Origin of the sequence: Variovorax sp. J31P179, from assembly GCF_030316985.1 — a bacterium.
GTDB classification, from domain to species: Bacteria; Pseudomonadota; Gammaproteobacteria; order Burkholderiales; family Burkholderiaceae_C; genus Variovorax; species Variovorax ginsengisoli_B.
The window spans coordinates 1-57,072 of sequence record NZ_JASZYL010000024.1 but is presented as its reverse complement, the minus strand read 5'-3'; the positions used below and the strand labels follow the sequence as shown (position 1 = coordinate 57,072).

Genomic DNA, 57,072 nt, shown 5'->3' with positions numbered 1-57,072 from the left:
CGCCGCCCCAGTTCGCTTGAAGCAAGAGACCTTGGTCAGTGAACTGATAGGTCGAGATGTAGGGATTGAAGGAGGCGGACAGGTCCGCCGATGTACCACCGGCTCGGAGCCTCATGGTGGCATCAGCTGACGCACTGACGTCCGCGCCGAGCTTGCGAAACTGATCGAACAACTCTTTGTTCTTGAAGATCATCACCTGGCGAAAGTCCTTGTACCCCAGGCCAGGACCGGTGCCTGCGCGACCCGACAGCATGAAGGTGTTCGACTTCGTTGCGTTGTCGACCAAGACGCCCTTGCCATGGGCGCCAACGAAGAGGACCACATTGATCTGCGAAGAATCGAAGACGGCATAGCCCACCGCCTTGTTGAGTTCGTCGCGCGCTTCGGGCTTCTGGGCAAAAAGCTCGGCCAGCGTGCTGTCGCGCATGGCAAGAATCTCCGCCCTGGCCTTCGGAATCTCTGCCGGTGCCAACGTCGGCTGGGTGATCCGAGAGGATGCGCCGCTGTCCGCCATGTTGCCACCTTGCTTTGGCCCGGCGGCGCACGCCGAGAGCACAACAATCAAAGGGATCATGATGGGGGCAACACGTCTCATATTCGACCTTTATTGCCCGTCTCCGGGCTGGCAAGATACACGCGCAAGGGGTTGATAGTATCCAGATCACCGAGACATAGCGAGCGGCCGCCGAGACGGGTTTTCCCGGCTGCAACGTTCGAACCGAAGGCGGAGCCGATGCACCGCTGAGGGGAGCTACCGGCTACAGTGCACGAAACGCGCTGAACGAGCTAGCGCTCACCCTTCCGAGCCAGGAGGACCTATGAAGAAGATTGGATCCGGCCATGCGCAGAGGTCGCTGTCTGTCTCTAGCATGACCGCGTGGCGTGCAGGCATAGGCGGCGATCGACCATGACCAACTTCGTTGGACCACTTCCAATCGTGGTCGCCGTCCAAGCTGCTGTCATGTTCGCCCTCTGGATCCGTGGGCAGCGACGGTCACGGGCGGAACGGGTAGTTCGTGAAAGCGAAGAGCGATTTCACCGCATGATCGACCGTGCGCCCGTCATGATCTGGACCGCCCGTCCCGACACGACGCTTGACTACCTGAACTACCAATGCGTCGAATTCACGGGACTGCCGATCGAAAAGTTGCTGGACGAAGGCTGGCTGGACGCTGTCCATCCGGAAGACAGGGACGACTGTATTGCCATCTACGGTCCGGCGATCGAGGCGCGCCGGCCATTCCTCTTCGAGTATCGTGTGCGTCGCGCTGATGGAGCCTATCGATGGCTGCTGGCGACGGGGGTTCCGAGATACGGACCGGATGGAATTTTCGTGGGCTTCGTTGGCTGCGACGTGGACATTACCGAGCGCAGGGAGGCCGAGGACCTGACTGAAAAGAGCCGGGTTGCGGTTGAGGCGAGTAATCGCGAAATCCAGCACCTCGCCGGCCAACTTCTCACGGCGCACGAAGATGAGCGAAAACGCCTCGCGCGGGAACTGCATGACGACCTCACGCAGCGCCTTGCGCGGCTCGCGATCGATGCGGGTCGCATGGAGGGCGCCGCCGACGCACCGGAAGGCTTGCGCCCGCTGCGCGAGGAGTTGGTGCGCCTGAGTGAAGACGTGCACGCCCTGTCATACCGCCTGCACCCCTCGGTGCTCGATGACTTGGGCTTGGTGGAGGCGCTCAGGGCGGAGTGCGACCGCGTGGCCCAAAGCGGCCAATTGCGTGTCAACGTCCAGGCAGAGGCGGTGCCGGCAGCATTCCCTGTACAGGCTTCGCTGTGCTTGTATCGCGTGGTCCAAGAGGCATTGAGCAACGCGGTGCGGCATGGAAGAGGGAGCGCCGTAAACGTCCTGCTGTCGCCGCGCGCGGGAGGTCTTCAGGTCGAGGTGAGAGACAACGGCAGCGGATTCGACCCGGAGCGTTCGCGCGACCATGCCAGCCTCGGGCTCGCCAGCATGCGCGAGCGGGTCCGACTTCTACAGGGCGAATTCAACATCGATAGTGCGCCCGGACGCGGCACCACCATAGTGGCATGGGTGCCCTCATGAGGGTTGTCAGATGACGAAGCCGCGCGTGCTGCTTGCCGACGACCATCGCATGGTCGCCGAGGGGCTCAAGAGCTTGCTGGCCGAAGAGTTCGAGCTCGCCGGCATCGTCGAGGACGGCCTCGCTCTGGTGAAGGCGGCGCGCGAATTGAACCCCGACGCTATCGTGGCGGACATCTCCATGCCAAATCTCACTGGTATCGACGCATTGGTACAGCTCAAGCGAGACAACCCGCAGGTTCGGGTCGTGTTCCTGACGATGCACCGCAATCCTGCATATGCCCGCCGTGCTCTGCAAATCGGTGCGTTGGGGTTCGTGCTCAAGCATTCGGCGCCGGCGGAACTCGTACTCGCAGTGCGCGCCGCGCTGGAGGGCCGCACCTTCATCGCCCCCGACCTCGCCGCGGAGGTGTTCCGCACGCCCGCCAAGAAGGAAGCCGGCCCAGCGGAGGCGCTGACGTCTCGGCAGCGCGAGATCCTGCAGTTGCTCGCGCAGGGCCATTCGGCCAAACAGATCGGTGCGGCGCTGAACCTCTCGGCGCGCACAGTCGAAGATCACAAGTACCGTTTGATGGAAACACTGGGCATTGAAAACAATGCCGAGCTGATCCACTTCGCGATCAAGCACGGCTTGGCCCCGTAGTTATTCGGGACGCGGAACCCGTATTTTCCGGTCGCAGAACCCGTAATTTTTCGGGGTGTGCTTCGATGCGCTTCGAGCTATCTTGGTCGCACGGGGGAAATAGTCGACCCGCCACCATAGGAGCAGCGCGATGAGCATGACCACTGCATTCATGGCCAGCCCAACCGATTCAGGCTCAACCGCGGGCCTCGCTGAGCCTTCCCGGGCAAAAGGCTCGATGTTGCTCGCCAACGGTACGCCGTAAGACGCGCAGCCCGCCCCCCAAGCCACACCGGGTCCAGCGACCATGAATCCCAAGCACAGCTGTGTGCTGATAGCGGATCAGCATCACGGCCTGCGTGACGGCGTCCGCGGGCTGCTCGAAACGCAATTCGATTCGGTTTTCATGGTGGCCACTGAAGCAGCGCTGCTCGAAGGTGCCGAGCGCTTGAGTCCAGCCATCGTGCTGATCGATATGTCTCTCTCGGGTGGTGACTTGGGCGCCCTCCTTAGGCACATCAGCGCGCTCGCGCCCGACGCGAAGTTGTTGTTGCTGTCCGTGCACGACGAGCGGACGGTCGCCGAGGCTGCCCTCGCCGCCGGAGCCGACGGGGTCGTGCTCAAACGTTGTCTGGCCACGGACCTGATGTCCGCGGTCGATGCCGTCCTGGCAGGGCAACTGTACCTTTCATCAGGCTTTATGCAGTGAAGAGCAAAGAGCCTGACCGTCGTATCGCCGCGCTTAGAAGGACCTCTTCCATGAACCGCATCGATATTTCTTGTGAGCCCATCGCACGCGCCACCGCCGCTGCCTTGCTCGCGCTTGTCGCCATCTCACTGACGGCCTGCACGCACCTGCAGACTCAGACAAGCGACACCCGACTCGGCAAGCTGAGCTTCGAAAATGGATTCCCATCCGAAGAGACGACCCGCAAGGTCTTCGACGAGCTGGACTATCAACGCGCCGTGCAAGCCTACCTCTGGGCCTATCCGGCGGTTTCATTCGAATCGATTCGCATCGGAACCAAACGGGACCTCGGCGTCGATCTCAACGATTCGGTCATCGCCGACAACTACGCCGACCCCAAGAGTCGCTGGCTTACGGCGAACGACACCACCATCTACGGGTATACCAATGTCGACCTTGGCAAGGCTGGACCGGTCGTCGTGGAGATCCCACCGGGGGCCATCGTGGGCATTCTTGACGACTTCTGGCAGAGATCCATCTCGGACCTCGGCCTGCCCGGCCCCGATCGCGGGAAGGGTGGGAGGTACCTCCTCCTCCCACCGGGGTACAAGGGCGCCACACCCAGCGCCGGGTACTACGTTCTCCAGGGCACGATGAACAACTACAACGTCATGGTGCGAGGCATCGTTCAAAACGGGGAGAAGGATGCCGCCGTCCAGCTTGTCAAGCGGGTCAAGGTCTACCCGCTGAGCGAGAGCAGCAATCCCAGGCCGAACAAGTTCACGTCCATGTCCGGAAAGGTCATGGACACGACTCCGCCCACCGGGATGGAGTTCTGGGAGCGTCTTTCGACGTTCATCAACAACAATCCCGTTCAAACCCGCGACTTGTTCTACATGGCGATGCTCAAGCCGCTGGGCATTGAGAAGGGCAAGGAGTTCAAGCCCGATGCCAGGCAGCGCGCGATCCTCGAAGAAGCGGCTCGGACGGGCGATGTCATGGGCCGTGTGATGCTGTTCGAAGGACCCGATCGATTCCGCCAGGTCGGGGAAGGCCTCGGAAACGAGCCATTTCCCGGGACGAAATGGCACTGGGTGTTCCAGGTGAACCCCGCACAGCAAACCGACACGTACGGCCAGATCGATGAACGGCTGCACTACACCTACGGCGCGATCTATACCACCCCCGCGCTGGGCGTCATGAAAGCTGGCCCGGGTGGGAACTACATGCAGGCGTTCAAGGACAAGGACGGCAACCGCTTCGTCGGCGGGAAGTTGTATCGCCTGCGCGTACCTGCGAACGCACCGGCCGAGCAGTTCTGGTCGCTGACGCTCTATGACACCGCGACCCGCTCGATGGTTCAGAACCCGGCCAATGACGCGGCCCGCTCGTCGCTGGACAAGCTCAAGACCAACATCGACGGCTCGATCGACCTGTATTTCGGACCCGCCGGAAGCGCCCCTGCGGGCCAGGAAGTCAACTGGATCGAGACCCTGCCCGGCAAAGGCTTCTACCCAATGATGCGGTTCTACACCCCCAAGGCAGGCTTGTTCGACGGAACATGGAAGCTGCCGGACATCGAGCCCATCAAGTAATGACAACAACCCACACGGAGGAGTTCTTCATGAAAACCAGACAACCTATCGCCGCTACGTTCGCGCTGTTGCTCAGCGTAGCCACCATGATTTCCAACGCACAGACTATTCCGCCCTCCATAACGACCCCGGATAGGGTCGAAACCAGCATCGGAACTCTTGAGTTCAGGGACGGTGCGCCGACCGCCGCAACTGCACAAAAGGTCAAGGACAGCCTGGACTTCGTGCGCGGTGTTGACGCGTTCACGAACAGTCTTTCGGGCGCGTCTGCATTTGCGATCCGAAAGGGCTTCCAGAGCATTGGGGCGGAGGACAACACGATCGTCATCTTCTCTGAGCTGATGGACTCGAACTCGCTCTTTCTCACCCCCAATGCCGACACCATCTATACGATCGCATCCCTCGATCTGACGAAGGGCCCGTTGGTGGTCGAGGTCCCGCCGGCGCAGCTCGGCACCATCAACGACATGTGGTTCGGCTGGGTGATCGACATCGGCTTTCCCGGCCCTGATCGGGGCGAAGGGGGAAAATACCTGCTGGTGCCGCCTGGCTACGACGGACCGCTTCCCGACAGCGGCTTCCACGTGGGCCACTCGAAAACCCTGCATGCGCTCTACGCTGTTCGCGCTTTCATGGAGAACAGCGATCCCAAGCCGGCAGTGGCTTCCATCAAGAAGTCGCTGAAGATCTATCCGTACCGGCCGGGAGGCTACGGCACCGGCCTGTCCACCATTCTGGAAGGGAAGGTCAGGCCGGCGCCTGCCGTTGCCATACCGCCGACGAAATTCGTTGAGGCGAGCGGCAAGGCCTTCAACACGATTCTGCCGAACGACTTTTCCTTCTTCGAGATGGTCAATGAGCTCGTGCAGATGGAGCCTGCAACCTCTTTCAACGTTGAGCTCTCGGGCCAGCTTGCCGCCATCGGCATCGTGAAGGGCAAGCCATTCAATCCGGACGCCCGGATGAAGAAGATCCTCACGGATGCAGCCGCCGTCGGCAACGCGGCCGGGCGAGTGCTGAACTGGGGCGCCGCCGATTACCCCGGTTGGGCCTACTACCCGAAGTCCTCGTGGGCCAGCATGTTGTGGCAGGGTGGCTACGACTTTCAGACGCCGCCACCAATGGTCACCAAGGAAGGCATCAAACCCTTCCCGCCAACTGGCGCGCGCACCCTCGACTCTCGTGCGGCGTTCTACTACGGCTACACGATGGACTCGCCGGGAATGATCATGCGGCTGACCAACGTCGGGTCGCAGTACCTTATGGCCTTCGCCGATGCCGACAGGAACCCCTTCGACGGTGGCAAGACCTACAAGGTGACGCTGCCGAAGGACATTCCGGCAGCCAGATTCTGGTCGATCACCCTGTATGACAACCAGACGCGCTCGATGCTTCAGACACCGCAGCGCTCGCCCCGTGCTGGCAGCCAGAGCTTCCCGTCACCGGCTGCGGTCGCGAACTCGGATGGGACCACCACGATCTACTTCGGCCCGAGCAAGCCGGCCGCGGCGAAGGAGGGCACATGGATCCAGACAACGCCTGGCAAGGGTCATTTCGCGATCCTGCGCCTCTACAGCCCGCTCGAATCGTTCTTCGACAAGACCTGGAGGCCGAGCGAGATCGAGGTGGTGAAGTAGCAAGCATTTGGCCGAACAACAGGTTGAGGAGCTCCTCATGAATCCCAGACACCCCAGCCATCTCGTCACCGCTGCGACGGTGCTCGCACTCGTTGTCCCCACGATGAACGTCGGCGCACAAGGAGCGGACATGCCCAAGTCCATCATCACGCCAGACCGGGTGGAGTCGAGCCGACTCGGAACGCTCAGTTTCAAGGACGGCATCTCGGACAACGCCACCGCGCAGAAGCTCTTTGACGAAGTGGACTACGTTCATGCGGTCGAGGCAGTCATCGGCGGCTATGCGGCAGTTAACCAACTCGCGCTTCTCAAGGGATTCCGGGCCGCCGGGGTCAACGACAACGAGGTCCTGGTGACCCCGGGCCTCATGGATGCCAAGTCCCTCTTTCTGACGGCCAACGCCGACACGTACTACTTCTGGGGGTATCTCGATTTGACCAAGGGGCCACTCGTGGTCGAGACCCCGCCGGACAGTCTGGGCATCTTCGACGATATGTTCTGGAACTGGATCGGCGATTTCGGATTCCCCGGGCCCGACCGCGGTCAGGGTGGTAGATACGTGATCCTGCCACCCGGCTACACCGGGGAAGTGCCCGAGGGTGGCTACTACGTGCGCAGATCCAACACCACGCATGTCACGTTGCTGGGCCGGGCGTTTCTTCAGAACAACGATCCGAAACCCGTCGATGCAATCGTCAAAAAGACGCTCAAGATCTATCCCTATGTACCTGGCGGCGAAGGATCGAGCGTCGCCAGCTATTTGGCCGGAAAGGGAACCATTGGGCCGCTGAGCACGCCGGCCAGCCCGCGGTTCGTGGATGGCACTGGCAAGGTGATGAACACCATTCCGCCCTCGGATTTCAGCTTCTTCGAGATGTTGAACGAGGCCGTGCAGATGCAGCCTGTCGGCGTGATGGACCCGGAGATCGCGGGCCGTTTGGCCGCGATCGGTATCGTGAAAGGCAAACCCTTCAATCCCGATGCCCGAATGAAGAAAATCCTCGGCGAGGCCCTCGCTGTGGCGAATGCCGCCAGTCGCGCCATGTCGGTCGGCGGCCGTCCGTCGGAGGGGTTCGGCTACTACGGCGCCGACTCACAATGGATCAATGGATTGTGGGTCGGCGGTCATGAATTCATGACCCCGCCGGCGGAAGTCACAAAGGAGGGACTCAAGCCCTATCCCAGTGATGGCGCACGCAAACTGAATGCCCGGATGTGGTTCTTCTACTCGATTACTGGCATCACGCCGGCCATGGCCATGCGCCTGCCAAACGTCGGCTCTCAGTATCTCGAGAACTTCCGGGACAGCCAAGGCAATTGGTTCGAGGGGAACAAGATCTACAAGGTCACGCTTCCGCCCAATATCCCGGCCGCCCGATTCTGGTCGTTCACCGTTTACGACAACCAGTCGCGCTCGATGCTGGATACGCCGCAACGCTATCCACGCGCAGGCAGCCAGACCTATCCGTCGCCCGCCGCCAAGGCGAACGCCGATGGATCGACGACGGTTTTCTTTGCGCCGACCCAGCCTGCCGGCGTCGAGCGGGGCAACTGGATTCAGACCGATCCGAAGAAAGGCTGGTGGACCATTCTGCGCCTGTACAGCCCGCTCCCTTCGTTCTTCGACAAAAGCTGGAGACCGGGCGAGATCGAGTTGGTGAAGTGAGGGACGCCGCCCTAAACGAGGCTGCAGCTAACCCAACACGTCAGAAGGAGTCATCATGAGCAACGCATCAATGACAATGGGCGGCACTGAAGTGACCGTCACCATCTCAGACCTGGGCTGGAAATTTATCCACTGGGGTCTTGGTCTGTTCATCACCGGATTCGTCGTCGGCTTCATTCCGATCCTGCACTACTTCCCCGGCGCTCAGGCGGGAGATGTCGGCCCAGTGTTCCTGAAGAACGTCACGCTGTGGTGGGGTTGCCCCGCGATCCTGGCCGAGATGACGCTCAAAACGGGGAGCCTCGGCATGGTTGCAATCGGCTTGTGCTATCTGGCTGCAGTACGGCAGGGCACGTCACCGAATCCTTCTAGGCAGGAGCGTTTTGCGCTCACGCTATGCGCCGGGGGCCTCGTCGCCGAGTTCGTGACGGCCGGTGTCGGCTATGCCGTTTGCAACATGGTCTGGCCGAACTTCTATTTCGAACCGGTGCAAGCCGGAAAGAATACGTGGCTCGCTCTCCAGGGACTCAGCATCCTCGTCTTCTTCGTCGGCGCATGCTATGCGGTTGCCGGTGTCCGCAGAGCAGCCCCTCAACGGCGATGAAACGCTTTCTCGTGAAGTGGTTCTGGCAGGACGGGCACTGGCAGGCTGTTGCGTGGCTTTGCGGCATCGGTGCCGGGGTCTTCTGGGTCTATTCAGGCGCGCCGATGATTTGCCATTGAGCGAGTGCCCTTCGACGTGGAAGCGAGTGAGACCGAGATCGTGAAGCGCGCAGCGGGTCTTTGGTGCTGGGAATTGAACTCAAACTAAACAGGTCCAGAAAATGAAACTAGCCAGTCTCATAACGGCGTCGTGCGCTGCAGTGCTGTTGGCCTCGGCGTCGCCGATGTGCGCGGCCGACGAAGGCGGCATGAGCTTCTGGCTGCCCGGCCAGTTTGGCAGCTTCAACGCGGTTCCCGGGGATCCCGGCTGGTCGCTACCGCTCATCTATTACCACACGACCGCCGATGCGGACCCCAGCAGGCTGTTCCTGCGCGGCGGCCGGGTGACCGCTGGACTGGATGTGAAGGCGGACCTCTTGTTTGCCGTCCCGACTTACGTCTTCACCGATCCGGTACTGGGCGGACAGGCGAGCGTCAGCGTCGCGGGGGTATTCGGGCGCACCAAAGTCGGCGTGGACTCGACGCTGACGGGTCCAGGTGGTCGCACGGTGACAGGAAGTCAAAGCGATTCCCTGACTGCCGGCGGCGATCTGTACCCGGCCGGCTACCTGAAATGGAATCGCGGCGTCCACAACTTCATGGTCTACACGATGGCCGGCGTGCCCGTCGGCGCATATCAAGCGGGCCGCCTGGCCAACCTGGGTACCAACCACTGGGCCCTGGATGCAGGCGGCGGCTACACCTACCTCGATCCCAAGGCCGGCCATGAGTTTTCCGCAACGCTCGGCTTCACCTACAACTTCGAGAACCCTGACACGGACTACAAGAACGGGATCGACGGCCACCTCGATTGGGCGGCCTCGCAGTTTCTATCCGAGCAGCTGCACGTTGGCCTGGTGGGCTATTTCTATCAGCAAGTGACCGGCGACAGCGGCGCAGCCGCGGTCCTCGGGGACTTCAAGTCTCGGGTCTACGCTGTCGGGCCTCAGATCGGTTACTTCTTTCCGGTCGGCGGAAGGAAGTGGTACGTCAACCTCAAGGGCTACTACGAGTTCGAGGCCCGGAACCGACCTAAAGGCTGGAACACGTGGGTCACACTGGCGATTCCGTTCGGGGGGAAAAGGCAATGAATGCTGCTGAGCCTCACTTCCCGAAAGAGAAGGTGCGCGTGACGCGCGCGAGGTCTACAGTTGCGTGCATGCTGACCTTGGGGATCAAGGATCCGAAGGTGAGCTTGAAGAGCTGGGTCAAACATTCATAGATGAATAAGGATGCAGATATGACACACCTTCAAAATTGGCACGGCCTCCTGGCCGCCACATATTTCGGCCTTGCGCTGGGCATCGCCGGCACGACTGCTTCGGCCCAGGAGCGTCTTGATCGCACGGTATTGCCCCTTGCGGAACCGAAGCCACCGACGTACACCGAGATGGACGCACGTAAGGCGAAGCCACCGGCTCGCTTCGAGGTCAAGGCACCCAAAGGCGCTCCCAACGTAGTCATCGTGCTGATCGACGACATCGGCTTCGGCGGGCCCAGCACGTTCGGCGGCCCGATTCGCACACCTACGATGGACTCGCTCGCCCAGCAGGGAGTGCGCTTCAACAACTTCCACACCACGGCGCTGTGCTCGCCGACGCGCAACGCGCTCAAAACTGGTCGCAACCATCACACCACCAATACCGGTTCGATCATGGAGAGCTCGACGGCGTTTCCCGGGAACACCGGCCAGATCCCGAACAGCGTAGCGCCCCTCGCAGAAATGCTGCGGTTGAACGGCTATAGCACCGGCGCCTTTGGCAAGTGGCACGAAACCGCCGCTTGGGAGACCAGCGTGTCGGGCCCGTTCGACCGGTGGCCCACGCACCAGGGCTTCGACAAGTTCTATGGATTCATCGGCGGTGAGACCGACCAGTGGTATCCACTCATCTACGACGGCGTGATCAAGGTCGATCCCCCGAAGATGAAGGACTACCACTTCAGCGTGGACATGACCAACCAGGCGATCAATTGGGTGAAGGCCCAGCAGTCGATGACGCCCGACAAACCATTCTTCGTTTATTACGCGACCGGAGCGGTTCACGCGCCGCACCATGTGCCCAAGGAGTGGGCCGACAAGTACAAGGGCCAGTTTGACAAGGGTTGGGACCAGACCCGAGTCGAGACGCTCGAGCGTCAGAAGAAGATGGGCGTGGTGCCGAGCAATACAGAACTGGCCGAACGGCCCAAGGACCTCAAGGCCTGGGACTCCCTCCCGCCCGAACAGCGGCGCCTCTTCGCGCGCCAGGCCGAAGTGTTTGCGGGCTTCCTCGAGCACACCGACAACGAGGTCGGCCGACTCAAGAAGGCGCTCGAGGACATCGGCGCTATGGACAACACGGTGTTCATCTACATCATGGGCGACAACGGCACGAGCGCCGAAGGCGGCTTTGTCGGCATGTACAACGAGATGACGTACTTCAACGGCGTGGAAGAGAAGGTGGAAGACCTGATCCCCCTGATCGACAAATGGGGTAGCCCCGAAACCTTCCCGCACATGGCCGCCGGCTGGGCGGTGGCCTTCGACACGCCTTTCGCGTGGACCAAGCAGGTCGCCTCCGACTTCGGCGGCACGCGCAACGGCACGGTCATCCACTGGCCGAAGGGCATCAAGGACAAGGGCGGATTGCGCAGCCAGTTCTCGCATGTCATCGATATTGCCCCCACGATTCTCGAAGCTGCCGGCCTGCCGCAACCCAAAAGCGTCAACGGGGTAGTTCAGGCGCCGATAGAAGGCACCAGCCTGGTATATGCCTTCGACAATCCGAAGGCGCCGGAACGGCACAAGACGCAGTACTTCGAGATGTTTGGCAATCGCGCGATCTACCACGATGGCTGGCTCGCGCGGACCATCCACCGCGCACCGTGGCAGACCACCAACCTGCAGCCACTGACGACGGATGTCTGGGACCTTTATGACGTGAAGAACGATTTCAGCCTCACCCAAAACCTGGCTAAGACGCAGCCCGCCAAGCTGAAGGAGATGCAGGCCCTCTTTATGAAGGAAGCCCAGAAGTACCACGTTCTGCCCATCGACGACCGAACCATCGAGCGCATGAATCCGACCCTCGCGGGCCGGCCTGACGTTTTGGGCAACCGCACGTCACTCACCCTCTACGAGGGCATGCAGGGCATGATGGAAAACACCTTCATGAACATCAAAAACCGCTCGAGCAAGATCACCGCCGACCTCGAGATCCCGTCCGGAGGCGCCAACGGCGCGATCCTGTCTCAGGGCGGGCGCTTCGGCGGCTGGTCGCTTTACATGAAGGATGGGAAGCCCGCCTACGTCTACAACTTCCTCGGGCTGCAACGCTACGTTGTCGTCGCGCCGGCAGCGCTGCCGGCTGGCCCAGCAACGGTTACGCTCGACTTTGCTTATGACGGAGGAGGTCTCGGCAAGGGGGGCAAGGCTGTTCTCTACGTGAATGGCACAGCTGTTGCTGACGGACGTGTCGAGAGGACGCAGCCCAATATCTTCTCGGCGGATGAGACGGCCGATGTCGGCATCGACAACCAGACCCCGGTTGCCGAGGGCATCGGTATCGGCCCGGATACCCGGTTCACCGGAACGATCAAGAAGGTGACTCTGGAAGTGAGCCCGGCAAAGTAGGAGCAGGCTTATGAGCAAGAAAGGCCGGGAACGAGAAGCGCGCATGCCCGCGCAAGCTCCCACCGCGCAAGGCAGGCCAGCGAAATCTACGCCTGCACCGACGAGAGTCGCACGTCGCAGCCTTTTGATCGCGGGGGCGGCCGCGGCAGCGGTCGCCGCTGGCAGCAGCGGCCTGTGGTGGTGGCAAAGTCGCCGCGGGCCGGCCAAGGCCGAGGTGCGCATCGGCGACGGCGTGGGCGGCCCGCTCGGCATGGTCTGGGTGCCCGGCGGCGAATTCCTGATGGGCAGTGACCACCAGCTCGCGCAGAACAACGAGCGCCCTGCCCACAAAGTGCGGGTCAGCGGCTTCTGGATGGACCGCACGCACGTCACCAACGCACAGTTTGCGGCCTTCGTGAAGGCGACCGGCCACGTGACGACCGCCGAGCGCAAGTTGGATTGGGCAACGGTCGGCGTACAGTTTCCACCGGGGACGCCCCAGCCGCCGGACTCCGAGCTGGTTCCGGGCGCGATGGTGTTCGTGGGCAGCGACGTCCCGGTCGCACTCGACGATGTGTCGCGCTGGTGGGCGTTCGTACCCGGCGCGAACTGGCGCCATCCGCAGGGACCGGACAGCAGTATCGAAGGCAAGGACGACCACCCCGTGGTGCAGGTGTCCTACGACGACGTGCTCGCGTATGCGAAGTGGGCGCGCAAGCGCCTGCCGACGGAGGCCGAGTGGGAGTTCGCTGCGCGCGGAGGACTTGAGCAGGCAACCTACGCCTGGGGCGACGAGGTGTCGCCCCAGGGGCAAAGGATGGCTAACATCTGGGAGGGCCGGCAGGAGCGCTTTCCCGTGGTGAAGCCGATCGTGAGCGCGAAGGCGGGCGGCGCGGCGGGCACCTCTCCGGCGGGCACCTTCCCGGCCAACGGGTATGGCCTGTACGACATGACGGGTAACGCTTGGCAGTGGGTAGCTGACTGGTATCGCTCTGACGAGTTTGTCGCGCAAGCACGCGAAGGCAAGTTGCTCAATCCTCGCGGGCCCTCGGCAAGCTATGACCCGGAGGACACGAGCGTGCCGGCGGACGCGCCGAAGCGAGTGATCCGCGGCGGCTCCTTCCTGTGCAATTCGGACTACTGCCTTAGCTATCGCCCGAGCGCACGCCGTGGTTGCGATCCGTTCAATCCGATGTCGCACCTCGGATTTCGGCTGGTCGTCGACGCCGACGCCTGGAAGTCCCCTGCTTCAAACCGGCTGTGAGAAGGTGCTCCACCTTTTCTAGACGCGGCGCGGGCGGCTTCATCCTTGGCATCGGTTAGTCGTTCGAAAGGGACGCTGTGAAGATCAGACACACCCATTCCATCATTGCCGGTGCGCTCTCTTGCGCGCTGGCTGTCACAGCGGCCGTAGCCCAGTCGGCCGACCCGCTGCCGTCGTGGAACGACGGCAAGTCGAAGCAGTCCATCCTGACTTTCGTGTCAACGGTCACCAGGGAAGGCTCCCCGCAGTTTGTCCCACCCGCCGAACGCATCGCCACATTCGACAATGACGGCACGCTCTGGGCCGAGCAGCCCTTGTATTTCCAACTGCTTTTCGGGATCGATCGCATCAAGGAACTTGCTCCGGAGCACCCCGAGTGGAAGGAAGTAGAGCCATTCAAGTCGGTCCTCGCGGGGGATCTTAAGACCGCGTTCGCGGGCGGCACCAAGTCGCTTGTCGAGATCGTTGGCGCCGGCAACACCAACATCACGCCGGACGAGTTCGACCAAATCGTAAAGAAATGGGCGGCGACAGCAAGGCACCCGAAGACGGGGCGGCTCTATACCGAGATGGCTTACCAGCCGATGCTTGAGGTGTTGGAGTATCTTCGTGCCAACGGTTTTAAGACATACATCACGTCAGGCGGCGGAGCCGACTTCATGCGCGCGTTCGCGGAACGCGTGTACGGCATTCCTCCCGAACAGGTCATCGGCAGTGTGGGCGAGGTGAAATTCGAGATGCGCGACGGCAAGCCCGTGCTTATCAGGCAAGCCGCCCTGGATTTCTTTGACGATAACGTATTCAAACCGGTCGCGATACAGCGGAACATAGGCCGACGGCCGATCGCAGCGTTCGGGAACTCCGATGGTGACTTGCAGATGTTGCAATGGTCGTGTGCCGGCGCGGGCACGCGTTTCTGCCTCTTTGTTCGTCATACCGACGCGGCGCGTGAATGGGCCTACGACATTTCGCCGCTCGGCCGACTTGAGAAGGGCCTGGAAGAAGCCAAGGCGCACGGATGGACCGTCGTCGATATGAAGAACGACTGGAAAGTCATCTATCCGTTCGAGAAGAAGTAGGTCAAGTCAATAGACCCTTCTCCACGATCCTCGAAAGAGGCAGATGCGCGGGGCGAAAGGGGTTGAAGGGAAGGTGCGCGCAGCGCGCCCCAGTCCTCGGAGCGTTGTTCGTTTGCTGAGAGGTGGCGACCTGCGAGGGCGAGATGCACCCGAAGACCTGGGCGATTTAATCATTTAATCGAGGACGAATGAGAAAGGACTCAAACATGAAATGCCTGCACAAGCAAGCTCACTTCGTAGCTGACGTCGGCATCGACAATCAGACTCCGGTTGCCGAGGGCATCGGTATCGGCCCAGATACTCGTAGCGCGTAGATAGTTCGTCCTCGGCTGCGACTGACCGCTTTTCGGCGTCGAATCGCGGTCGCTCAATGTCCGGGGTGGGCCCTGAACGCCATTTCGCGACATTCGGAAGCAGCCGCTCACGCGCGATTTCGCCCTGATAGCCCACTTCCGCCCACGCTCCGACCGCGGCGAGGTCAAGTTCCAAAGTAGACCGGCCGTTCGCCAGGGAAAGGGCCAAGGTCGGGTCTCGGCAATGGCCGTCACCCGGCAGCCAAACTCGAACGACAGCAGCCACAGCGTTCGAGCTTGGCCTCGAACTGGAACTGCCAGGAGCGGTCGTCCGCAAGTTACCGCCTCTAGCACTCGAACAAGTTCATCGGCAACTCCAAACGGCGCCGGATGGTACATGGAGCGTTTGGCGAAAGCCGCTCAGCTTCTGCTCCAGCTGACCTCAACATGCAGAGGGTCCGTGGGCTTCAACGCCAATGGACTGATAGCGGCTCCGGTACGCGCCGGGACTGAGGCCCATGCGCTCTCGAAACAGCCGCGAAAACGAACTGGCGTCGTTGTAACCCACCTGCACGGCAATCTGGTCGACCCCGAGATCGCTAGCTTCCAGGAGCGCGCGGGCCGACTCGATCCGCAGGTGCTGCAGATAGGTTAGGGGCGATTGATCGAGCACTGCGTTGAACCGCCGGATCAACGTCCTTTCGCTCACGGCCAACTCGGCAGCGAGGTCGGACATGCGGACGGAACCGGACATGTTCTTTTGCAACCAGTGCTGTGCCCGGTGAACCACTCCGTCGGTGTGGGCGATGGCCGCCAGCAACGGTAGGTACGGAGTCTGGGTCGTCTGGCTCACATCGATTAGCATGCTCTTGGCGCATTGCGACGCAATCGGCGGTCCGCAGAATCGTTCGACGACACGAATCGCCTGCAAAAGATAGGAGGCCGAGGCGCCCGCGCAGAGCAAGCGGTCGACTTCCGTGAGCACCGGCTGCATCTGCAACTCAACGCGCGGGAAGCGCGTACGGAATTGCCGCTCGAGCCACCAGGTCGTGGTGGCGATGCGGCCGTCCAGGAGACCGGTCTGAGCGAGGATGAACGTGCCGGTGCAGTTCGCCGCCAGCCAAGCGCCGCGACGCCACTGCGATATGAGCCATGCACAGGTGGCGGGCTGGCCCTTCAACAATAGATCGAACTTCCGGTGGCCCGCGTAGTGCAGGCTCGGGATGAAAACGAGGTCGTAGTGTTCGCGCACGCCGATCTTGTGGGTCTGCAGTCGCAGGCCGTTGCTCGCCTCGATGGGCTCGCCTGTGAGCGACACGAAACGCCATTCGAACAGCGCGGCAGAGGCACCCTGTTGTCTGCGCAGATGCGAGTTCGCCACTTGCAGGATGTCGGCGAAGCCGCCCAGGCTGGAGGCGTAGCAGCCATCGAAGCTAAGGATTGCGGCGCGGGGCATGGTCTGTCGTATTTCGCACAGAAAGCGTCAGTTTCGCCAATGTACCCCGAATGCCCCGAAACCTAGACTGGGACTCGCATCAACGGGGCAAGCACGCTCCACCAGCCAAAGGAAATACGAGACATGAACGCCAGAGACAACACCATTGCAACGAGCCCTCAGGCGCCCGAGCGCCACCAGCCGAGGCTCTACCACGACTTGCTCACGCCAGACGAAACGAAGGCGGTTCGCGAAGAGGTCCGCCGCTTCGCCGACGAGCACGTCGCGCCCGTGGCGTGGGAGATCGGGCACCGCGAAGAGTCGGTCGAAAACTTCCCTCGCGAGCTCTTTCGCAAGATGGCCGAGGCGGGTCTGTTCCGCATTCCCTTCGCGGCCGATGTGGGGGGCCGTGGATTGAAGTACCCCGCGTGCGCGACCGCCGCGCTGATCGAGGAACTGGCCTACCACTCGAACTCCGTCGCTGCCGTCGTGGATGTGCATTGCATCCTGGCCGGCCACGCGCTGGAGCATGCTTCGCCCGAGTTGCAGCGGCGCTACCTCGCACCGCTCCTGGCCGGAGAGAAGATCGGCAGCTTCGCGACCACCGAACCCGACGCGAGCACGGACCTGAGCATCAAGACGATGCAGACTTTTGCGAACCGCGAAGGCGCGGGCTATGTGGTCAGCGGTCGCAAGCGATTCATCACGAACGCGCCCGTGGCCGATTTCGTCGTTCTGCTGTGCGCGGAGGAAGGGCGCATGACGGAGATCGTCATCGATCTTGATGCGCCGGGCGTGCGCGTCGGCGCACCGGACCGGAAGATGGGCAACCACGGCCAGCTCACGGCGGACATCTATTTCGACAACGTGCAGGTTCCCGCCGAGAACGTCGTTGGCGCGGTGGGTGGCGGCTTGAAGATCGCACTGCAGACATTGACCTACGGCCGCATCGGCATCGCGGCCAGCGGCGTCGGCATGGCTCAGGCGACCTTCGATCACAGCGTCGAGCGGCTGAAGACGCGGCAGGCATTCGGCAAGGCGATCGCGCAGTTCCAGCACTGGCAGTTCAAGCTCGCAGAGCGCGCCACCGAGATCGAGAATGCGCGCAACCTCTACATGAAGGCTGCGCTGCGCATGGATGCGGGCGAGGCCTTCCCGGAGCCAGAGGCGGCCATGGCGAAGTGGTACGCGACCAACCTTGCCGCGGAGTTCGCACGCGATGGGGTTCAGATCTTTGGCGGATACGGGTTCATGTCGGAACTGGCGGCCGACGGTTCGCACTACCGGGTGGAAGAGATCTACCGCGACTGCAAGATCGCCGAGATCTATGAAGGCACCAACGAAATACAGAAGCTGGTGATCGCGCGCGCCATCTTCGGCAAGGACATCACGGGGTAGACATGAAGGTTCTCATCATTCATGCCCATCCCGAGCCAGTCCTTCAGCGCAGCAAGTGCAGATCTCGGATCTGTACGCGATGAAGTTCAATCCAGTTGCGTCTGCCGAGGACTTCGGGTTGCGAGCCGATCCTGACTACTGCACCTACGCGCTGGAGCAAAGGCACGGATTGCAAACAGGCACGATCGCGCGCGACATCCAGGCCGAGCTCGAAAAGCTCCTATGGTGTGACCTCCTGATTCTGAACTTTCTATTGTTCTGGTTCTCGACGCCCGCCATTCTCAAGGGGTGGATCGATCGGGTGCTGGTCTCCGGGACCGTCTACGGCGGAAAGCGCTTCTATGACCACGGCGGGCTGAGCGGTAAGCGTGCCCTCGTCAGCGTCACTCTTGGGGGCCAGGAACACATGTTTGGCGAGCGCGGGATTCACGGTCCGTTCAAGGGGATGCTCAGGCATCTTCTTCAAGGCACTCTCGCATATACGGGCCTGGGTGCTGCTCGGCGCTCTCGCAAGCGCTTCCCTGCTGGCCGCACCGCTCGAAGGTGTCGGGGCTGTCGACCTTGGTGATGTCGCTGATCTGGGCGTCTCTAAGACTCTTCCCGTTGTGGAAATTCGTCGAACTTTGACATCGTGGACGTTGCGCCCGTGTCATGGCGCCGTCTATGGACTGACGTCGTTGTGTGACGACATCAGGCGTCAACCTAGTGTTCTGTCCCGCTGATACGTGAGCAAACGATGAAGCTTTTCAAGGATCGATTCAGCGGTGGGCTGGGAGTTGGCGTTGTGGTGGGTCACGAACTGATCGATGCGTTGGACGAGTTGCTTGACGCTGGTGACTTGGCCGTTTGGTCGCAGCTTGCGCGCAGCTCAAGCATCAAGCTCGACTAGCCCCCACCCGGAAAGCCGGGCGAGGTGCCGCCGCTCAGGTCGTCGCGCTTCCTGTGAGGCCTTCGAGCCATCGCCGCTCCGAGACGATCGCGATCGCGTGGCCTGCCTGCTGCAGAGCCACCGCCTCCTTGATTGTGTGTCCAAGGGGAGTCTGCGCCCAGTTGGACGACACCTTGGACCCGATCACGAGGTATCGGACGTTCTGGCTGACGACCGCGGTCGGCCAACCGCCCGCGCGTTCCAGAAGCCGCTCGCAAGCTGCCTTCGTCCCATGGAGGAACTCGCCCGCCAGACACACCAGCGCGTCGCGCAGCGTTATCTCGGTCGCCTCGTCCAATGGCAGCGCGGCGCCGGCCGCGCCGCCCGAATCATCGAACACGAAGTCCCCCGCAGCCAGCTGGGTGAGCGTGCTCGTCAGGTAGGCGCGCTCGTCCTCACTCACATGGCCATCCGCCAATACGGTCTCGATAGCGCCGCTGATCGCATGGCCGGGCCAAACGCGCGCCACGTCGCTGTGTTCGGCGAGCCATACCTTGAGAAACTCGATCTCCAGGTCGTCGAGATCGCCATCGGCGACGATGGCTTCCACGATTCCCACGAGCTGTTCGATGGCATGTCGCATGGATAAGTCTTGTGTCACGGCGGGGCTCCATTGCCCTCGGACCTCCGAGGATGAAAGGCAATGTAACAGCCGGGACGCGACTGCGGGGCGCCGGCATTCCCACGCGTGCGCGCTTGAATCCGTCGCCGCGGCGCGGGTCGCGCCAGGGGCCACGATCGTGCCACCCACATCCTTAAGCAGGCGCTTGAACTCCGAAGAATCCGAAATGATTGTTCCGGCGGCGGCGCGCACGCGGTCGACCGCCTCGTCGTGAAGCACGACGCTGGTCGGTTGGAGGTTCAGGTAGTCTAGTTCCGCCTTGTCCTTCAGGGCGAGAACGAACACGTCGGTCGCTTAGATCTCGGCGCCCGGTGCCCGAATGGTGGCTGCGACAGCGGCTTGTCGCCGGCCGTCGACGCCGATCGCCGGACCTTGCGCACGGCGTTCCAGCGGCCCGCCAAGTCCCTTGTCAGTTCGACCGCTTCGAACGACTAGCGGTTGATCGGAACCCCGCTCGATTTCAGCAGGATCTGAACGCTGTCGGGCGTCGATTCCGTTTTGTCCCATTGGGTCGTCGGCATGTTTTCCGTTCAGCGCATCGTCCGGCCGACAGGGCCGAGCCGGCGGCTCGTTGCCCCGTACGCGTCTTCAACCCAGGAACACAACAGCGGACGCGTGGTCGCCGGCTCGATGATGTCAAGCACGCCGAATCGTTCAGCCGTGCGCATAGGCGACGAAATCGCGTGATAGTGCGCTTCGAGTTCCAACCGATGTGCGACCGGGTCTTCGGCGGCGGCGATGTCCTTCTTGTACGCTGCAGCGACACCACCCTCGACCGGAATCGATCCCCAGCGGGCTGAAGGCCAGGCGTAGCGGTTCGGCAGCGCGGTCCCCGAGGGTCCGTGCCACGGGCTCAACATGGCGCCGGCGAGCCCCACGCAGCGCCTCAGCACGATTGCCAGCCACGGAACACCCGACTGCTCAATGGCATGCAGGGTCTGCATCGCGGCCGCGAGCGTGCCTTCACGCTCCGCATCGGGGCCGGTCATCACGCCCGGCTGATCGGCCAGATTGACGATGGGCAGGTGGAAGGTGTCGCACAGATCGACGAAGCGCGCCATTTTCAGCGCTGCGGCGCGCGTCAGCGCACCGCCCATCACCACCGGGTTGTTCGTCATCACGCCCACTGCATGGCCGTTCAGCCTGGCCAGGCAGGTGATGGTCGAGCCGCCGAAGTCGGGCGACAGCTCGAACACCGAGCCCTGGTCGAAGATCGCCTTCAGGATCTTGCGCGGCTGGAAGATCTTGCGCTTGTCGGCAGGGATCGCCTGGTTGAGCCACGGGTCGCAGCGATCGGCCGGATCGTCGCAGGCCAGGCGCGGCGGCTGTTCCCAAACGTTGCTCGGCAGATAGGAAAGAAAGCGTCGCGTGGCCTGCAGGGCCTCTTCCTCACTATCGACGGCCAACTGCACCGTGCCGCTTTGACGGTGCATCGCGTCGTAACCGCCGAGCGATTCCTTATCGATGTCGAGGCCGAGTGCCTGCTTGACGACGGGCGGGCCGCCCGCAAAGATCTGACTCTTGGCGCGAATCATGATGGCAAAGTGCGAAGCGCCGACACGCAGCGCGCCTAAACCAGCGCAGGCGCCGAGCGCAATCCCGACGACGGGTACCGCGCCGAGCAGTTGCGTCATCGGCAGCATCGCGTAGCCCGGGATCTTGGTGTGGCCGAGTTTATCCAGCAGCTTCACGCTGCCACCGGCGCTGTCGACCATGCGCACGATCGGCAGCTTGTATTCCCATGCGTAGCGGTCGGCGAAGATCCACTTTTCCGAGACCGACCCTTCCGAAGAGCCGGCGCGGATCGTGAAGTCGTCGGACGAGACAACCGTCCGCCTCTCGGCGATCTTGCCGACGCCGACAACGGCATTGCTGGGCGTGAAGCTCTCCCGCTTGCGGTCCGTACCGTACTTGACCGAACCGGCGAGCGCGCCGATCTCCTTGAAGCTGCCGGCATCGAGCAGGTGATGGATGCGCTCGCGAGCCGTGAGTTTGCCCGCCGCGTGGTGGCGCGCAACCTGCTCTTCGCCCCCGAGTTCGCGCGCAATCGCGCGGCGCTGGGCCAACTCGTCGAGGTCTTCGGCCCATTCGCCCGTTGCGGGCCTGGATGTCTCGGTCGTCGTGTTCATTTGGAAGTCGCTCCGTGGTTGTGGCGCGCCAGGTAGGCGTCGCGAAGATCGTTCTTGGTCACCTTGCCGGCGTGGTTGCGCGGCAGCGCATCGACGAACTCGATCACGCGTGGTTTCTTGTAGCCGGCGATAAGCTCGGCGCAATGCTTCGATAGCGCAGCGGCGTCGACGGCTTGTCCGGCTCGGCGAACCACGAAGGCCGCGATCACCTCGCCCCATTCGGCATCGGGCAGGCCGAGCACCGCCACCTCGGCGACGCCTGAATGCGCCTGAACTGCATCCTCGACCTCACGGGCATAGACGTTGAAGCCGCCGCTGATCATCATGTCCTTGTTTCGTCCGACGATGAAGAGGAAGCCCTCGTCGTCGAAGCGCCCAAGGTCGCCGCTGTAGTACCAGCCGTCTCGGATCGCTTCGCGCTCCAAGTCGGGCCGGCGCCAGAACGCCACCTCGCCGATGCCGCGATGCGCGATCGCGATCTCCCCGATCTCGCCCGCAGCCAAGGGATTTCCGTCGGCGTCGCGCACCGTGATCTCGACGTCCATCGTCGGACGGCCGCACGAGGTGATGCGGTCGGAAGGCTTGCCGTCCTGCAGATGATCGTGCGGGTACAGCACGCACAGCGGCTGCACGGCCTCGGTCATGCCGTATTGCTGGCGCAGGATCGGGCCAAGCCGTTCCAGCGCCTCGTGGATCATCGACGTCGGCGTCGGTGCCGTGCCGTAGTGCACGCGCCGGAGGGCAGTCAGATCGGCCGCTGGGTTGGCAGTCAGCGTTTCGAGCAGGCGCCCCATCATGGTGGGCACCATCATCAGCTGGCTGATGCGGTCCCGGGCGATCTGCGCCAGCACCTGTTCGGGATCGAACTTGTCGGCGACGATGTTGCGCGCGCCGCGCAGGTAGCACGGCAGCAGGTGCACGCCGGCGGCGTGCGTCAGCGGGCCCACGTGCAGCATCGCGTCGTCGATGCCAAGTCCGTATTCCATGGCCGCGAAATGGTTCGCGAGACGCGCTTCCCAGCGCTCGATGCTGTAGGCCACGCCCTTGGGCTGGCCGGTAGTGCCCGAGGTGTAGGCGATGCGCAGCAGCAGGTCGGGCGCTACCTTCAGGCCCGGAAAGCCATCTGTGGCGCGCTGCAGCAGCGTTTCGTAGCCGAGGACGTCGGCGTCATGCCAGTCCACACCGATCACATGGCGCAGCGACGGCACGAGCGCCTTCACCTGAAGCGCCATCTCGCGAAACTCGCGCCCGGCGATGAGCACGGAGGCTTCAGCGTCATTGAGGATCCCGGCCTGCTCGCGCACGGTGTGCCGCGCGTTCAGGGCGACGTAGCCCTGCGCAGCCTTCTCCGCGCCGAACTGACTCTCGATGCTCTCCACCGAGTTGTTGAGCAGCACCGCGAGCCGTTCGCCCGGAAGCTGGCCCAGGCCGATGAGCGCGTTGGCCAACTGGTTGCTGCGCCGTTCGATCTGCGTATAGCTGTAGCTGCGGTCGCGAAACACGACCGCAGGCCGGTCGCGAAACTGCCCTGCCGCCCATGACAAGGCGTGCCCCGCGATTCTGTGGGAGCTCATTGGAGTGCCTCCTTGGAGGCGGTCATTTCGGGTCGAATCGTCGGTGTCGCCATCGCATGTCCCCATAAAAGTAGTCTGAACCGAGTCGGATGCTGAAAATGTACTCGACATTAGGATTGTTGACAAGCTGAATGTGCCCATGATCTAATAAAGTGTTGGGGCGGCAATGCAAACAATCCCTGCTCGACAAGGCAAACTCTCAATTCAAGGAAAGATCCATGCGTACGACTGGCGAGACAAAGTTGCACATGCGGCTTCTGGCGGCATTTACTATGGCCTTGGCCGGCGCTAACGCCGTGGCGCAGAGCCCCTACCCCGCTCAGCCCGTCAAGATGACGGTCGGCTTCGCACCAGGGAGTGCGACCGATGTGCTAGCTCGGGTCGTGGCGCAGGGCCTGGCGAATCGATTGGGGCAACCGGTCATCGTCGACAACAAGTCTGGGGCCGGAGGGAGTCTTGCAGCGGAGGCCGTAGCGAAATCCAAAGCCGATGGCTACACGCTGTTGTTCGTGTCGAGTGCGATCGCTGTCAATCCGGCTGTGTATCCAAGGCTCACATTCGATGTCAGCGCCGATCTGACGCCAATCTCGCTTGTCGGCCGCGCCCCAATCGTCCTGCTTGTCAACCAATCGGTCCAGGCCAAGAATCTAAGTGAGTTCATCGCCTACGCAAGAGCCAAACCCGGCACACTGAACTTCGGATCGTCCGGTCAGGGCGGCGCTGCCCACATGGCCACCGAACTCTTCAGCATGACCGCAGGGCTGAAGCTGACGCACGTTCCGTACCGCGGGAACAGCCAGGCCATCACGGCGCTGCTCGCGGGCGATGTCGACCTGATGATGGACACGCTCATCAACGCACTGCCTCAGCTCAAGTCGCCAAAGATTCGGCCCTTGGCCATCACGGGCGATGCGCGGTCGCCACTCGCACCGGACGTGCCCACATTCCGGGAGATGGGATTGCCCGCCTTCGACGCCAGAGTCCTGTTCGGAGTCATGGGGCCGGCCCACATGCCCAAGGCGGTGGTCGACCGGCTCAACAAGGAGCTTGCAGCGACGCTGAAATCGAAGGATGTGGCGAAGCGGTTGTCGGAAGCGGGAGGACTCACGCTCGACGGAGGCAGTCCGGAAGAATTCCAGTCCACGCTTCGAAAGGAGCTGGCGATGTGGAAGAAGGTCGCCGCAGAGGCAAAAGTCGTCGCCGAATGATGAGGCCGCCGCTCGGAAGCGGCACCTTGTCGCGGGACTGTCTCCGCGTCCAGAAGCAGGTATCGGCCCCGGTACCTGCCCGTGGGCTCTCGAGACAACCGAGAAGAGGGCCTGGTGACGGGGGCACGGCCGCTGATGCCGACGGGATCAACCTCGATTCCGATGGTCAAGGGTGCCAAGGTCGTGCCTTTTGCGGTCAGCCAGCCCCAGCGTTTGACGCTTCTGCCCAATGTGCCGACGGTTCACCGAGTTGGGCTAACGGGAGATCGAGGAGATGGTTTGGCTGGGGCTGTGGGTCACGCCTGACGTGCCGGCCGCAACCCAGAACCCACTGCGCGAAGCCGCGTTGAAGGTCATGATGCAACGGCGATGCGCGAGCGATCGAAGGAGGTTGAGCATCGAGGTCAGGCAGCCACGCACCTCGGAGATGTTGAAGTCGATGCGCCTACCCAAGAGGCCGTCAACACGGTGCCAAAGTCGATCAACTTCAAGCCTTGGGGCGTTCACAAGTACTTTGTAAACCACTCAAGCGCAGCATCACTGCCTACATCAAACCCGTCGAAATAGATGCCGTAGTGATCGATCCCGGCGATGACTTTGTACTGGACTGGCGCACTGCCCTCCGACTTCAGGATTTCATGGGCCCTGCCGCTGTTCTCCTTGATCTCGAACAGCTCCTCGCTTCCCGCGTCCAGCATCAGCGTGGGCACCTTGAGCTTGCGCACCTCGTCGATTGCGTTGTATTGAAGAAACCGCGCCAGGTTCGGCGTGCCCGCGAGCCCGGGAAAGGCATCGATCCCTTGAGGAACCGGCGCGATATGCCCCCTTGCGATGTCGATGGCGCGCTGCCTGGCATGCACGGCCAACGGGCCCTTAAGAACCGGTGCGAGCGAGGCGACCTGAACCGCAAGCACCTTGATGCGGTCATCGTTCGCGGCATTGTGCACGGCGATGCCACCGCCGAAGCTTGTGCCCCAGGCCCCGATCCGGTTTGGATCCACGTTGGGCTCGCCCTCGATGTAGTCGACGGCAGACCGATAGTTCTGTAGCCATTCGATAGGATCGACCACTTCGCGGACCACGCGGACTTTGGCAACGCCCTCGTTCTTCTCATCCAGTTCTGGCAGATCGCCCGCTAGCAGGACACTGCTCCCGGACGAGGACCATCCGCTGTAGGTAAAGCACAAGCTCACCATGCCGGCTGCCGCGAATTTGGCCGCATAACGTTCTCCGGTCAATTTGCTTCCGCCCCAACCGTGAGACAGCACAACAGCCGGAGCGCGCTGGTCTTCGCCAAGGTCCTTCGGGCGATAGATGTCAGCGTCCAGAGCAACCCCGTTGCTCCAGACCCTCACCGAGCTGCGCTCCACCGTGTGGGGCATCGCGAGCTCGGGGTATTTAGTTTCCTTCGACGGCATTCTTGTTTCCACCAATTCGGCTCACTCGGGTTTGAAATTGATCGACGCCAGCACGGCCCCGACGCGCTCGTAGTCGGAGCGCAGCGACTTGCTCAGTTCGTCAGGCGTGCGCGGCTGGCCCGCGTCGAGGCCGAACTCTTTCAGGCGCTCGCGTGTCGTCGGCTGAGTCATGACCTTCAGGGCGGCTTCGCGCAGCCGGTTCTGTACCGTGGCTGGAACACTGGGCGTGACCCAAAGGCCCATCCAGCCCAGTGCCTCGAGTTGCGGGTAGCCGAGCTCGGCGAACGTCGGCACATTGGGCAGCATTGGGGATCGCTGGGGCAGGCTGACGGCGTAGGGGACGATCTTGCCGGCCTTGATCAGCGGCATGGCGGACGGAATTCCGGCGAACATGAGTGGCACGTGCCCGCCCACCACGTCGACGAGCGCCGGGGGCGAGCCCTTGTATCCGATGTGCGCCATGTCGATTCCCGCGGTCTTATTGAGCTGCAGTCCCAGCACATGCGACACGGTACCGGCGCTGTAGGACGCGTAGCTCACCTTGCCCGGGTTTGCCTTCACATAGGTGACCACCTCGGCGAGGCTCTTCACCGGCAAGGACGGATGCCCCACCATCACGAGCCCACCACGCGCCAGTTCGGCGATCGGCTTGACCTCCTTGGACATGTCGAAGCGCAGCTTGACTGAATGAGGTATCTCGCTGACTAGGGCATCGAGCGAGACGAGCAGCGTGTTGCCGTCGTGCGGGGACTGCATCAGTTCATTGACGGATGGCGCGCCTCCGCCGCCTGGCTTCGCCTCCACGATCACGGTGCGGTTGAGCTCCTTCTGCAGGCCTTCCGCCAGAAGGCGCGAGACGAAATCGACAGAGCCGCCGGGTGGCCCAAACGCGATGACGCGGACCGGCTTGTCGGACGGGGCCTGCGCGAAGGAGGAAGTCATGGCCAGCGTCGCGAAAGCAACTGCCAGGAGATTGTCGCAGCGGCGGCGGGTAAAACGGACTGTCATGTTTGCCTCCTGTCGTCTTGAGTCGTGTTGAGGTCCGCCCATTCAGGACGAGAGATGTTCTTGGAAGGGATTCGATGTCCAGGCCGCCTGCAAGGTCCTTCAGCCAATCGGAGTGCTCAGTCCACTTTGATGTCGTTCGTCCTCACAATCGATTGCCAGAGCTTGAGATCAGCCGCCACGATCTGTTCGAACTCGGCGGAACTCTTGGGCGGCGGGCTCGACAGGTTGAGCTGCTGCATCCGTGACCGAATCTCCGGATCGGCCAAGACCTTGATGATCTCGCGATGAAGTCGACTGACCACGGCGTCCGGCGTACCCCTGGGAACGAAAACGCCATACCAACCATCGACCGCGAAGTCGACGCCTTGCTCCTTGAACGTCGGCACGTCTGCCAGTCCCGGCGCGCGCGCGGTGCCGGAGTTGCCCAACGCCCTGATCTTCCCGGCCTTGACCAATGGGACCGAACTGGCGGCATCGACGAACGCTACCTTGACGAGCCCGCCCGCCATATCCTGGTAGATCTGGGGCATGGACTTGTACGGCACATGCGGAAGATCCATCCCGTTCCGATTCTTCAGCCACTCCATCACAAGGTGGCCACTGGATCCGACGCCCCACGTCGCGTAGTTGATCTGGCCGGGATGGGCCTGCGCATACGCGATGAAGTCGCGCAGGTTGGTGGCAGGAAAGTCAGGCGCCACTACAAGATTGACGCCGCCGGCGCCGACCTGCGCGACCGGGCTGAGCTTGTCGAGCACATTGACGGCCAGCGAAGGTTGCAGGGCCTGATTGATCACCGTCGCGCTGGCGCCGCCGAACAACACCGAGTAGCCGTCCGGCTTGGACTTCGCAACATCGGCGGTGGCCACGAGGCCGTTCGCGCCGACCTTGTTCTCCACGATGACTGGCTGCATCAGCGATTGCGACATGCTGTTGGCGATCAGGCGCAGCAGCACGTCGCCGCCGGTCCCGGCGGTTGTGCCGATCACCATGCGGATGGGTCGAGACGGCCACGCCTCCTCAGCGCGCGATGGGGCTGTGATCGCCGCGCTCGCCAGGGCTGCCAGCACGAGGAGTCTTCCGAGCTTCATGATGTCTCCGTTCTTGTGTGATCCGCGCTCAGGCCGCCTGGGCCAGCGGGCTCTGAGCGGCGATCCGTGCCGGGTCGGCCGCGGTAGGGGCATGGCCGTTGATGGTCACCCGGTTTCCATGCCGGCATGCCGGGAAGTAGTCCCACAACGCGTGGTGCTGCGTGCAGCGGTTGTCCCAGAACGCGATCGAATTCTGCTCCCAGCGAAAACGGCACTGAAACAAGGGATGCGCGAGGTGGTCATAGAGAAATCCAAGCAGAGCATCGCTCTCTCCCCGGTTGAGCTGGGGAATGTGCGTAGTGAAGCCGCTGTTGACGAACAGGATCTTCCTGCCGGTTTCGGGATGCACGGTCACCACCGGATGCTCGGTGCGTGAATAGGCAATATCCACCGGTTTGACGCCGAGCCCGTTCAACCAGGGCTTCGCGCCATCGTGGATCGCTGTCAGGCCTTCCAGGAACGCCTTCATGCTTGCCGACAGGGCGTCGTAGGCGGCGTACATGCTTGCCCACAACGTGTCGCCGCCCACCGGAGGGACCTCCGTCAGGTGGAGCATGCTGGCCATGGGCGGCGCCTGGTCGCAACTCACGTCGGTGTGCCAGCTCTCGCCGGTCGCGCGGGTGGAGTTGGCGTCCGCATGAACCACCAGCAGTTCCGGATGCTCCGGATGGCGACTGCGCTTGACCGGGTGCACGTGGAGCGAGCCGAACTGCTTGCCCAGACTCATGTGCTGTTGCGGCGACAGCTGCTGGTCGCGGAAAAAGATCACCTGGTTTTCCCACAGGGCTTGCTTGATGCGAGCCAAATCCCCGGGAGCCACGGGCTTGCTCAGGTCGACGCCGAAAACTTCGGCTCCGATGGTCGGGGTGAGTTTGCGGACGGCCAGGTTGCTTTCATGGATAGCATTCATTGGTTGTCTCCGATGGGTGTCATTGGGTGATGCGCTGATCGAAGTCTGATCAAGGCCGCTCGAAAACACCAATGAAAGCCACGGCCGCACACATTACTCTTTGGTTATGACGACCCCACGTCCGCGAGCGCCCACCCCCGTCAGCGTGCAGACTTTTCTGCAACGACGTCTCAGGTTGCGCCAGCTGCGCCTGCTGGTCGCACTCGACCATCATCGGCACGTGGGTAGGGTCGCCGCGGCCATGCACCTCACGCAGCCTGCCGTGTCGAAGGCCCTGGCGGAACTCGAGCGCGGGATCGGGATGACACTTTTCACGCGGACGCCCCAGGGGCTGGTGCCGACGCCCGAGGGCGTCTGTCTGATCCGCCATGCGCAGTTCGTCCATGAAGACCTGAATCGCGCCGCCCTGGCGCTGGACTCGATCGGTCAGCCGGACGTTTGGCACGTGGCAGTAGGCGCGATGCATGGCACCACGCCGGTGATACCCATGGCCTTCGAGCGCCTGCAACGACAGCGAACGCCGGCAGCAGCTGTTGATCTCACCGTGCAGGAGGGCTCCCCCGACCTGTTACTGCCCCTGCTGCGCGCGGGAAAGCTCGACGTCGTGATGGGCGTTGCACCGGAGCGAAGCGCCGCCGCTGACTTGCATGTGGTGCCACTCTACGTCGACCCCATGGTGTGGGTGGCGGCACCCGACCATCCGCTGGCTCGCACGGCCAGGCTCACGCTGGACGATCTAGCCGACACGATGTGGGTGCTGCCGCCGCGCGTCGCGCGCGTGCGGGCGATGATCGACGCCGTATTCCGCAAGCAAAAGGTGCTCGTCCCGTCGAGGCTGATCGAGACGGTGTCATTCGATTCGCTGCTGGGCATGGTCTGCGACCATGGAGCGGTCGCGCTGTCATCAAGGCGGCTTGCCCGAAGTGCCGAATCGCGTGGGCTCGTGCATGTGCTCGACATCGATATGGGAGGCCTGGTGATGCCCATATCGGCGATGACGCTCGTCGAGCCGGAACCCACCAGCTACGCAGTCGAGTTCGTCCAGTGTTTGACGGAAGCGTCGGCACAATAGCCGTTTGCCGAGCAAGCTCCGGCCCCGATCGCATTCACATTCGGAGGTCAACGTCCCAGCGGCACGTCGTCGTCCGCTCTGCCTTGCGCCTCTAGCTGCGTGATGGCTTCTCGCCGCGAGGTGTCGATGAGGCTTTCAACCGCGGCGGCCGCGCCGTTCGCGTCGCCGGCCTTCAGGCATTCCAGTGCTGCCCGCCAGATGCGCGCCGATTCCGTGCGCCTGGCGGCAGTCGCCAGCCCGAGCATCGAGTAGCGCCGCGTCTGTCGTACCAATGAACTGAGGATCTCGGCGAGCCGTTCGTTGCCCGATCCGTCAGCGAGCAGGCGACCCAATCGGATGCTGGCCTCGAGATAGGCGTCGCCGGCCCCCGGCTCCTTCGCCAGGGCTTCCAGTTCACGCACTTCGGGCTCGATCCCAGCAATCAGGGTGCCGTTGCGATCTCCCATCCGTCGCACCATCGCGCCGACCAGGTCGCGGCGGATCTCGAAGATGTCGCCAACCTCCTTGACGGAGAGCCGCGTCACATGGGCGCCGCGGTTGGGCAGGATGCGCACGACCGAGTCCTTCTCGAGCATGCGCAGCGCTTCGCGCACCGGGCCGCGGCTCACTTCGAACTGCTCGGCAAGCATTTCTTCCCGAATGCGCTCGCCCGGCACGTAATCGCCGTTCGTAATGGCCGCAAATATGCGCTCTGCAATCTGCTCGGTCAGCGTCATCAGAGGCCGGGCGGCACGCAAGATCGGCATTTCGGCGTCCGCGCCGGTTTCCAGCATCGAGGCCGCGCCCGAGTTTTTCACGGCGCTCATTCCTCTTCGAAGATCGCGACTTCCTGGCCCTCGCGTACGGCAGCGCCCTCGGCGATCAGGAGTTTGAGCACTCGCCCGTTATCAGGGGCGAGCACCGGAATCTCCATCTTCATGGATTCCAGGATCATGATCGTGTCGTCGGCCTGCAGCGCATCGCCTTCCCCCACCACGATCTTCCATACCGTGCCTGTGATCTCGGATCGAATCGTCTGTGTCGCCATGTTGAGTTCCTGAAAAAAGCAGTCCGCAATGTGTCGGACGCATGAATTTTACTCTACATGCGGATTGTTGACAACCTGAATGTACCCATGATTTAATCGGATCTTCGCAGCCGAAGCTGCCCTGCGGACCTTCCCGCCCAACCGGAGACAAGAGCCATGCCCCTTTCCCATACCGACGTACGTCGCATCCTCGAAATCCTCGACAGCGCCGCGCACCTCGAATCCCTCGACGTCACAGTGGGTGATTTCGAACTTCACGCCCGCAAGCCCGGCGCTTCCTCAACCCGGGTCGAGCGAGTTCCCCAGGCCACGGCAAGCCGCCTTGCCGAGTCGACCCAGGCGTCGGAAGCACCGGCCGGCGCCTCCAGCGCCGCCGCGCCCGAACTCTTGACGGAGGTGCCGGAAGGCCTGGTCGCGGTGCGCTCACCGATGGTCGGCAGCTTCTACCTGCGGCCGAGCCCCGACCAACCGCCCTTCGTCGCCGTCGGCAGCACCGTGCAGGCCGATGACACGGTCTGTCTGGTCGAGGTCATGAAGATGTTCAACACGGTCAAGGCCGGCGTCACGGGCACGGTCGAGCGCATCGTGATCGAGAACGGCAAGCCTGTGCAGCACGACCAGATCGTGATGCTGATCAAGCCGACGCAGGGAGCCTGACCATGAGCAAGACTGTTTCCCCTCCCGTTGCAAAGCGCGACATCCGGCGCGTGTTCGTGGCCAATCGCGGCGAGATCGCCGTGCGCGTGATCCGTGCCTGCCGCACCCTCGGCATCGAGGCCGTGGTCGGCGTGTCCGAAGCCGACACCGAGACGCTGGCCGCCAGGATGGCCGACGAAGTCGTCGTGCTCGGCCCCCCGCTGGCCTCGGAGAGCTACCTGCGTGCCGACAAGATCGTCGAGGCAGCACTGCAAACCGGCTGCGACGCGGTGCACCCCGGCTACGGATTCCTTTCCGAGCGCTCTTCCTTCGTGCGCGCCTGTGTCGACGCCGGGCTGGTGTTCGTCGGCCCCTCCGCCGATGCCATCGACGCGATGGGCGACAAGATCACGGCGGTGACCCTCGCCCAGAAGGCCGGCGTGCCGCGCGTGCCGGGTTCGGGTGCACTGTCCGACGTGGCGCACGCACAGCGTGTCGGCGCCGAGATCGGCTACCCCGTGCTGATCAAGGCGACGGCCGGCGGCGGTGGCCGCGGCATGCGCATCGTCCGTGAGGAAAGCGAACTCGAATCCCTGATGAGCTCAGCCTCCAACGAAGCGCAATCCGCCTTCGGCGACGCCACGCTGTACATGGAGAAGTTCATCGAGCACGCCCGTCACATCGAGATCCAGGTCATGGCCGACTCGCATGGCAACGTGGTCTACCTCGGCGAACGCGAGTGCTCGACCCAGCGCCGCCACCAGAAGCTGATCGAGGAAGCGCCCTCCCCGGCGGTTGACGAAGCGATGCGCCGCGCCATGGGCGAATGCGCCGTGAGCCTGACCCGCAACGCCGAGTACTGCGGCGCCGGCACGATCGAGTTCGTCGTCGACCAGCGCGACAACAGGTACTTCTTCCTCGAGATGAACACGCGCATCCAGGTGGAACACCCGGTGACCGAGATGATCACCGGCTTCGACCTGGTGGCCGAACAGATCCGCGTCGCGGCCGGGCTGCCGCTGTCATTCACGCAGGCCGACGTGCAGTTGCAGGGCCATGCGATCGAATGCCGCATCAACGCCGAAGACCCGGACCGCAACTTCCTGCCCCGTCCCGGCCTGATCTCGCGCTGGGACGTGCCGACCGGCGAAGGCATCCGCGTCGACAGCCACTGCTATGCGGGCTATACCGTGCCGCCCTACTACGACTCGCTGCTCGGCAAGCTCATCGTCCATGCGCCGACGCGTGAGCAGGCCATCGCGCGCATGCGCCAGGCGCTCGGCGGGCTGCATGTCGAAGGGCCTTCGACGACGGCGCCCTTCCATGACTCGGTGCTGGCGCACGACGATTTCGTGAAGGGCAAGGTCACGACGCGCTGGGTGGAGGAAACCTTCCTGCCGGAACGCAAGGCCGCGCAGAAGGCCGCAGCCCAGGCCGCCAAGGCGGCGCAAGCCGAAGCCGGAGTCCAGCAATGAACGATACCGTGCTGCCCGTGCTGCGCTATACCGACGTCAGCCTGACCGACGGCCAGACCGCACGCTGGGCTGGCGGCATGACGACGCCGATGGCCCTCGCCTTCGCCCAACGGCTGGCCGCCACACGCCCTGCGGCGGTCGAAATCGCCTCGCTGGCCACGCTGCAACAGTGCATGGCGCGCGGCGAGAACCCCTGGCAGCGCATCGAGTTGCTGCGCGAGCGCTGCCCCGGCATCCCGCTGCGCGCAGCACTTTCGCTGCTGACCGATCACGGCCAGCGCGGCTGCGATGTCATTCCAACCGAAGTCAGCACGCTGTGGCTGCGCGAACTGGTGCAGCGCGGCGTCGCCGAGGTCGTCCTGATCGATCCGCTGCTCGTCATCGAGCGCATGGCGCCGGTGATGAAGGCGGCGAAGGCGCTCGGCCTGACGACGATCGCCGCCCTGCCGTTCGCACAGGAATCGACGCACGGTGACGACGACCTGCGCGCCAAGGCATCCGCCCTCGCGGCTGCCGGCGCGGACCGCGTGATGCTGCGCGACGAGGCAGGCCTGCTGACCACCGACCGCCTGGCCACCCTGCTGCCCGCCCTGCGCCGCGGCCTCGGCACGACCGCGCTCGACCTGCACCTGCGCTGCCAGACGGCGCTGGCGCCGATGGTCGCGCTCGAGGCGGTGCGCCTCGGCATCGACGGGCTCGACACCGCGTTCGCGCCGGTGGCGAACGGCGCGTCGGTGCCGGCGCTCGGCACACTGCTGAAATCCTTGCGCCTGTTGAAGCAAGGCACTCCGGCCAGCGACCAGTTGCTGCACGCCGTCGGCGAGGCCGACCGGCTGCTGGCGGAGATGGCCGACTGCCACGGCTTCGCGCCGGCCCGCGCCTGGGTTTTCGACCTCGCGCCCTATGCGCACGAGTTGCCGGGCGACGTTGCGGCGCAGTTCATGCAAAAGCTGGCCGATGCCGGCCAGACACACCATCTGCACGCCTTTGCCAACGAATGCGCCCGCGTGCGCAGCGAGGTTGGCGCGCCGCCGATGCTGGCGCCTTTTGCGCGCCCGATTGCCGAGCAGGCGCTGCTGCATCTGCAGGGCGTGCCCCGCTATGCCGAAATTCGGCCTGGCGTGCGGCGTGCCCTGCAACAGGTCTACGGCGCGGCGTCGAACGACGTCGATGCACGACTGGCTCGACGCGTCGGCGCGCTGCCGAAGGCGGCCGCACCGTCGGTGGGCGCATTGCACGCGGCCCACCCCGAGGCAAGCGACGCCGCGCTGGTGATTTCACAGACCTGCGGCGTGGCGCCCCAAGCGCTGCCCGCTGCCGCTTCGCCCGAAGCACTGCGCTACGTCGGCGTGACGCCGGCGGAAGCCCTTCTCGCCGGCCTCACGGCACGCGCCGCGCCCTATGCGCAGCTCAGCGTGCAGGGCCCCGGCGTCTCGATCCAACTCCAAGGCACGGAGGGCTGAACCATGCTCGAACATCTCAAGAAACTCGTTGCCGCGGAAACCGCGCGCACCGGCAAGCGCCGCACGATCCACCTGACCGACGACACGCTGCGCGACGGCCAGCAATGCCTGTGGGCCACCCGCATGCGCACCGAGCACATGCTGCCAATCGCCGAACGCATGGACCGCGCCGGTTTTGTCTCGATGCAGGCGATCGCGCTGGTGCAGTTCGATGCCAGCGTGCTGTTCCTGAACCAGGACCCGTTCGAGCGCATCCGCCTGCTGCGCGAGCGGATCAGGCACACACCGATGCGTGCCGCCATACGCAGCAACCTGATGCGCGGCTTCTTTCCGGTGGCCGACGACATTACCGACCTCTTCGTCGAGAGGCAGATCGCCAATGGCATTCGCGAAATCGCAGTCTTCGACGCCCTACTGTGCAACGAGAACCTCGCTTCGAGCATTGGCACCGCGCAGCGGCTCGGTGCCGACGTGACCCTTGGACTCGGCTACAACATAGCGCCCGGCTATGACGACGCCCTGTATGTCAACAAGGCACGCGAAGGCGTGGAACGGTTCGGAGTGCGGACCGTGATGTTGGCCGACGCGGCTGGCATCCTGACGATTGATCGGGTGCGCACCTTGGTGCCGGCGATCAAGCAGGCGATCGGCGATCGCGCGCGGCTGGAATTCAACACCCATTGCCTCACCGGACTCGGGCCTTGGCTCGCCATCGAGGCCGCAGTGCATGGCGCCGACAGCATCCTGACAGCTGTGGACCCCCTCGCCAACGGCAACTCACTGCCGGCCAGCCAGATGATCGCGCGCAACTTGCGCGAGATCGGCTTCGACGTAGAGGTGAACGACGGCCTGCTGGACGAAGTCGGTGAGTACTTCGGCGCACTGGCCGAGCGTGAGGATCAACCGGTCGGGGTTCCTGCCGAGTACGAACCGAGCCACTACATCACCCAGTACGCCGGCGGCGCCATGAGCAACCTGGAATCCCAGCTCAAGCTTGCCGGAATGACAGACAAGATGTCGGCGGTGTTGGAAGAGATCGGACGGGTGCGCGTGGAACTCGGCTCGCCGATCATGGTCACGCCCTATCCAGCAATAGTCTCGGCGCAAGCGGTGATGAATGTGCTCAACGGCGAGCGGTACAAAGTCGTGCCGGACGAAGTGAAGAAGTACGTTTGCGGCTATTTCGGTGACCTGCCGCTGCCGGTGGATGCAAACGTAAAGGACAAGATCATCGCCAACGGATCGAAGGACGTGGCCCTCGCGCCATCCGCCATCGAACCCGTTCTGCCAGGACTGCGTCAGCGCTACAAGGGCATCGGCGACGATGAACTGCTGCTGCGCTATATGTACGGCGACGAGAAGATCAACGCGCTGAAGCCAACGGCCACGGGCGACCGCTACAGCCTTCGCCACCCCGTGGTCGACCTCGTCGACGGTCTTGCCCGCAGCGAGAGCAAGGCGCACATTCAGATGTCCGGCAGCGGCTTTTCATTGAGCGCGAATTGAAATACGGTTCCGCGCAAGGTGCGACGCGTCGTAGCCAGGCCGCCAAGGCGGCGGGCCCGTTCGCCATCGAGACGATGAATCTCGGCACGGCCACAGATCCCCTCTTCGTGCGCGTCGGTCGCCAGGCCGGCAATGGCAAGGGGGTGCCCCTGCTTCTGTTCAACGGCATCGGCGGCAACATCGAGCTGCTCGCGCCACTTGCCGAAAAAATGCCAGAGCGCGAGATCGTCATCTTCGACATCCCGGGTGTCGGCCAGTCGCAGATGCCGAAATGCCCCTATCGACTCGGCGGCATCGCGCGGATCGCCACACAGATCCTGGACCAGCTCGGCATCGGGCAGGTCGACGTGTTGGGCGTCTCCTGGGGCGGCGCCGCTGCGCAGGAATTCGCCCACAGTTGCCGCCAGCGCTGCCGCCGGCTCATCCTCTGTGCGACCGCAGCTGGCATGGTGATGATTCCCGCCAAGCCTGCCGTGCTCTGGAAGATGGCGACGCCCAAGCGCTACATCGACGCGAAGTACTCGCAGCGCATCAGCGGCGACATCTATGGCGGCGATTTCCGCACCAACCCGGCGTTGGGCGCCGGACTTTTCCGTCACGTCAAGTGGAAATCGAAACTCGGCTACTACCTGCAGTTGGTCGCGGTCGCGGGCTGGACCAGCATTCTCTGGCTTCCCGGACTCACTCAACCCACGCTGCTGATGGCAGGCGCGGATGACCCTCTTGTGCCGCTGGCCAACGCGAAGCTTATGCACATGCTGATCCGCAAGTCGGAGCTCAAGGTCTTCGACTGCGGGCATCTTTTTCTGGTGAGCCGCACGGACGAGTCCGTCACGGCCATCCGCGCCTTCCTGGACAAGCCCTGAGCGCGACAGGCATGTACCCATGAGCACTACAGACATCAGCATCGACTCCCTTGCCGCTCGCATCGGGCAGCGCATCGGCTCGTCGTCGTGGATCACCCTCGACCAGGGGCGCATCGACGAGTTCGCTCGATGCACGGAGGATTCGCAATGGATTCACGTGGACGTGGATCGCGCGACGGCGGAAAGCCCCTTCGGCGGCACCATCGCCCACGGCTTCCTGACCTTGTCGCTGTTGGCACCGACGATTTTCGAAGTCCTGATCTCGCACTTGCGGCTCAAGCAGGCGGTGAACTACGGCCTTGAGAAGGTGCGCTTCATCGCACCTGTGCGCGCCGGCAAGCGGGTGCGTAATCACATCAGCGTTGTGGCGCTTGAGGACAAAGGCAAAGGCCGTTACCTGCTCACCATCGAGAACTCGATGGAGATCGAGGGCGAGGACAAGCCCGCCCTACGGGCGCATTCCATGGTCATGCTGATCGCCCGACCCCCTGAAAAGAACTAGGAGACAAGAATGCCGGCAAATACGGCAGGCGCTGCGAAGACAGCCCTGAAGAAAAAGACCCCACCCGCGAAGTCGGCGAAGCGCCGCCTGGGCGCATCGCCCGACCGGGGGGCGGTGATCAACGAACTCAGCGACTTGGTCGCACGCGCCAGCGAGAACACGCTGGTACCCAACCCGCTCCTCGGGCTGCGCGCGGCCGATTTCGCGGAGGCCACCCAATCGCTGCTCAAGCTTGCCACGGTGTCCCCAGGCGCCACGGTCGGTTCCCTCGCAAAGTACGCGAAGGCGCTGGGCAAGATCGTGCAAGGAAAGTCGGATCTGGCGCCGGACCCCAAGGACCGGCGCTTCGCCGATCCTGCCTGGCAAGGCAATTTCGCCTACAAGCGGTTGATGCAGAACTACCTGCTTACGCACAACGAGTTCAATAACCTGATCGCGGGGTCCAAGCTGGGCGAGCGCGAAAAGGGCCAGGCGCAATTCCTCACCGCACTCGTGACCGACGCCCTGGCGCCCAGCAACTGGCTCGCAGGCAACCCCGCGGCGGTGCGCAAGGTCGTCGATACCGGCGGCGCAAGCGTCGTGGAAGGCCTCAAGAACCTCGTTCATGACATGCGGCACAACCATATGATGCCGATGCAGGTGGACAGCACGCCGTTCAAGATCGGCGAGAACATGGCCACCTCGCCCGGCCAGGTCGTGTATCGCAGCGAGACGTTCGAGTTGATCCAATACACGCCCAACACGGCACAGGTGTATCGGCGCCCGCTGGTCATGGTGCCGCCGCAGGTCAACAAGTTCTACGCCGTCGACCTGACGCCGGAAAAGAGCCTCGTGAAGTGGGCGGTGGACAGCGGTATACAGATGTTCATGGTGAGTTGGCGCAACCCCACGGCGGAACATCGCGACTGGGACCTCGAGCACTACGCGATGGCTGTGGACGAGGCGGTCGACGTGGCGCGTCAGATCACGGGCAGCCCCGACGTGAACATGTGGGGTTCCTGCTCAGGCGGGATGACACTTGCGGGTTATCTGGGCTGGCTCGCTGGCGCTCGCCAGGGCAAAGAGGCCGCCAAGGTGGCCAACGTGTCGTGGGCCGTTTGCGTGCTCGACGGTGCCGGCGCGATGAAGGAGACCACGCTTGGCTTGTTCAACTCGCCCGCGGCGGTGCGCGCCGCACGGGCCCGCTCACGCAGCAAGGGCGTGATCGAGGGCTCGGAGCTGGCGGCGATGTTCGCGTGGCTAAGGCCCAACGACCTGATCTGGAACTACTGGGTCAACAACTATCTGCTCGGCAACAAGCCGCCGGCCTTCGACATCCTGGCCTGGAACGCGGACACCACGCGGCTGCCGGCGAAGTTTCATTCGGACCTCCTGGACATCATGGAGAAGAACCCGTACGTCCAGCCGGGCGCCATGACCATCCGGGGCGTTCCGATCGATCTTTCGAAGGTGAAGATCGGCGCCTACGTGATCGGCGGGCTCACCGATCACATCACGCCCTGGAAGAGTTGCTATGGCACGGCGCGCCTGTTCGGCGAAGACTCAACCTTCGTGCTGGCCAATGCTGGCCACCTGCAAAGCTTGATCAATCCTCCCGGAGCGCCCAAGGCATTCTTCTCGACCGCACCAAGCAGCCAGGCCGATGCCGATGAATGGGCCAAGTCGGCGGTACGCCAGGAAGGCAGTTGGTGGCCACACTGGCGCGCGTGGGTGCAAGAGCGCTCGGGCGACCGAGTCGACGCGCCCAGCAAGCCCGGCTCGCGTGTGCATCGGCCGCTGTGCGCGGCGCCCGGTGCGTACGTGCTGGAGCGTTGAAGCTCTCTCAAATTCGCTTGTCTTGCACCTTCATGGCCGCCACGAGATCCTTGGATCCGGCGCCCCAGCGGGAGATCGTCCGGATGGCTTGTGCAAAAGGAACGTCCAGCGGATGCACCCGCTTGCGATCGAGGATGTGCACCGCGCCGGCCAACGGGGTCGGCACGGACGGCACGAAGACCGTGCACCGCCCGTCGTCGAGCTCTTCGACGACGAAGGCGGGCACCAGCGCCTCGTCGAACTCGACCAGCGCCGGCTTCCACGCGTCCTCCTCGCTCTGCTCCGCCATGCGCTGCGTCAGCGTCCGGAAGAGCGCATAGCCGGGCACGCGCTGAAACAGGCTCCTTTCGAGACGCCCTCGTTCAGCGCGCCCCACCGGCGTGCTGATCAGGATGCCCACCCCCAAACACACAACGAGCACGAGCAGGAGCGACATCAGGTTGCCCGCCGGCAGCCATGACGGCAGCATGGCGGCGATTGGATGCACGATCGTGACAAGCGACTGTCCGACCTTGAGCAGCAACAGGACGGAAAGATAGAGGGGGACAACGACGATTGCGCCGGCTGTCAAAACTTTCAGAAGATAGTTCCCGAAATGCTTCATGGCGTGGGGCTTCCTCGTTTGATCCTCAGGTCGGCCCGCAATCGGTGCCGAATGCGCCGGCTTAGCGCCGCTTCAGGCCGAACGGCTCATCCTGCAGCGGGTTGGGATTTCGGTGCGGCTGGCCGGGATCGTCTTCACAACGCGGAAGCCGTAGCCCGATCCCTCGACATCGAACTTCACGCCGGGCGTGCCCTGCTTGTCCATGACACCGACGACCAGCGTCTGGTGGAACTGGTGATCGTCGGCACGCATGTGCCCGCTTTGGCCCGCGAGCGTGACATTCGCCTCCTCGAGCGCTCGTGCGATGGCCACGGTATCGACACTGCCGGCCTTGTCGATCGCCTGCGCAAGCGCCTCGACCAGTAGCTGCATGCGCATATGGACATAGTCGTCCGACGCCTTCGGAAAGCGCGCGCGGAAGGACTGATAGAACGCCTCCGACTGCGGTGTCTGCACATTGGGCAACCAGTCCGCCACCGCCACTACGCGGCCGATGCCGGCGTCGCCGATCGCGGCAGGGGCACCGAGCGCGTTGCCGTAGAAGGTGTAGAAGCTGCCATTGAAACCGGCTTCGCGCGCCGCCTTGACCAGCAGCGTGAGGTCGTTGCCCCAATTTCCAGTGATCACGGCCTGCGCGCCGCTTGCCATGATCTTTGTCGCGTACGGCGCGAAATCTTTCACGCGTCCCATCGGGTGGAGTTCTTCACCGACGATCTGGACGTCTGGCCGAAACTCGCCCAATTGCCGCTTCGATTCGCGCAGAACCGACTGGCCGAAGCTGTAGTCCTGGCCGATCAGGTAGACGCGCTGCAGCGACTTGTCTTCCTGAAGCACCTGCATCAGCGCGGTGACCCGCATGTCGGCATGGGCGTCGAAGCGAAAGTGCCAGAAGCTGCAGCGCTCGTTGGTGAGCGCCGGATCGACCGCAGAGTAGTTGAGAAACAGCATCCGCTTCGAAGGATCGCGCTCGTTGTTCTTCTCGATGGCGTCTATCAGCGCGGCGGCGGTCGCCGAAGAGTTGCCTTGCAGCACGATGCGCGCGCCGTCGTCCATCGCGGCGCGCAAGGCGGAGAGGGCCTCTTCGTTCTGCCCCTTGCTGTCGTAGCGGTCCAGCTGCAGAAAGCGCGCACCGCCCGGCAGCTTCACGCCACCCCTTGCATTGATGCGCTCGACAGCCCACAGCAGATTGCGAAACACCGCTTCTCCGGTGTTGGCGAAGGGACCGCTCATGCTTTCGATCAGCGCGAGCCGGATCGGCGCCTGCGGCTGTCCGACGGCGGGAACGGCCATCGTCGCGCCAATAGCGGCGATGGCGAATGTGAGCGCCCTTCGGCGCATCGTGTCCATGGCTCACTCGGGCTTGAAGTCGATCGACTTCAGCACGGCGCCGACCCGTTCGTAATCGGAGCGCAGCGATTTCGTCAGCTCATCCGGCGTTCGCGGCTGGCCCACCTCAAGGCCGAAGTCCTTCAAGCGCTCGCGCGTCGTCGGCTGTGCCATCACCTTCAGCGCAGCTTCGCGCAGCCGGGTCTGCGCCGCGACCGGGACGTCGGGCGTGACCCACAAGCCTTGCCAGCCGAGAGCCTCCAGCTGCGGGTAGCCAAGCTCGGTGAAGGTCGGCACATTTGGCAGCAGCGGCGAGCGCTGGGGCAGGCTGACGGCGTAGGGCACGATCTTGCCGGCCTTGATGAGCGGGATCGAAGTCGGGATCCCGTCGAACATGAGCGGAATGTGCCCACCCATCACGTCTGCCAGCGCAGGGGTCGACCCCTTGTAGCCGACATGCGTCATATCGATGCCTGCAGCCTTGTTCAGTTGCAGACCCATCACGTGAGACAGGGTGCCGGCGCTGTACGAGGCGTAGCTCACCTTGCCCGGATTGGCCTTCGCGTAGGCGATAACTTCGGCCAGGTTCTTCGCCGGCACCGACGGATTGCCCACCATCACGAGCCCGCCGCGCGCCAACTCGGCAATCGGCTTGATCTCCTTGGACATGTCGATGCGCAGCTTAACGATATGCGGAATCTCGCTGACCAGCGCATTGAGCGCAATGAGTACCGTGTTGCCATCGTGCGGCGCTTGCATCAGATCATTGACCGCGACCGCGCCGCCGGCACCGGGCTTCGGGTCGACGATTACCGGCTGGTTCAGTTCCTTCTGCAAGCCATCCGCAAAAAGGCGGGCCACCATGTCGGTGGTCGCTCCGGCCGGTCCGGCGGCGATGACGCGAAGCGGCTTCTCGGACGGGGCCTGAGAGAACGCGGCAGGCGCAGCCAACACGGCAAGGGCGGCGGCAAGGGCGGCGCCGAGGGTGCGGCGGTGAAAGTGGGAGTTCATGTGTAGGTCCTGCTGTCTTCAATGGTGGATTCGCGTTTAGGGCCGCCGCCCCGCACGGGGGCTGGTAGGCGCTGTCGTCTAAGTGAAATAGTATCGTTATTTCTTATTGTTGACATTAGTATATTCACCGATTCGATGCCGCCTCTGCTCGCCAACGCCAGGGCCCCGCGGCGACGAGCCGGCGCGAGGTTTCGGCGGACGCGGCCCGCCGTACCATCGGCGGCTATCGGATTGGAGAATCGCCTGCGTTCCGAAGGACCAGGGTTCCGCTAGCGTGCAGGGGTCAGCGGCCAAGCCCCGCAGTCGGTCAGATTGCGGCCCTGGGCACGCGCCGCCGCGCGGGCCGCCAGCGCCCAACTGCAGGCATGAATCGAAACGCCCCCATGCGTGCCGCGAGTTCGCGGAGAGGCCAGCGGCGTACGCGCTGCCCGTCTAGGGGCTGTCGCACAGGTCGAGGGGACCGTGTTTCGACCGGCTTCTCTGCCCCTCAACCAGAGCTAGTCCTCAAGGAACTCGACCCGGCCGGTTTCCAGCGAGTACTCGGCGCCGACCACGCGCAACTGCCCGACTTCGATAAGGCGCTCGAGGATCTTCGACCCCTGGCGCAACTGCCCGACGGACTGGCGCACATTCGCTCGAACGCTTTCCCGGATCAGGGTGTCCCGGTTGTATCCGGGCTCCGGCGCCAGCAGGCCACTCACTGCCGGCTCAATGCGCTCGGCAATGAAGCGCAGGTGCGGAGAGCGGGCCTCGACGGGGCGCCGCAACCGCTCCAAAGTTCCGAGGATCGCGCCGCAATGTGTGTGCCCCAACACCACGACCAACGGTGTACCGAATTCGGCTGCGGCGAACTCGACGCTGCCCAGTTGCGAAGCGGCGACGATGTTGCCGGCGACACGGATGACGAACAGATCACCTAGGTCCTGGTCGAATACGATCTCGACCGGCACGCGTGAATCGGAGCAGCCGATGATGATCGCAAACGGTTTCTGCGCGAAGTTTGTCTTGGCGCTGCGCATGCGCCGCAGAAACGTTTCGCCGCTATGGACCTCCGACGCAAAGCGCTCGTTTCCTTCCCGCAGTCGCTGCAGTGCTTCCTGTGAATTTGTCATGAACGGCCTTTCATTTCGAGGAGATTTTTCGAACAAGCGGCCTCAGCGGGCCAGGTAGATGAAGACGGTTGCCAGCATCGCGAGGAACGCGGTCTCGCTCACCATCAGCACGATCGGCTTGAAACCCACGGTCGCGAAATCCTTCAGATGCGACTTCATTCCGATCGCCGCCATCGAGATCACCAGTAGCCAGGTCGAAAGCGTCTGCAGCGTGTGCTGCACCACCGGTGGAATCAGGCCGGCGCTGTTGACGGCAACGAGCAGCGCGAACGCCACCACGAACCAGGGCAGCAACGGCGGCTTTTTCGTGCCGGCCGGTCCGGCGACATGGTGCTTGCGGTACGACAGCGTGATGACCAGGATCACCGGCAGCAGCATCGCGACCCTCAGCAGCTTCACGATGGTCGCGACGTCGCCGGTTTCCTTCGACATGCTGTAGCCCGCCCCGACCACCTGCGCCACGTCGTGGATGGTGCCGCCCAGGAAGACGCCAGCCTGCTCATGGCCGAACCCGAGCGCCGTGACGATCATCGGGTAGAGGACCATAGCGGCCGTGGAGAGCGTGCTGACGCCGATGACCGTGAAGATGGTGGCGCGCTCCTTCACGTTGTCCTCGGGACTGGACGGGATCACCGCGGCGATCGCCATTGCCGCCGAGGCGCCGCAGATGCCCACTGCGCCGCCCGTCAGAACGCCGAACCGGGTTCGATAGCCCAGCATGCGCGCCAGCAGGATGCCAAAGCCGATGGTCAGCGCTACCGAAACCACGACCATCGCGATCGGCATGGCGCCCAGCGCCGCGATCTGCCCGAGCGTGATGCGTACGCCGAGTAGTGCTACGCCGATGCGCAGCAGCGTGCTCGCGGAGAAGCGGATGCCCGGGACGCAGCGGCCTTCGGTCGAAAGGAAGTTCAGCGCCATGCCGAGCAGCAAGGCAAAGAGCATGGCCGACACCCGGTAATGCTCGGCCAGCGAGATGGCAGCGATCGCCACTACCACCGACACCAGGATGCCGTGAAAGTTGGTGCGCGCGGGCGCGCGCCAGCCGGACAATGTCGTAGAGACGTTGTTCATTGGGGCTGCTCGCTTCTAGCCCGGACGCGTGCGGCGTCTGCCTCGTAGCTGCGCGAGGCGAGGACGAAGAAGAATGCCGCCGCCACCGCCATCGCAGGCGCCAATGTCAGCGCAAGCTTCAGGCCGAAGACGTCCGACAGCATGCCTACGATCAGCGGTCCCGGCGCGAGGCCGATCAGGTTGTTCGCCAGGGTCATCGTGGCCGCGACCGTTGCGCGCACGCCGGGGTGGGTGACATCGCAAACGATGGCACTTGAACATCCGCCCTGCGCTGCCGCGAACAAGGCGCCGAGGAAGATCAGACCGAGTCCCAAAGGACCGGGTGGCAACGCGAACGCGGTCATCAGGACCAACGCCGTCAGCAATGAATAGGCGGCCGGCACCAGGGCGCGACGCCGCGGGTGATTGCGGCTCAGCCGGTCAGCCAGGCCACCGCCGAAGACCATGCCAATGCCCGCTGCAAGGACTGCCATGCCGGCCATTAGCCCGGCCTTCTTCACGTCCATGTCGTGGTAACGGCCGAAGTAGGTCGGTAGCCACGCGATCAGCATCGCCGGCATCGCCATTTGCAGCCCGCTTGCAAGGTAGGCAAGATTTCCCGAGCGTGACGCAAACACTTCGCGTGCGAGCTGGGCGAAGCTCAATCGTTTCGGCGTGGCCTCACCCTGGCCCGCGGGGGTCAACGCGACCGTCTTGTAGTCGCGCACGACGAACGGATAGATCAGTGCCAGCACCAGGCCCGGCGCACCCACGACGAAGAAGGCCATGCGCCACCCGGACTGGGCCGCGACCGCGCCCCCGAGGACCACGCCGAGCACCGAGCCGAACAGGCTCGCCGACAGGAAGGCCCCCAGCACCGCGGCTCGCTGCCTGGCGGGAAACACATGGGCCAGCAGTGCGGCCCCCGCGGCACCGTAAGCCGCCTCGCCGAGGCCAACGAAGGCCCGCGCCCACAACAACTGTCCATGACTTTGCGCCAGGCCGCAGGCGATGGTCGCCAAACACCACACGAAAGCCATCAGCGTGATGCTTTTGACCCGCCCCCAACGGTCGGCAACCAGGGAAATCGGCACCACCAGCAGGCCGACGACGAGCGAGACCACGCTCACCAGCATGCCGAGCTGCGAGTATGAGAGCGCCCACTCGGCCTTGATGGCCGGGATGACGGCGCCGATGACCTGTCGCGACAGGTAGTCGGACAGCATCAGGCCGAAGGTGAGCGCGAAGACCACCCAGGCGTAGACGCGCGACCTTCGTGTCGGGTCGGTGGGAAGGGAGATGGCGGCGTTGGCCGGTAGGGAGGGGCTCATGGCAGTTGTCTCTTGAAGTAGTTTCTTGCGGGTCGGACGCGAAGTGCGCTCAGATGTAGGTGGGCCATGAGCGCATCTCGTGCGCGCCGATGCCGCCGTCACGATCGCGGCGGTGGGTGGCGAGCGCGTCGATGAGCCAGGCGCGGGTATGTTGCGGGGCGATCACGACCTGTACACCAAAGGCACCGGCCAGGGCGTAGGCGGAGGTGTCGCGTGCCATCTCGGCCTGGAGTTGGTCGAAGCGCTCCGGGTCGTCGTCGCGCCGGATGCCGTGAAGCACGCTGACCCCGATCTGCGGATCCATGAAGCTGGCGTCGGCGCTCGTCCAGGCCGCCACCTCGTCGCTGTTGCGACCGCCGCCCATGTTGATGTAGGCCTGACCGTAGCTCTTGCGCAGGATCACCGACAGCTTGGGCACGCTGCAGAGCTGCACCGCGTGAATCATGTTCATGATGTGCGCCGGAGCAGCCTTACGCTCGCCTTCGATGCCCACCAGGAATCCAGGCGTGTCGACAAGGAAGAGGACCGGGATATTGAAGGAGTCGCACATCACCAGGAAAGAGGTGACCTTGCGGCAGGCATCCGGATCCATCGCGCCGCCCTTGAACATCGGGTTCGAAGCCACGATGCCGACGCTATCGCCGTTCAGCCGGGCGAGTCCGGTAACTGCCGCGCGACCGAAGCGGTCCTTCAGGTTGAAGAAGCTGCCTTCGTCGACAATGCCCGCGATGACCTTGCGCATGTCGTAGGTCTTGCTGCGCGCAGAGGGCACGAGCTCGAGCAGCTTCTCCCCGTCGGGCGCGACCGCGTCGGCTGCTGGCAGGCTGGGAGGCCGGAGACCCGCGTGCGACGGCAGGTAGCTCAGAAAGCGACGAATTGCCGCCAACGCTTCCTCGTCGCTGCTGACAAATACGTCCACCAGGCCCGTCTGTTCGGCATGCAGCTTCCAGCCGCCGAGCTCCTCGGGGTCCACGGCTTCGCCGATCGCCAGCGACGTGACGCGCGCGCTCGACACCGCAAGGAAGGCGCCCTTGCGCATCACAACGAAGTCGGAAAGACAGGTGTACCAGGTCGATGAACCGAGGCACGGGCCGAGCACGGCGCTGACCCAGGGGATTTCCCTGCGCCGGCAGTACTGTTGCGGGTCTTGGCCAGCTGAAGCCATGGCCTCGGCGCCCAGGCTGTCAGGCACGCGTGAGCCGCTCGATTCGCCGAGGAAGACCAAGGGCATGCCGTTGCGGGTGGCCGTCTCTTTCAGGCGGGCGATCTTGCGCATGTTGACGGCCGAGGACGACGCGCCCATGACCGTCATGTCGTTCGACACCACCGCCACGCGCCGCCCTTCGATGCGGCCGGTGCCGGTGATCTTGGCGTCGGCTGGCGAGGCGTCGCGGTCAGCGGGAAGCACCGAGACGGCGAGCATGCCGGTCTCGCTGAATGTGCCGGCGTCCAGCAGATGGCCGATGCGCTCGCGGGCATTGAGGTGGCCGTTGGCGCGGCGCTTCGCGAGCTTGGCCTCACCACCCATCGCAAGGGCGTCCAGGACGCGGGCATCGAGGTGGGCGCGTTGTTCTTCGTAGCTGGAGAGGCCGGCAGCCACGGCTTTGGCGGCCGTGGGCGCCGGGGTGGACGTGAGGTTCATGCCGACGCCGCGCTCATTCTTCTTCGAAGAGCGCGACTTCCTGGCCCTCGCGCACCGCTGCGCCCTCGGCAATCAGCAGCTCGACGACCCGGCCGCCCTCAGGGGCAACGACCGGAATTTCCATCTTCATGGATTCGAGAACCATGATGGTGTCGTCGGCCTGCAGGGTGTCGCCGGGTTGCACCAGGATCTTCCATACGGTGCCGGTGATTTCGGAGCGAATCTTTGTCTGTGTGGTCATGTTCGGGTGCCTGGGTTAGCCCGACTGCGTGTCGGAGGCACAAACTTTACTCGACATTCGGATTGTTGACAAGAGGAATGTGTCCATGATCTAATTGACCCATTGCAGCAGAGCTGCGCCCACCAGTGCGGACACGTCCGCTCTACCGGAGACAAAACCATGGTTGTTACAGATCGCGAGACGGATAAAAGCCCGGTGCCCCCGGCGCCCTTGCCGATCCCCACCAACGAGACCACGCCCTACTGGCAAGCCGCGCTCGAAGGCCGGCTCAACGTGCAGTACTGCCGCGCCTGCGCTCGCCACCAGTTCTATCCCCGACATTTCTGCACGCAATGCCTGTCGAACGAGATCGAGTGGGTGCAGGCCAGCGGCCGGGGCCGGATCTACACCTACACGGTGTGCCACGTGGCCGCGCACCCTGCTTTCGAATCGCGAGTGCCGTACGCGATCGGAATGATCGAGCTCGACGAGGGCGTGCGCATGCTGGCCGGCATCGTCGGCTCGGACTTCGAGCAACTCGCCATCGGCGCGCCGGTGGAGGTGTGCTTCGAACGCATCAGCAGCGAAATCGCACTGCCGATGTTCCGGCTCACCGCCGGAGACACCCCCGTCAACTCAGGCGCGAACGCTTCAACCCATTTCTGATACCGGAGACAACATGATCATTGATTCCTTCGACGCCGGCGCCACGGCATTTCCCGACCGCACCTTCGTCCAGGGCGGCGACGTGCAAATGAGCTACCGCGAGGCAGAGGACGCATCGCACGCGGTAGCCGCCGCGTTGGTGCGCGACGTTCAGCCAGGCACGCACGTGGCTGTGCTTTCGCCCAACCACCCGATGGTGCTGCCGGCGATGCTGGGCGTGATGCGCAGCGGCGCGGTTTTTGTGCCGCTCAACGCACGCGACTCGATCGAGGACATCGTCTGGTTCGGCGGCTTCTGCGAGATCGCGGTGCTGATCTGCCACGAGCAATACGCGCCGCACCTCGAACGCCTCAAAGCCGAGATCCCGACGCTCAAGCGCATCATCGGCCTGACGGAGCCCCTGGAGAAAAACGGCCAGGACATTGCGCAGTGGGTGAAGAAATTCGCCGGCCAGCGCGTTACCGTGCGGCGCGAAGGTGATGACATCGCGCTCATCAAGTCGTCCGGGGGCACCACGGGCCGCCCGAAGGCGATCATGCAGAGCCACCGCTCGCTCGAGACGGCGTACCGGATCGTCAACCAGTTCATGCCTCCTCGAAAAGACCCAGTGCATCTGGTCGTCGCGCCGCTCACACACGCAGCGGGGGCGACGATGGTCGCGCTGGCACGCTTCGGCGCGCGCAACGTGATCGCGCCCTCAGCCGACCCGGCGGTGATCCTGGAAGCAATCGAGCGCGAGCGCGTGACGCACATCTTCCTGCCGCCCACCATGATCTACCGCCTGCTCGCGCACCCCGATGTGGCCGCGCGCGACTGTTCCTCGCTCGAGTACGTGATGTACGGCGCGGCGCCAATGTCGGTCGACAAGCTTCGCGAGGGCATCGCGCGTTGGGGCCAGGTGTTCATGCAGGGCTACGGACAGTCGGAGGTGCCTGGGGTCATCAGTTGCCTGTCGCGCAAGGATCACTTCGTGCATGGCGACCCCGAGCTTGACAAGCACCTCGCCTCCGCCGGCCGCCCTTCTGGCGCCTGCGAAGTGGCGCTGATGGACGATGCCGGCAACATCGTGCCGACCGGCGAACGCGGCGAGATCGTCGCGCGCGGCGACCTGGTCTCGCCCGGCTACTACAACAACCCCGAGGCCACCGCCGAGGCGCGCGCCTTCGGGTGGCACCACACCGGCGACATCGGCGTGTTCGACGAGAACGGCTTCCTGTATGTGGTGGACCGCAAGAAAGACATGGTGATCTCCGGCGGATTCAACATCTATCCGAGCGAGATCGAGCAGGTGATTTGGGGCCACCCCGCCGTGCAGGACTGCGCGGTGGTCGGCGTACCTGACGCCGACTGGGGCGAACGCCTGACTGCGGTAGTCGAACTTAAGGCCGGGGGAGTTGTCACGGCCGACGAGATCGTCGAGATGTGCAAGAAGCGCTTCGGAAGCCTGAAAACGCCCAAGCAGGTCGAGTTCTGGCCCACGCTGCCGCGCAGCCCCGTGGGCAAGGTGCTGAAAAAGGATGTGCGCGCGCAGCTCGCGGCCTCATCGAAGCAGGCTTGAGAGGGACTGACATGGACCCGAAAGCTCTGAGTGGCCGCTTCGCCATTGCCGGCGTCGGCGAGGCCGGCATGGGCAAGGCCCAGCCCGGCGACACCGCGTTATCCCTGCAATGCGAAGCGGCGCGCCAGGCGATCCTGGACGCGGGGTTGAAGCCCACCGACATCGACGCCGTGTTCGCGCACTGGGACGACCGCGCCGCCGGGCTGCTGGTGACGGAGTACATGGGCCTGACGCCCAGCTATGTCGACACCACCGTGGTCGGCGGGCAATCGAACCTGACCCATATCGTGCACGCGATGGCGGCGATGGAGGCGGGTCTGTGTGACGTGGCGCTGATCACCTATGGCAGCACGCAGCGCCTGGACCGCAGCCGCACGCGCGGGGGGCTGGCTCAGGATGCCCGCTTGCCGACCGGCCAGTTCGTGCAGCCGTACGGCATGCTGAGCCCGATCGGCTTCTACGCGATGCTGGCGCGCCTGCACATGGATCGCTACGGCACGCGAGCCGAAGACCTGGGCGAAGTCGCGCTGGCGGCGAGGCGCTGGGCGCAGCTCAATCCGAACGCCATCGCACGCTCGCCGCTGTCGATGGAAGACTATCTGGCCTCCCCGATGGTCGCCGACCCGCTGCGCAAGCTCGACATCTGCCAGGTGACCGACAGCGCCGGCGCCGTGGTGCTGGTTCGGGCCGAGCGCGCAAAAGACCTCCCTCGCAAGCCGGTGCTGGTGCAGGGTTTCGCCGAACGCTACATCCAGCACGCCACGCCCTTCGGCACCGACGACTGGATCGACAACGGCGTGCTCGCCGAAATGGGCCAGCTGGCGCTGGAACGCGCGGACCTGACTCGTGACGAGATCGACCTCGTGCAGATCTACGACGCCTTCACGATCAACGTGCTGGTCGGTCTTGAACAACTGGGCTTTTGCGGGCCCGGCGAGAGCGGCGCCTTCGTGCGAGGTGGACGCATCGCGCCGGGCGGCGAGTTTGCAATGAACACCTCGGGTGGTGGCCTGTCCTTCAACCACGGTGGCATGTTCGGCATGCCGCTCCTGATCGAGTCGGTGCGCCAGCTGCGCGGCGACTGCGGCGAGCGCCAGGTGCCGAATGCCCGCAACTGCATGGTGCAGGCGGGCGGGCTCGTGATGTCCGCCTACATGGTCATGGTGCTGGGTACGGCGGCCTAACGGAAAGGGATTGAATGAGCAGTTGGACGACAGTCAAAGTCACGGAGATCGATCCGCACGTCAGCGTCCTGACGATGAATCGGCCCGAGCAAAGAAATGCGATCAGCGCGCAAATGGCTGATGAGCTCGAAGCCTGTCTTATCGGCCTGAAGGACAAGCAGGATCTCAGGGCGCTCATCGTCACGGGTGAAGGCACAACTTTCGGGGCGGGTGCGGACCTGAAGGAACGGGCCACCCTCGCCCCCGAGCAGACGCAAAAGGCACGCGACGCGGTGTTGCGATTCATCAAGATGCTCGAGGCGTTCCGGGCGCCCGTGATCGCCATGATCAACGGCCCTGCGATCGCCGGCTCCTTCGAGATTGCATTGGCCTGCGACATCCGCGTTGCCTCGGACCGAGCAATTTTTTCGATGCCCGAGGTGAACACGGTAGGTGCGTTCCCGGGCGCAGGGGGGCCCGTACGGCTGCCCAAGCTGGTGGGCCGCGGCCGCGCGAACTACATTGTCCTGACGGGCCGCAAGTTCTCCGCCGAGGAGGCCTCCGCGTTCGGCCTCGCAGAGCTCGTCGTGCCCCATGCGCGCCTGCTGGATGAAACGTTGACTCTCGCGTGTCAGATTGCTGCCAACAGCCCCGAGGGCGTCAGTGCGGCCAAGCAGCTGATCCTGAAGAGCTGTGATCTGGACCTTCAATCGGGCATGGAGCTCTCGCGCGCCCTCCGCGATCCGATGGATGGCACCGCAGCGGCAACAGAGGGAATCCAGGCATGGGCAGACAACAGGAAGCCGGACTTCGCGGCCCCGAGGCCAGAGTGACACCAAACCGCTACACACTGAAAACGAGAGTGAACACCCGATGAGTGAATACATTGCCCCCCTTCGCGACATGCAGTTCGTGCTGCGCGAGCTCGCACCGATCGATCAAGTGCCAGCACTGCCCGGCTGCGAAGAGGTCTCGCTCGACCTTGCAGAAGCGATCCTCGAGGAAGCCGGCAAGTTCGCCGGCGGTGTGCTGTCGCCGATCAATGCGAGCGGCGACCGCGAAGGCGCACGCTGGCAGGACGGCGAAGTCTTCACGGCCGGCGGATGGAAGGAAGCCTATCGGCAGTTCGTCGACGGTGGCTGGAACGCGCTTTCGTGCGATCCCGCGCACGGCGGCCAGGGCGTGCCGAGGCTGGTCGCGGCGTTGGTCGAGGAAATGCGCAACGCCGCCAACACGTCGTTCGCGTTGTGCCCAATGCTGACCCATGGCGCGATCGAGGCGCTGGAGCTGCGCGCATCGGATGTCTTGAAGCACACCTACCTGCCCAAGATGGTCAGCGGCGAGTGGACCGGTACCATGAACCTGACCGAGCCCCAGGCCGGCTCGGACCTTTCAGCGGTGCGAACGCGCGCTGTTCCCAAGGAAGACGGCAGCTACCGCGTGCACGGCCAGAAGATCTTCATCACCTACGGCGAGCACGACATGACCGAGAACATCGTGCACCTGGTGCTGGCGCGAACGCCGGACGCGCCCGAAGGGGTCAAGGGCATCTCGCTGTTTGTCGTCCCCAAATTCCTCGTCGGCGCGGACGGCAGCCTCGGTGCGCGCAACGACGTGCGCTGCGTGTCGATCGAGCACAAGCTCGGCATTCACGCCAGCCCGACGGCGGTGCTGGCGTTCGGCGACAACGAAGGCGCGATTGGTTGGTTGGTCGGCGAAGAGAACCGCGGCCTCGAAACCATGTTCATCATGATGAACGCCGCTCGCTTCTCCGTCGGGCTCCAGGGCATCGGGCTGGCCGAGCGCGCATACCAGCGGGCGCTCGCCTATTCGCGCGAGCGCACCCAGGGCGTTGAAATCGGCGCCAGCGGGCGCGGCAAGGCCGCGATCATCCGCCACCCGGATGTGCGGCGGATGCTGATGCTGATGAAGTCACGCACTGAGGCGCTGCGCGCCGTCGCCTGCGTGGTCGCGGCTGCGATGGACACCGCAAGTGGCCACGCCGATGCCGCGGAGCGCGCAGGCAGCCAGGCCTTCGTCGACCTAATGATTCCTGTGGTCAAGGGGTGGAGTACCGAGAGCGCCATCGACATCGCATCGCTGGGCGTGCAGATCCACGGCGGCATGGGGTTCATCGAAGAGACCGGCGCCGCGCAGCACCTGCGCGATGCCCGCATCACGACGATCTACGAAGGCACGACCGGCATTCAGGCCGCCGACCTGATCGGACGCAAGATCGCGCGCGACGGCGCCACCGCGATTCGCGAGGTACTCGCGCAGATGCGCGATGTGCAACGCCAGTTGACGGGGAAAGACGATGCGAGGCTGGCCGCCATCGAGGCCACGCTCGGCGAAGGCATTGAGGCGATCGAATGGGCGGTAAGCTTCATTCTCGACAGCTACGGCAGCGACCCGAGGAAGCCGTCGGTCGGCGCGGTTCCCTTCATGGAGTTGCTCGGCATCGTCGCGGGCGGGTGGCAGATGGCACGCGCGGCGCTAATCTCGCATCGGCGCCTGCGCGATGGTGCCGGGGACCCGGCTTTTCATCGCACCAAGCTCGAAACAGCGCGCTTCTATGCCGACCATGTGCTCGCACGCGCGCCGGGCCTGGCGCACACCGTGGTGCACGGTGCGGACAGCGCGCTCGCGGTCGAGGATGACCAGTTCTGAAGCCAGGAGGCGAAAGTCTGGGCATGTTCGGCATGCCGCTGATGATCGAATTGGTGCGCCGGTTGCGCGGCGACTGCGGCGAGCGACAGGTGCCGAATGCCCACAGCTGCCTGTTTCAGGCGGGCGGCCTTGTCATGTCCGCGTACATGGTCATGGTCCTGGGCGCGGCGCCCTGATGGAGGCCAGACCGTGCGATCACGCTTCAGCGGAACCGGTGCCCTGCCGCGCCTCGAGCTGCCTGATCGCCTCGCGCTGGGAATCCTCGATCAGCTTTTCGACCGCCTCGGCAGCCGCATCCACATTGCCGGCTTTCATGGCCTTGTGCATGGACTTCCAGTTGCGCGCCGACTCCTTGCGCCGTGCCGGCGTGGCCAGGCCCAGTTGCGTGTACCGCAGTGTCTGGCGCGACAGCGAAGCAAGAATCTCGGCGAGCCGCTCGTTGGTACAGGACTCGCGCAAGACGCGACTGAGACGAAACGAGATCTGGAAGTATTCTTGGCTTCCGTCCGGGTCCAGAGCGAGCGAATCCAGTGCACGGACGTCGGCGTCGATGACTGCGGCGAGGCGCGCCGCCTCGTCGGCGGAAAGCCGGGCGATCATTGTGGAGGACAGCTTGCGGCGAATCTCGAAGATGTCGGCGACCTCTTTGATCGAGAGCTGCGTCACGTGCGCGCCCCGATTGGGCAGGATGCGGACGACCGAATCCTTTTCCAGGATGCGCAACGCCTCACGCACCGGACCGCGGCTCACCTCGAACTGCTCTGCAAGGGCCTCTTCGCGGATGCGCTCGCCCGGCTCGTACTCGCCGTCGGCGATGGAATTGAAGATCAGCTCTGCGATCTGCTCCGGAAGTGTCTGAAGCTGCCGCAGGGTCGCTTTGGCGCGCGGCGCCGGCACTTCGGTTTCGGTGCGATCAGGCTCGGATTTGGAACTCGCCTTCTTCAGGACATTCATGGGTCTTTGTCGCCATATCAAGATTTTTGAGCTGCCACCCTGAGAGGTGGCAACCCAAGATTGTCAACATACAAAATGTGATCACGTATTAAATCACAAGTCTGTGCTTGCAGGCGTGCGCGGCGGCGGCGCACACGCCGCAGTACTTCCAGCCGGCCTGTGAGCCGTCCACTGAGCAACGGAAGGCTGTGAGACTTGCGGTTACAGTGCCGAACGGCTGGAGTCAAAAACCCGTCGCTCACACTGATCGACTTTCTGGAGAACGCATGGCTGAGTCGCGGATTTCACATTGGGGCCTCGCAGCCTGTGCTTTGTTGCTTGCAGGTTGCGCTACGCGGCCGGTCAATCCACCGATCACTCAAGCAGATCCGAGCAGTGGGTACCGCTTCGAGACTCGCCAGGCCGAGGTCAAGGACAAGGACGCGCTGGTCATCCTGGCCTTCTCGGGCGGCGGCACGCGCGCTGCCGCGTTCTCGTACGGCGCGCTCGAATACCTGCGGCGCACCGAGATCGTCACGCCGAAAGGAAGAGGCCGGCTGATCGACCAGGTCGATGTCATCACCGGCGTGTCGGGCGGCAGCTTCACCGCGCTGGCGTATGGGCTCTACGGCGACAAGCTGTTCGACGACTACGAGCAGCGCTTTCTGAAGCGCGACGTGCAGGGCGCCATCATTTCGCGTTCGCTGAATCCGGGCAACTGGCCCAGGCTGTCGTCGACAGCGTGGGGACGTTCCGAGCTCGCGGCCGAGTTGTACGACGAGGTCCTCTTCAACAACGCCACTTTCGGCGATCTGAACCGGGGCAAAGGGCCGCTCATCCTGGCATCCGCGACCGACATTTCGAGCGGCGCCCGCGTGGTCTTCCAGCAGGGCATGTTCGATGTCCTGTGCTCGGACCTGAACGCCGTGCCGTTGTCGCGCGCAGCCGCCGCCTCGTCGGCGGTGCCGGTGGTGCTGTCGCCAGTCACGCTCAACAACTACGGGGGCACCTGCAACATGACCCCGCCCCCATGGGTGGCGCGGTTCACGGATACAGACAACCCGCCGCGACCAGCCGCGCGCGCGATCCGCTCGCTCAGATCGCTGACCGATTTCACAGACAGTGCCAAGCGGCCCTATATCCATCTCGTGGACGGCGGCGTATCCGACAACGTCGGCATGCGGGGCGTGCTCGACTCCCTGGAGGTCCTGGAGGCGATGCAGGAGGCTGGGTTGCCGACACAGCTCGACAGTGCGAAGCGGATAATTGTCTTCATCGTCAATTCGCTCTCCGTGCCGCCGACGAAATGGGACGAATCCGAGTCGCCACCCGGTAGCGTGGAGATCCTGCTTAAGTCGAGCGGCGTGCCCATCGACCGCTACTCGTTCGAAGCGGTCGAGTTGCTGAGGGACATGGCCGCCCGCTGGAACACGATGCGAAAGATTCGGACGTCCGCGGCGATGGCGGGCAACAAGGACCCTGCCGTCGCAGCCATCACCCGGGGGCCTGACGCCGAGATCTATGCCATCGACGTGTCATTCGCGGCACTCAAGGACAAGGACGAATTGGCCTACCTCAACAAGCAGCCGACCACGTTCGTGTTGCCAGACGAGGCGGTCGATCGGCTGCGCGCTGCGGCCGGGACCATCATGGCAGACTCCCCTGAGTTCAAGCGACTTCTCAAGGACGTGGGCGGCGCGCTCGTTCCGGCCGCGGCCCCCCCAGCAATTGGGCGCCCAGCACCATCGCAGTAAGTGAAACGCTCAAACGGCAGGCCCCGCCTTCGGAGCCCCCGGCGGCATGCAGCCTCCAGGGGGCCGTTCGCTTAGCGGGTCGAGTTCCCCTGCTGGAAATGAATCGGCATCATTGATTGTTGCCGCCGCGGGGGAGCGCCCCGGCCTTGTTCAGTTCGCTATTGGCCGCGCGCCGCTTCTTGCTCGCTTCCTTACGGTCGCTCTGAGCCGGTGTTTCCCTTGCTGTGGGGGTCGACTGCCCTTCAGCGATTTGGGGCCCGCGGGCCGCAGCCGCGCCTTCAGCTTTGCGATCGGCGCGAGCCGCAGAGCGCTCCTGAGACGTGGTCTCTTGCGTTGCCCGCGCCTTCCCCTGGGAAGGATCAACGGTGTTGTTGCCTTGCGCATACGCGGCGACGGCAACCAGCTGCAATGCAGCGAGAGTCAAAGGAGCAAACAAATTCATCGAGGGCCTTCAGGTAAGGTTTCGTCCGGACTGGACGCTGGCAATATACAGCCGCCCTGACCGCCCTCACTGGAAATCATTTTCTGCGTCCGCGTGGTGACACCTTGCGGTGGCAAGGAAATCGGCCCAAGACCGCGCGGGGGCGGCGCGGCGCTTGCGGTCATTGCGTCGCGGCTACAGGCACCGGGCCGATCGCAACGCTTAGGGAAACGCTGATCAATAGGTCGCTGCGGGCACGGCCCGTGCATGCGTGAAGACATCGCAAGTCACAGCACCACCGAGATGAACCAACGCAGTTTTGCCAGCGCCGAGT

General features: G+C 63.8%; 51 protein-coding genes and 1 pseudogene (1 of these 52 only partly in view). 30 read left to right on the top strand and 22 right to left on the bottom strand.

Going from position 1 to position 57,072, the window contains the following annotated elements; genetic code table 11:
- A protein-coding gene (locus tag QTI17_RS33305; RefSeq protein WP_286538337.1) for a lipid-binding SYLF domain-containing protein crosses the window boundary here: on the bottom strand, positions 1-595 show its 5' portion. Its footprint begins 38 nt before the window's first position; 595 of the gene's 633 nt are visible here — the first part of the coding sequence; it begins with the start codon at positions 593-595; the stop codon falls past the left edge of the window.
- 312 nt (positions 596-907) lie between these two features.
- Here QTI17_RS33305 and QTI17_RS33300 point away from each other — a divergent pair, with 312 nt between their 5' ends.
- The 12 genes from QTI17_RS33300 (at position 908) to QTI17_RS33245 (ending at position 14,898) form a co-directional block, all read left to right on the top strand.
- Entirely contained in the window at positions 908-2,056 is a 1,149-nt protein-coding gene (locus QTI17_RS33300; RefSeq protein ID WP_286538334.1) for a PAS domain-containing sensor histidine kinase, read from the top strand.
- Positions 2,057-2,066: 10 nt separating this feature from the next.
- Complete coding sequence (locus QTI17_RS33295; RefSeq protein WP_286538331.1) at positions 2,067-2,696, top strand: response regulator; 630 nt, start codon at positions 2,067-2,069, stop codon at positions 2,694-2,696.
- Between the two features lie 286 nt (positions 2,697-2,982).
- Positions 2,983-3,384 carry a response regulator gene (locus tag QTI17_RS33290; protein ID WP_286538329.1) on the top strand — a complete coding sequence of 134 codons (402 nt, stop codon included), beginning with the start codon at positions 2,983-2,985 and terminating at the stop codon, positions 3,382-3,384.
- 50 nt (positions 3,385-3,434) lie between these two features.
- A complete protein-coding gene (locus QTI17_RS33285; RefSeq protein ID WP_286538327.1) occupies positions 3,435-4,958 on the top strand; it encodes a DUF1254 domain-containing protein in 1,524 nt (507 codons plus the stop codon).
- Between the two features lie 29 nt (positions 4,959-4,987).
- The gene (locus QTI17_RS33280) at positions 4,988-6,595 is read left to right on the top strand and encodes a DUF1254 domain-containing protein (protein ID WP_286538326.1); all 1,608 of its coding nucleotides are present in this window, start codon (positions 4,988-4,990) and stop codon (positions 6,593-6,595) included.
- Between the two features lie 37 nt (positions 6,596-6,632).
- The gene (locus tag QTI17_RS33275) at positions 6,633-8,261 is read left to right on the top strand and encodes a DUF1254 domain-containing protein (RefSeq protein WP_286538325.1); all 1,629 of its coding nucleotides are present in this window, start codon (positions 6,633-6,635) and stop codon (positions 8,259-8,261) included.
- A gap of 55 nt (positions 8,262-8,316) precedes the next feature.
- Positions 8,317-8,865: a hypothetical protein gene (locus QTI17_RS33270; protein WP_286538324.1), complete on the top strand. Its 549-nt coding sequence runs from the start codon at positions 8,317-8,319 to the stop codon at positions 8,863-8,865.
- A complete protein-coding gene (locus tag QTI17_RS33265; RefSeq protein ID WP_286538323.1) occupies positions 8,862-8,984 on the top strand; it encodes a hypothetical protein in 123 nt (40 codons plus the stop codon). The genes QTI17_RS33270 and QTI17_RS33265 overlap by 4 nt, the downstream gene beginning before the upstream one ends.
- Positions 8,985-9,085: 101 nt before the next feature.
- On the top strand, positions 9,086-10,054 hold the full coding sequence (locus QTI17_RS33260; protein ID WP_286538322.1) for a SphA family protein: 969 nt from the start codon (positions 9,086-9,088) through the stop codon (positions 10,052-10,054).
- A 149-nt stretch (positions 10,055-10,203) separates the two neighbouring features.
- Positions 10,204-12,576 (top strand): arylsulfatase, encoded by a 2,373-nt coding sequence (locus QTI17_RS33255; RefSeq protein WP_286538320.1) that lies wholly within the window; start codon positions 10,204-10,206, stop codon positions 12,574-12,576.
- A 10-nt stretch (positions 12,577-12,586) separates the two neighbouring features.
- Positions 12,587-13,819: a formylglycine-generating enzyme family protein gene (locus QTI17_RS33250; protein ID WP_286538319.1), complete on the top strand. Its 1,233-nt coding sequence runs from the start codon at positions 12,587-12,589 to the stop codon at positions 13,817-13,819.
- Positions 13,820-13,896: 77 nt separating this feature from the next.
- Positions 13,897-14,898, top strand: coding sequence for an HAD family hydrolase (locus tag QTI17_RS33245; RefSeq protein WP_286538318.1), 1,002 nt, complete (start codon positions 13,897-13,899; stop codon positions 14,896-14,898).
- A gap of 735 nt (positions 14,899-15,633) precedes the next feature.
- On the opposite strand, the gene QTI17_RS33240 is transcribed toward QTI17_RS33245, so the two are convergent.
- Entirely contained in the window at positions 15,634-16,647 is a 1,014-nt protein-coding gene (locus QTI17_RS33240; protein ID WP_286538315.1) for a GlxA family transcriptional regulator, read from the bottom strand.
- Between the two features lie 123 nt (positions 16,648-16,770).
- Between QTI17_RS33240 and QTI17_RS33235 the strand changes: the two genes are divergently transcribed.
- Together QTI17_RS33235 and QTI17_RS33230 are read left to right on the top strand one after the other, a co-directional pair.
- The gene (locus QTI17_RS33235) at positions 16,771-18,024 is read left to right on the top strand and encodes an acyl-CoA dehydrogenase family protein (protein WP_286538314.1); all 1,254 of its coding nucleotides are present in this window, start codon (positions 16,771-16,773) and stop codon (positions 18,022-18,024) included.
- A 79-nt stretch (positions 18,025-18,103) separates the two neighbouring features.
- Complete coding sequence (locus tag QTI17_RS33230; RefSeq protein WP_286538313.1) at positions 18,104-18,592, top strand: NAD(P)H-dependent oxidoreductase; 489 nt, start codon at positions 18,104-18,106, stop codon at positions 18,590-18,592.
- A gap of 134 nt (positions 18,593-18,726) precedes the next feature.
- On the opposite strand, the pseudogene QTI17_RS33225 reads toward QTI17_RS33230, so the two are convergent.
- From QTI17_RS33225 to QTI17_RS33210, 4 genes and pseudogenes are all read right to left on the bottom strand, one after another.
- Positions 18,727-18,868: pseudogene (locus QTI17_RS33225) on the bottom strand (IS630 family transposase); the annotation flags it as partial.
- A 79-nt stretch (positions 18,869-18,947) separates the two neighbouring features.
- Positions 18,948-19,859: a BRCT domain-containing protein gene (locus tag QTI17_RS33220; RefSeq protein ID WP_286538312.1), complete on the bottom strand. Its 912-nt coding sequence runs from the start codon at positions 19,857-19,859 to the stop codon at positions 18,948-18,950.
- Positions 19,860-20,104: 245 nt separating this feature from the next.
- Positions 20,105-21,703 carry an acyl-CoA carboxylase subunit beta gene (locus QTI17_RS33215; protein WP_286538311.1) on the bottom strand — a complete coding sequence of 533 codons (1,599 nt, stop codon included), beginning with the start codon at positions 21,701-21,703 and terminating at the stop codon, positions 20,105-20,107.
- Positions 21,700-23,418 (bottom strand): class I adenylate-forming enzyme family protein, encoded by a 1,719-nt coding sequence (locus QTI17_RS33210; RefSeq protein ID WP_286538310.1) that lies wholly within the window; start codon positions 23,416-23,418, stop codon positions 21,700-21,702. The genes QTI17_RS33215 and QTI17_RS33210 overlap by 4 nt, the downstream gene beginning before the upstream one ends.
- A gap of 77 nt (positions 23,419-23,495) precedes the next feature.
- Here QTI17_RS33210 and QTI17_RS33205 point away from each other — a divergent pair, with 77 nt between their 5' ends.
- Positions 23,496-24,485, top strand: coding sequence for a Bug family tripartite tricarboxylate transporter substrate binding protein (locus QTI17_RS33205; protein ID WP_286538309.1), 990 nt, complete (start codon positions 23,496-23,498; stop codon positions 24,483-24,485).
- Between the two features lie 503 nt (positions 24,486-24,988).
- On the opposite strand, the gene QTI17_RS33200 is transcribed toward QTI17_RS33205, so the two are convergent.
- The 4 genes from QTI17_RS33200 to QTI17_RS33185 all read right to left on the bottom strand — a co-directional run bounded on the left by QTI17_RS33200 (position 24,989) and on the right by QTI17_RS33185 (position 28,912).
- The gene (locus QTI17_RS33200) at positions 24,989-25,903 is read right to left on the bottom strand and encodes an alpha/beta hydrolase (protein ID WP_286538308.1); all 915 of its coding nucleotides are present in this window, start codon (positions 25,901-25,903) and stop codon (positions 24,989-24,991) included.
- Positions 25,904-25,924: 21 nt separating this feature from the next.
- Positions 25,925-26,911, bottom strand: a complete 987-nt coding sequence (locus QTI17_RS33195; protein WP_286538306.1) for a Bug family tripartite tricarboxylate transporter substrate binding protein — start codon at positions 26,909-26,911, stop codon at positions 25,925-25,927.
- A gap of 116 nt (positions 26,912-27,027) precedes the next feature.
- Positions 27,028-28,002: a Bug family tripartite tricarboxylate transporter substrate binding protein gene (locus QTI17_RS33190; protein ID WP_286538304.1), complete on the bottom strand. Its 975-nt coding sequence runs from the start codon at positions 28,000-28,002 to the stop codon at positions 27,028-27,030.
- Between the two features lie 28 nt (positions 28,003-28,030).
- On the bottom strand, positions 28,031-28,912 hold the full coding sequence (locus QTI17_RS33185; RefSeq protein ID WP_286538303.1) for a TauD/TfdA dioxygenase family protein: 882 nt from the start codon (positions 28,910-28,912) through the stop codon (positions 28,031-28,033).
- Between the two features lie 145 nt (positions 28,913-29,057).
- Between QTI17_RS33185 and QTI17_RS33180 the strand changes: the two genes are divergently transcribed.
- A complete protein-coding gene (locus QTI17_RS33180; protein WP_286538302.1) occupies positions 29,058-29,984 on the top strand; it encodes a LysR family transcriptional regulator in 927 nt (308 codons plus the stop codon).
- A gap of 47 nt (positions 29,985-30,031) precedes the next feature.
- Here QTI17_RS33180 and QTI17_RS33175 read toward each other — a convergent pair whose 3' ends face one another.
- Both QTI17_RS33175 and QTI17_RS33170 read right to left on the bottom strand, forming a co-directional pair.
- Positions 30,032-30,781: a GntR family transcriptional regulator gene (locus tag QTI17_RS33175; protein ID WP_286538301.1), complete on the bottom strand. Its 750-nt coding sequence runs from the start codon at positions 30,779-30,781 to the stop codon at positions 30,032-30,034.
- Between the two features lie 5 nt (positions 30,782-30,786).
- A complete protein-coding gene (locus tag QTI17_RS33170; RefSeq protein ID WP_286538300.1) occupies positions 30,787-31,011 on the bottom strand; it encodes a biotin/lipoyl-binding carrier protein in 225 nt (74 codons plus the stop codon).
- Between the two features lie 156 nt (positions 31,012-31,167).
- Between QTI17_RS33170 and accB the strand changes: the two genes are divergently transcribed.
- Genes accB through QTI17_RS33135 form a run of 7 tightly spaced genes read left to right on the top strand, consistent with a single transcriptional unit; the run spans position 31,168 to position 39,274 of the window.
- Positions 31,168-31,668 (top strand): acetyl-CoA carboxylase biotin carboxyl carrier protein, encoded by a 501-nt coding sequence (gene accB / locus QTI17_RS33165; protein WP_286538298.1) that lies wholly within the window; start codon positions 31,168-31,170, stop codon positions 31,666-31,668.
- Between the two features lie 2 nt (positions 31,669-31,670).
- Positions 31,671-33,122 (top strand): acetyl-CoA carboxylase biotin carboxylase subunit, encoded by a 1,452-nt coding sequence (gene accC / locus QTI17_RS33160; protein ID WP_286538296.1) that lies wholly within the window; start codon positions 31,671-31,673, stop codon positions 33,120-33,122.
- The gene (locus QTI17_RS33155; RefSeq protein WP_286538294.1) at positions 33,119-34,585 is read left to right on the top strand and encodes a beta/alpha barrel domain-containing protein; all 1,467 of its coding nucleotides are present in this window, start codon (positions 33,119-33,121) and stop codon (positions 34,583-34,585) included. The genes accC and QTI17_RS33155 overlap by 4 nt, the downstream gene beginning before the upstream one ends.
- Before the next feature lie 3 nt (positions 34,586-34,588).
- Positions 34,589-36,091 carry a hydroxymethylglutaryl-CoA lyase-like TIM-barrel protein gene (locus QTI17_RS33150; RefSeq protein ID WP_286538292.1) on the top strand — a complete coding sequence of 501 codons (1,503 nt, stop codon included), beginning with the start codon at positions 34,589-34,591 and terminating at the stop codon, positions 36,089-36,091.
- Positions 36,088-36,957, top strand: coding sequence for a poly(3-hydroxyalkanoate) depolymerase (gene phaZ, locus QTI17_RS33145; RefSeq protein ID WP_286538289.1), 870 nt, complete (start codon positions 36,088-36,090; stop codon positions 36,955-36,957). The genes QTI17_RS33150 and phaZ overlap by 4 nt, the downstream gene beginning before the upstream one ends.
- 19 nt (positions 36,958-36,976) lie before the next feature.
- On the top strand, positions 36,977-37,459 hold the full coding sequence (locus QTI17_RS33140; protein ID WP_286538286.1) for a MaoC family dehydratase: 483 nt from the start codon (positions 36,977-36,979) through the stop codon (positions 37,457-37,459).
- A gap of 9 nt (positions 37,460-37,468) precedes the next feature.
- On the top strand, positions 37,469-39,274 hold the full coding sequence (locus tag QTI17_RS33135) for an alpha/beta fold hydrolase (protein WP_286538284.1): 1,806 nt from the start codon (positions 37,469-37,471) through the stop codon (positions 39,272-39,274).
- Between the two features lie 7 nt (positions 39,275-39,281).
- Here QTI17_RS33135 and QTI17_RS33130 read toward each other — a convergent pair whose 3' ends face one another.
- The 8 genes from QTI17_RS33130 to QTI17_RS33095 all read right to left on the bottom strand — a co-directional run bounded on the left by QTI17_RS33130 (position 39,282) and on the right by QTI17_RS33095 (position 47,594).
- Positions 39,282-39,878: a DUF502 domain-containing protein gene (locus QTI17_RS33130; protein WP_286538281.1), complete on the bottom strand. Its 597-nt coding sequence runs from the start codon at positions 39,876-39,878 to the stop codon at positions 39,282-39,284.
- 72 nt (positions 39,879-39,950) lie between these two features.
- The gene (locus tag QTI17_RS33125) at positions 39,951-41,225 is read right to left on the bottom strand and encodes a branched-chain amino acid ABC transporter substrate-binding protein (RefSeq protein WP_503011159.1); all 1,275 of its coding nucleotides are present in this window, start codon (positions 41,223-41,225) and stop codon (positions 39,951-39,953) included.
- Positions 41,226-41,228: 3 nt separating this feature from the next.
- Positions 41,229-42,215 carry a Bug family tripartite tricarboxylate transporter substrate binding protein gene (locus QTI17_RS33120; protein WP_286538279.1) on the bottom strand — a complete coding sequence of 329 codons (987 nt, stop codon included), beginning with the start codon at positions 42,213-42,215 and terminating at the stop codon, positions 41,229-41,231.
- Between the two features lie 497 nt (positions 42,216-42,712).
- A complete protein-coding gene (locus QTI17_RS33115) occupies positions 42,713-43,327 on the bottom strand; it encodes a carbonic anhydrase (protein WP_286538278.1) in 615 nt (204 codons plus the stop codon).
- Positions 43,328-43,369: 42 nt separating this feature from the next.
- Entirely contained in the window at positions 43,370-44,401 is a 1,032-nt protein-coding gene (locus tag QTI17_RS33110; protein WP_286538277.1) for a YeiH family protein, read from the bottom strand.
- Positions 44,398-45,711, bottom strand: a complete 1,314-nt coding sequence (locus tag QTI17_RS33105) for an MFS transporter (RefSeq protein ID WP_286538276.1) — start codon at positions 45,709-45,711, stop codon at positions 44,398-44,400. The genes QTI17_RS33110 and QTI17_RS33105 overlap by 4 nt, the downstream gene beginning before the upstream one ends.
- Positions 45,712-45,760: 49 nt before the next feature.
- Positions 45,761-47,353 (bottom strand): acyl-CoA carboxylase subunit beta, encoded by a 1,593-nt coding sequence (locus QTI17_RS33100; RefSeq protein WP_286538274.1) that lies wholly within the window; start codon positions 47,351-47,353, stop codon positions 45,761-45,763.
- 13 nt (positions 47,354-47,366) lie between these two features.
- Positions 47,367-47,594 carry a biotin/lipoyl-binding carrier protein gene (locus QTI17_RS33095; protein WP_286538273.1) on the bottom strand — a complete coding sequence of 76 codons (228 nt, stop codon included), beginning with the start codon at positions 47,592-47,594 and terminating at the stop codon, positions 47,367-47,369.
- Positions 47,595-47,804: 210 nt separating this feature from the next.
- Between QTI17_RS33095 and QTI17_RS33090 the strand changes: the two genes are divergently transcribed.
- Genes QTI17_RS33090 through QTI17_RS33065 form a run of 6 tightly spaced genes read left to right on the top strand, consistent with a single transcriptional unit; the run spans position 47,805 to position 53,806 of the window.
- Positions 47,805-48,239: a Zn-ribbon domain-containing OB-fold protein gene (locus QTI17_RS33090; RefSeq protein WP_286538271.1), complete on the top strand. Its 435-nt coding sequence runs from the start codon at positions 47,805-47,807 to the stop codon at positions 48,237-48,239.
- A gap of 13 nt (positions 48,240-48,252) precedes the next feature.
- A complete protein-coding gene (locus tag QTI17_RS33085; protein ID WP_286538270.1) occupies positions 48,253-49,797 on the top strand; it encodes a class I adenylate-forming enzyme family protein in 1,545 nt (514 codons plus the stop codon).
- An 11-nt stretch (positions 49,798-49,808) separates the two neighbouring features.
- Positions 49,809-50,981: a thiolase C-terminal domain-containing protein gene (locus tag QTI17_RS33080; RefSeq protein WP_286538269.1), complete on the top strand. Its 1,173-nt coding sequence runs from the start codon at positions 49,809-49,811 to the stop codon at positions 50,979-50,981.
- A 14-nt stretch (positions 50,982-50,995) separates the two neighbouring features.
- Positions 50,996-51,793, top strand: coding sequence for an enoyl-CoA hydratase/isomerase family protein (locus tag QTI17_RS33075; RefSeq protein ID WP_286538268.1), 798 nt, complete (start codon positions 50,996-50,998; stop codon positions 51,791-51,793).
- Between the two features lie 40 nt (positions 51,794-51,833).
- Positions 51,834-53,630 (top strand): acyl-CoA dehydrogenase, encoded by a 1,797-nt coding sequence (locus tag QTI17_RS33070; protein ID WP_286538341.1) that lies wholly within the window; start codon positions 51,834-51,836, stop codon positions 53,628-53,630.
- A gap of 23 nt (positions 53,631-53,653) precedes the next feature.
- Positions 53,654-53,806 (top strand): thiolase C-terminal domain-containing protein, encoded by a 153-nt coding sequence (locus QTI17_RS33065; protein WP_286538267.1) that lies wholly within the window; start codon positions 53,654-53,656, stop codon positions 53,804-53,806.
- 19 nt (positions 53,807-53,825) lie between these two features.
- On the opposite strand, the gene QTI17_RS33060 is transcribed toward QTI17_RS33065, so the two are convergent.
- Positions 53,826-54,584, bottom strand: coding sequence for a GntR family transcriptional regulator (locus tag QTI17_RS33060; RefSeq protein WP_286538266.1), 759 nt, complete (start codon positions 54,582-54,584; stop codon positions 53,826-53,828).
- Between the two features lie 266 nt (positions 54,585-54,850).
- Between QTI17_RS33060 and QTI17_RS33055 the strand changes: the two genes are divergently transcribed.
- Positions 54,851-56,317 carry a patatin-like phospholipase family protein gene (locus QTI17_RS33055; RefSeq protein WP_286538264.1) on the top strand — a complete coding sequence of 489 codons (1,467 nt, stop codon included), beginning with the start codon at positions 54,851-54,853 and terminating at the stop codon, positions 56,315-56,317.
- 109 nt (positions 56,318-56,426) lie between these two features.
- On the opposite strand, the gene QTI17_RS33050 is transcribed toward QTI17_RS33055, so the two are convergent.
- On the bottom strand, positions 56,427-56,759 hold the full coding sequence (locus tag QTI17_RS33050; RefSeq protein ID WP_286538263.1) for a hypothetical protein: 333 nt from the start codon (positions 56,757-56,759) through the stop codon (positions 56,427-56,429).
- Between the last annotated feature and the right edge of the window lie 313 nt (positions 56,760-57,072).

Excerpts from the sequence above, each read along its gene's own strand:
- QTI17_RS33070 (WP_286538341.1), top strand. The coding sequence starts at position 51,834 with ATGAGTGAATACATTGCCCCCCTTCGCGACATGCAGTTCGTGCTGCGC.
- QTI17_RS33080 (WP_286538269.1), top strand. The coding sequence starts at position 49,809 with ATGGACCCGAAAGCTCTGAGTGGCCGCTTCGCCATTGCCGGCGTCGGC.
- QTI17_RS33075 (WP_286538268.1), top strand. The coding sequence starts at position 50,996 with ATGAGCAGTTGGACGACAGTCAAAGTCACGGAGATCGATCCGCACGTC.
- QTI17_RS33190 (WP_286538304.1), bottom strand. The coding sequence starts at position 28,002 with ATGAAGCTCGGAAGACTCCTCGTGCTGGCAGCCCTGGCGAGCGCGGCG.
- QTI17_RS33265 (WP_286538323.1), top strand. The coding sequence starts at position 8,862 with ATGAAACGCTTTCTCGTGAAGTGGTTCTGGCAGGACGGGCACTGGCAG.
- QTI17_RS33250 (WP_286538319.1), top strand. The coding sequence starts at position 12,587 with ATGAGCAAGAAAGGCCGGGAACGAGAAGCGCGCATGCCCGCGCAAGCT.
- QTI17_RS33055 (WP_286538264.1), top strand. The coding sequence starts at position 54,851 with ATGGCTGAGTCGCGGATTTCACATTGGGGCCTCGCAGCCTGTGCTTTG.
- QTI17_RS33260 (WP_286538322.1), top strand. The coding sequence starts at position 9,086 with ATGAAACTAGCCAGTCTCATAACGGCGTCGTGCGCTGCAGTGCTGTTG.
- QTI17_RS33290 (WP_286538329.1), top strand. The coding sequence starts at position 2,983 with ATGAATCCCAAGCACAGCTGTGTGCTGATAGCGGATCAGCATCACGGC.
- QTI17_RS33215 (WP_286538311.1), bottom strand. The coding sequence starts at position 21,703 with ATGAACACGACGACCGAGACATCCAGGCCCGCAACGGGCGAATGGGCC.
- QTI17_RS33095 (WP_286538273.1), bottom strand. The coding sequence starts at position 47,594 with ATGACCACACAGACAAAGATTCGCTCCGAAATCACCGGCACCGTATGG.
- QTI17_RS33110 (WP_286538277.1), bottom strand. The coding sequence starts at position 44,401 with ATGAACAACGTCTCTACGACATTGTCCGGCTGGCGCGCGCCCGCGCGC.
- QTI17_RS33235 (WP_286538314.1), top strand. The coding sequence starts at position 16,771 with ATGAACGCCAGAGACAACACCATTGCAACGAGCCCTCAGGCGCCCGAG.
- QTI17_RS33285 (WP_286538327.1), top strand. The coding sequence starts at position 3,435 with ATGAACCGCATCGATATTTCTTGTGAGCCCATCGCACGCGCCACCGCC.
- QTI17_RS33065 (WP_286538267.1), top strand. The coding sequence starts at position 53,654 with ATGTTCGGCATGCCGCTGATGATCGAATTGGTGCGCCGGTTGCGCGGC.
- QTI17_RS33125 (WP_503011159.1), bottom strand. The coding sequence starts at position 41,225 with ATGGACACGATGCGCCGAAGGGCGCTCACATTCGCCATCGCCGCTATT.
- QTI17_RS33100 (WP_286538274.1), bottom strand. The coding sequence starts at position 47,353 with ATGAACCTCACGTCCACCCCGGCGCCCACGGCCGCCAAAGCCGTGGCT.
- QTI17_RS33240 (WP_286538315.1), bottom strand. The coding sequence starts at position 16,647 with ATGCCCCGCGCCGCAATCCTTAGCTTCGATGGCTGCTACGCCTCCAGC.
- QTI17_RS33300 (WP_286538334.1), top strand. The coding sequence starts at position 908 with ATGACCAACTTCGTTGGACCACTTCCAATCGTGGTCGCCGTCCAAGCT.
- QTI17_RS33115 (WP_286538278.1), bottom strand. The coding sequence starts at position 43,327 with ATGACAAATTCACAGGAAGCACTGCAGCGACTGCGGGAAGGAAACGAG.
- QTI17_RS33150 (WP_286538292.1), top strand. The coding sequence starts at position 34,589 with ATGCTCGAACATCTCAAGAAACTCGTTGCCGCGGAAACCGCGCGCACC.
- QTI17_RS33185 (WP_286538303.1), bottom strand. The coding sequence starts at position 28,912 with ATGAATGCTATCCATGAAAGCAACCTGGCCGTCCGCAAACTCACCCCG.
- QTI17_RS33280 (WP_286538326.1), top strand. The coding sequence starts at position 4,988 with ATGAAAACCAGACAACCTATCGCCGCTACGTTCGCGCTGTTGCTCAGC.
- QTI17_RS33255 (WP_286538320.1), top strand. The coding sequence starts at position 10,204 with ATGACACACCTTCAAAATTGGCACGGCCTCCTGGCCGCCACATATTTC.
- QTI17_RS33275 (WP_286538325.1), top strand. The coding sequence starts at position 6,633 with ATGAATCCCAGACACCCCAGCCATCTCGTCACCGCTGCGACGGTGCTC.
- accC (WP_286538296.1), top strand. The coding sequence starts at position 31,671 with ATGAGCAAGACTGTTTCCCCTCCCGTTGCAAAGCGCGACATCCGGCGC.
- QTI17_RS33295 (WP_286538331.1), top strand. The coding sequence starts at position 2,067 with ATGACGAAGCCGCGCGTGCTGCTTGCCGACGACCATCGCATGGTCGCC.
- QTI17_RS33155 (WP_286538294.1), top strand. The coding sequence starts at position 33,119 with ATGAACGATACCGTGCTGCCCGTGCTGCGCTATACCGACGTCAGCCTG.
- QTI17_RS33050 (WP_286538263.1), bottom strand. The coding sequence starts at position 56,759 with ATGAATTTGTTTGCTCCTTTGACTCTCGCTGCATTGCAGCTGGTTGCC.
- QTI17_RS33195 (WP_286538306.1), bottom strand. The coding sequence starts at position 26,911 with ATGACAGTCCGTTTTACCCGCCGCCGCTGCGACAATCTCCTGGCAGTT.
- QTI17_RS33085 (WP_286538270.1), top strand. The coding sequence starts at position 48,253 with ATGATCATTGATTCCTTCGACGCCGGCGCCACGGCATTTCCCGACCGC.
- QTI17_RS33170 (WP_286538300.1), bottom strand. The coding sequence starts at position 31,011 with ATGGCGACACAGACGATTCGATCCGAGATCACAGGCACGGTATGGAAG.
- QTI17_RS33230 (WP_286538313.1), top strand. The coding sequence starts at position 18,104 with ATGAAGTTCAATCCAGTTGCGTCTGCCGAGGACTTCGGGTTGCGAGCC.
- QTI17_RS33140 (WP_286538286.1), top strand. The coding sequence starts at position 36,977 with ATGAGCACTACAGACATCAGCATCGACTCCCTTGCCGCTCGCATCGGG.
- QTI17_RS33060 (WP_286538266.1), bottom strand. The coding sequence starts at position 54,584 with ATGAATGTCCTGAAGAAGGCGAGTTCCAAATCCGAGCCTGATCGCACC.
- QTI17_RS33270 (WP_286538324.1), top strand. The coding sequence starts at position 8,317 with ATGAGCAACGCATCAATGACAATGGGCGGCACTGAAGTGACCGTCACC.
- QTI17_RS33130 (WP_286538281.1), bottom strand. The coding sequence starts at position 39,878 with ATGAAGCATTTCGGGAACTATCTTCTGAAAGTTTTGACAGCCGGCGCA.
- QTI17_RS33205 (WP_286538309.1), top strand. The coding sequence starts at position 23,496 with ATGCGTACGACTGGCGAGACAAAGTTGCACATGCGGCTTCTGGCGGCA.
- accB (WP_286538298.1), top strand. The coding sequence starts at position 31,168 with ATGCCCCTTTCCCATACCGACGTACGTCGCATCCTCGAAATCCTCGAC.
- QTI17_RS33210 (WP_286538310.1), bottom strand. The coding sequence starts at position 23,418 with ATGGGCACATTCAGCTTGTCAACAATCCTAATGTCGAGTACATTTTCA.
- QTI17_RS33105 (WP_286538276.1), bottom strand. The coding sequence starts at position 45,711 with ATGAGCCCCTCCCTACCGGCCAACGCCGCCATCTCCCTTCCCACCGAC.
- QTI17_RS33200 (WP_286538308.1), bottom strand. The coding sequence starts at position 25,903 with ATGCCGTCGAAGGAAACTAAATACCCCGAGCTCGCGATGCCCCACACG.
- QTI17_RS33120 (WP_286538279.1), bottom strand. The coding sequence starts at position 42,215 with ATGAACTCCCACTTTCACCGCCGCACCCTCGGCGCCGCCCTTGCCGCC.
- QTI17_RS33135 (WP_286538284.1), top strand. The coding sequence starts at position 37,469 with ATGCCGGCAAATACGGCAGGCGCTGCGAAGACAGCCCTGAAGAAAAAG.